At 72.9% G+C, this 41,286-nt stretch carries 41 protein-coding genes; 27 read left to right on the top strand and 14 right to left on the bottom strand.

What is annotated here, in order from left to right:
* Nucleotides 1–130: 130 nt before the first annotated feature.
* Nucleotides 131–400 carry a hypothetical protein gene (locus AB0C84_RS40690; protein ID WP_179843240.1) on the bottom strand — a complete coding sequence of 90 codons (270 nt, stop codon included), beginning with the start codon at nucleotides 398–400 and terminating at the stop codon, nucleotides 131–133.
* A gap of 60 nt (nucleotides 401–460) precedes the next feature.
* On the bottom strand, nucleotides 461–2,005 hold the full coding sequence (locus AB0C84_RS40685; RefSeq protein WP_361076822.1) for a hypothetical protein: 1,545 nt from the start codon (nucleotides 2,003–2,005) through the stop codon (nucleotides 461–463).
* A gap of 107 nt (nucleotides 2,006–2,112) precedes the next feature.
* Here AB0C84_RS40685 and AB0C84_RS40680 point away from each other — a divergent pair, with 107 nt between their 5' ends.
* Nucleotides 2,113–2,814 (top strand): HAD family hydrolase, encoded by a 702-nt coding sequence (locus AB0C84_RS40680; RefSeq protein WP_179843238.1) that lies wholly within the window; start codon nucleotides 2,113–2,115, stop codon nucleotides 2,812–2,814.
* Here the strand turns inward: AB0C84_RS40680 and AB0C84_RS40675 are convergent.
* The 3 genes from AB0C84_RS40675 to AB0C84_RS40665 all read right to left on the bottom strand — a co-directional run bounded on the left by AB0C84_RS40675 (nucleotide 2,806) and on the right by AB0C84_RS40665 (nucleotide 5,379).
* Complete coding sequence (locus AB0C84_RS40675; protein ID WP_179843237.1) at nucleotides 2,806–3,870, bottom strand: SAM-dependent methyltransferase; 1,065 nt, start codon at nucleotides 3,868–3,870, stop codon at nucleotides 2,806–2,808. The two genes, AB0C84_RS40680 and AB0C84_RS40675, sit on opposite strands and share 9 nt — an antisense overlap.
* A gap of 95 nt (nucleotides 3,871–3,965) precedes the next feature.
* Nucleotides 3,966–4,325, bottom strand: coding sequence for a hypothetical protein (locus AB0C84_RS40670; protein WP_361076818.1), 360 nt, complete (start codon nucleotides 4,323–4,325; stop codon nucleotides 3,966–3,968).
* A 79-nt stretch (nucleotides 4,326–4,404) separates the two neighbouring features.
* The gene (locus AB0C84_RS40665; protein WP_361076816.1) at nucleotides 4,405–5,379 is read right to left on the bottom strand and encodes a ferritin-like domain-containing protein; all 975 of its coding nucleotides are present in this window, start codon (nucleotides 5,377–5,379) and stop codon (nucleotides 4,405–4,407) included.
* Between the two features lie 267 nt (nucleotides 5,380–5,646).
* On the opposite strand from AB0C84_RS40665, the gene rimP reads away from it, so the two are divergent.
* The 16 genes from rimP to AB0C84_RS40585 all read left to right on the top strand — a co-directional run bounded on the left by rimP (nucleotide 5,647) and on the right by AB0C84_RS40585 (nucleotide 22,830).
* The gene (gene rimP, locus AB0C84_RS40660; RefSeq protein WP_258938620.1) at nucleotides 5,647–6,369 is read left to right on the top strand and encodes a ribosome maturation factor RimP; all 723 of its coding nucleotides are present in this window, start codon (nucleotides 5,647–5,649) and stop codon (nucleotides 6,367–6,369) included.
* A 25-nt stretch (nucleotides 6,370–6,394) separates the two neighbouring features.
* Nucleotides 6,395–7,444, top strand: coding sequence for a transcription termination factor NusA (gene nusA, locus AB0C84_RS40655; RefSeq protein WP_258938621.1), 1,050 nt, complete (start codon nucleotides 6,395–6,397; stop codon nucleotides 7,442–7,444).
* Nucleotides 7,410–7,751: a YlxR family protein gene (locus AB0C84_RS40650; protein WP_312879089.1), complete on the top strand. Its 342-nt coding sequence runs from the start codon at nucleotides 7,410–7,412 to the stop codon at nucleotides 7,749–7,751. Before nusA ends, AB0C84_RS40650 begins: the two co-directional genes overlap by 35 nt.
* Nucleotides 7,752–7,859: 108 nt before the next feature.
* Nucleotides 7,860–10,961, top strand: a complete 3,102-nt coding sequence (gene infB, locus AB0C84_RS40645) for a translation initiation factor IF-2 (protein ID WP_361076811.1) — start codon at nucleotides 7,860–7,862, stop codon at nucleotides 10,959–10,961.
* Between the two features lie 217 nt (nucleotides 10,962–11,178).
* Nucleotides 11,179–11,487, top strand: coding sequence for a DUF503 domain-containing protein (locus tag AB0C84_RS40640; protein WP_361076808.1), 309 nt, complete (start codon nucleotides 11,179–11,181; stop codon nucleotides 11,485–11,487).
* 82 nt (nucleotides 11,488–11,569) lie between these two features.
* Nucleotides 11,570–12,088, top strand: coding sequence for a 30S ribosome-binding factor RbfA (rbfA, locus tag AB0C84_RS40635; protein ID WP_258938624.1), 519 nt, complete (start codon nucleotides 11,570–11,572; stop codon nucleotides 12,086–12,088).
* On the top strand, nucleotides 12,085–13,335 hold the full coding sequence (locus AB0C84_RS40630; RefSeq protein WP_361076804.1) for a bifunctional oligoribonuclease/PAP phosphatase NrnA: 1,251 nt from the start codon (nucleotides 12,085–12,087) through the stop codon (nucleotides 13,333–13,335). Before rbfA ends, AB0C84_RS40630 begins: the two co-directional genes overlap by 4 nt.
* A 103-nt stretch (nucleotides 13,336–13,438) precedes the next feature.
* Nucleotides 13,439–14,308 (top strand): tRNA pseudouridine(55) synthase TruB, encoded by an 870-nt coding sequence (gene truB, locus AB0C84_RS40625; protein WP_258938626.1) that lies wholly within the window; start codon nucleotides 13,439–13,441, stop codon nucleotides 14,306–14,308.
* A gap of 126 nt (nucleotides 14,309–14,434) precedes the next feature.
* Nucleotides 14,435–15,103 (top strand): hemolysin III family protein, encoded by a 669-nt coding sequence (locus AB0C84_RS40620; RefSeq protein ID WP_308206455.1) that lies wholly within the window; start codon nucleotides 14,435–14,437, stop codon nucleotides 15,101–15,103.
* A 136-nt stretch (nucleotides 15,104–15,239) separates the two neighbouring features.
* A complete protein-coding gene (locus tag AB0C84_RS40615; protein ID WP_361076800.1) occupies nucleotides 15,240–16,181 on the top strand; it encodes a bifunctional riboflavin kinase/FAD synthetase in 942 nt (313 codons plus the stop codon).
* Between the two features lie 336 nt (nucleotides 16,182–16,517).
* On the top strand, nucleotides 16,518–16,787 hold the full coding sequence (rpsO, locus tag AB0C84_RS40610; RefSeq protein WP_021599383.1) for a 30S ribosomal protein S15: 270 nt from the start codon (nucleotides 16,518–16,520) through the stop codon (nucleotides 16,785–16,787).
* Nucleotides 16,788–17,057: 270 nt separating this feature from the next.
* Nucleotides 17,058–19,394, top strand: a complete 2,337-nt coding sequence (locus tag AB0C84_RS40605) for a polyribonucleotide nucleotidyltransferase (protein WP_361076826.1) — start codon at nucleotides 17,058–17,060, stop codon at nucleotides 19,392–19,394.
* A gap of 91 nt (nucleotides 19,395–19,485) precedes the next feature.
* Nucleotides 19,486–20,802 carry a pitrilysin family protein gene (locus AB0C84_RS40600; RefSeq protein WP_361076798.1) on the top strand — a complete coding sequence of 439 codons (1,317 nt, stop codon included), beginning with the start codon at nucleotides 19,486–19,488 and terminating at the stop codon, nucleotides 20,800–20,802.
* Between the two features lie 91 nt (nucleotides 20,803–20,893).
* Nucleotides 20,894–21,517 carry an NAD(P)H-dependent oxidoreductase gene (locus AB0C84_RS40595; RefSeq protein ID WP_258938628.1) on the top strand — a complete coding sequence of 208 codons (624 nt, stop codon included), beginning with the start codon at nucleotides 20,894–20,896 and terminating at the stop codon, nucleotides 21,515–21,517.
* Between the two features lie 36 nt (nucleotides 21,518–21,553).
* A complete protein-coding gene (gene dapB / locus AB0C84_RS40590) occupies nucleotides 21,554–22,291 on the top strand; it encodes a 4-hydroxy-tetrahydrodipicolinate reductase (protein WP_179843225.1) in 738 nt (245 codons plus the stop codon).
* Nucleotides 22,291–22,830 (top strand): transglutaminase family protein, encoded by a 540-nt coding sequence (locus AB0C84_RS40585; protein WP_361076794.1) that lies wholly within the window; start codon nucleotides 22,291–22,293, stop codon nucleotides 22,828–22,830. Before dapB ends, AB0C84_RS40585 begins: the two co-directional genes overlap by 1 nt.
* On the opposite strand, the gene sigJ is transcribed toward AB0C84_RS40585, so the two are convergent.
* On the bottom strand, nucleotides 22,818–23,696 hold the full coding sequence (gene sigJ / locus AB0C84_RS40580; protein WP_361076792.1) for an RNA polymerase sigma factor SigJ: 879 nt from the start codon (nucleotides 23,694–23,696) through the stop codon (nucleotides 22,818–22,820). The genes AB0C84_RS40585 and sigJ overlap by 13 nt on opposite strands.
* A 101-nt stretch (nucleotides 23,697–23,797) precedes the next feature.
* Here sigJ and AB0C84_RS40575 point away from each other — a divergent pair, with 101 nt between their 5' ends.
* Nucleotides 23,798–24,637 (top strand): hypothetical protein, encoded by an 840-nt coding sequence (locus AB0C84_RS40575; protein ID WP_361076789.1) that lies wholly within the window; start codon nucleotides 23,798–23,800, stop codon nucleotides 24,635–24,637.
* 53 nt (nucleotides 24,638–24,690) lie between these two features.
* On the opposite strand, the gene ftsH is transcribed toward AB0C84_RS40575, so the two are convergent.
* Nucleotides 24,691–26,754 carry an ATP-dependent zinc metalloprotease FtsH gene (ftsH, locus tag AB0C84_RS40570; RefSeq protein ID WP_361076786.1) on the bottom strand — a complete coding sequence of 688 codons (2,064 nt, stop codon included), beginning with the start codon at nucleotides 26,752–26,754 and terminating at the stop codon, nucleotides 24,691–24,693.
* Nucleotides 26,755–26,868: 114 nt separating this feature from the next.
* Complete coding sequence (gene modA, locus AB0C84_RS40565; protein ID WP_361076783.1) at nucleotides 26,869–27,648, bottom strand: molybdate ABC transporter substrate-binding protein; 780 nt, start codon at nucleotides 27,646–27,648, stop codon at nucleotides 26,869–26,871.
* A gap of 113 nt (nucleotides 27,649–27,761) precedes the next feature.
* Here modA and AB0C84_RS40560 point away from each other — a divergent pair, with 113 nt between their 5' ends.
* Both AB0C84_RS40560 and AB0C84_RS40555 read left to right on the top strand, forming a co-directional pair.
* Nucleotides 27,762–28,436: a uracil-DNA glycosylase gene (locus tag AB0C84_RS40560; RefSeq protein WP_361076781.1), complete on the top strand. Its 675-nt coding sequence runs from the start codon at nucleotides 27,762–27,764 to the stop codon at nucleotides 28,434–28,436.
* Between the two features lie 305 nt (nucleotides 28,437–28,741).
* Nucleotides 28,742–29,773: a hypothetical protein gene (locus tag AB0C84_RS40555; protein ID WP_361076779.1), complete on the top strand. Its 1,032-nt coding sequence runs from the start codon at nucleotides 28,742–28,744 to the stop codon at nucleotides 29,771–29,773.
* On the opposite strand, the gene AB0C84_RS40550 is transcribed toward AB0C84_RS40555, so the two are convergent.
* The 4 genes from AB0C84_RS40550 to AB0C84_RS40535 are packed head-to-tail and all read right to left on the bottom strand — an operon-like array spanning nucleotide 29,737 to nucleotide 33,542.
* On the bottom strand, nucleotides 29,737–30,603 hold the full coding sequence (locus tag AB0C84_RS40550; RefSeq protein WP_361076776.1) for a 1,4-dihydroxy-2-naphthoate polyprenyltransferase: 867 nt from the start codon (nucleotides 30,601–30,603) through the stop codon (nucleotides 29,737–29,739). The two genes, AB0C84_RS40555 and AB0C84_RS40550, sit on opposite strands and share 37 nt — an antisense overlap.
* A 34-nt stretch (nucleotides 30,604–30,637) precedes the next feature.
* Nucleotides 30,638–32,287, bottom strand: a complete 1,650-nt coding sequence (locus AB0C84_RS40545; protein WP_361076773.1) for an MFS transporter — start codon at nucleotides 32,285–32,287, stop codon at nucleotides 30,638–30,640.
* A 48-nt stretch (nucleotides 32,288–32,335) separates the two neighbouring features.
* The gene (locus AB0C84_RS40540) at nucleotides 32,336–32,896 is read right to left on the bottom strand and encodes a GNAT family N-acetyltransferase (RefSeq protein ID WP_338741663.1); all 561 of its coding nucleotides are present in this window, start codon (nucleotides 32,894–32,896) and stop codon (nucleotides 32,336–32,338) included.
* Nucleotides 32,897–32,948: 52 nt separating this feature from the next.
* Nucleotides 32,949–33,542: a CGNR zinc finger domain-containing protein gene (locus AB0C84_RS40535; protein WP_361076770.1), complete on the bottom strand. Its 594-nt coding sequence runs from the start codon at nucleotides 33,540–33,542 to the stop codon at nucleotides 32,949–32,951.
* Nucleotides 33,543–33,648: 106 nt separating this feature from the next.
* Here AB0C84_RS40535 and AB0C84_RS40530 point away from each other — a divergent pair, with 106 nt between their 5' ends.
* Together AB0C84_RS40530 and AB0C84_RS40525 are read left to right on the top strand one after the other, a co-directional pair.
* A complete protein-coding gene (locus AB0C84_RS40530; protein WP_338741669.1) occupies nucleotides 33,649–33,897 on the top strand; it encodes a hypothetical protein in 249 nt (82 codons plus the stop codon).
* The gene (locus tag AB0C84_RS40525; RefSeq protein WP_258938639.1) at nucleotides 33,894–34,247 is read left to right on the top strand and encodes a VOC family protein; all 354 of its coding nucleotides are present in this window, start codon (nucleotides 33,894–33,896) and stop codon (nucleotides 34,245–34,247) included. The genes AB0C84_RS40530 and AB0C84_RS40525 overlap by 4 nt, the downstream gene beginning before the upstream one ends.
* Before the next feature lie 34 nt (nucleotides 34,248–34,281).
* On the opposite strand, the gene AB0C84_RS40520 is transcribed toward AB0C84_RS40525, so the two are convergent.
* Entirely contained in the window at nucleotides 34,282–35,673 is a 1,392-nt protein-coding gene (locus AB0C84_RS40520) for a PLP-dependent aminotransferase family protein (RefSeq protein WP_361076767.1), read from the bottom strand.
* Here AB0C84_RS40520 and AB0C84_RS40515 point away from each other — a divergent pair.
* Nucleotides 35,672–36,661, top strand: a complete 990-nt coding sequence (locus AB0C84_RS40515; RefSeq protein ID WP_361076764.1) for a DMT family transporter — start codon at nucleotides 35,672–35,674, stop codon at nucleotides 36,659–36,661. The two genes, AB0C84_RS40520 and AB0C84_RS40515, sit on opposite strands and share 2 nt — an antisense overlap.
* Here the strand turns inward: AB0C84_RS40515 and AB0C84_RS40510 are convergent.
* Nucleotides 36,651–36,827 (bottom strand): hypothetical protein, encoded by a 177-nt coding sequence (locus tag AB0C84_RS40510; RefSeq protein WP_179278875.1) that lies wholly within the window; start codon nucleotides 36,825–36,827, stop codon nucleotides 36,651–36,653. The two genes, AB0C84_RS40515 and AB0C84_RS40510, sit on opposite strands and share 11 nt — an antisense overlap.
* A gap of 237 nt (nucleotides 36,828–37,064) precedes the next feature.
* Between AB0C84_RS40510 and AB0C84_RS40505 the strand changes: the two genes are divergently transcribed.
* The 4 genes from AB0C84_RS40505 to AB0C84_RS40490 all read left to right on the top strand — a co-directional run bounded on the left by AB0C84_RS40505 (nucleotide 37,065) and on the right by AB0C84_RS40490 (nucleotide 41,235).
* Complete coding sequence (locus AB0C84_RS40505) at nucleotides 37,065–38,099, top strand: hypothetical protein (RefSeq protein WP_361076761.1); 1,035 nt, start codon at nucleotides 37,065–37,067, stop codon at nucleotides 38,097–38,099.
* A 138-nt stretch (nucleotides 38,100–38,237) separates the two neighbouring features.
* The gene (locus tag AB0C84_RS40500; RefSeq protein WP_179843212.1) at nucleotides 38,238–38,459 is read left to right on the top strand and encodes a hypothetical protein; all 222 of its coding nucleotides are present in this window, start codon (nucleotides 38,238–38,240) and stop codon (nucleotides 38,457–38,459) included.
* Nucleotides 38,460–38,614: 155 nt separating this feature from the next.
* Nucleotides 38,615–39,553: a 4-hydroxy-tetrahydrodipicolinate synthase gene (gene dapA, locus AB0C84_RS40495; RefSeq protein ID WP_258938644.1), complete on the top strand. Its 939-nt coding sequence runs from the start codon at nucleotides 38,615–38,617 to the stop codon at nucleotides 39,551–39,553.
* A complete protein-coding gene (locus tag AB0C84_RS40490) occupies nucleotides 39,550–41,235 on the top strand; it encodes a ribonuclease J (protein WP_361076757.1) in 1,686 nt (561 codons plus the stop codon). Before dapA ends, AB0C84_RS40490 begins: the two co-directional genes overlap by 4 nt.
* The last annotated feature ends 51 nt before the right edge of the window (nucleotides 41,236–41,286 follow it).

Here is a 41,286-nt window from a genome sequence, read left to right as displayed (position 1 = left end):
GCTCGGACCGGTGCTCGCAGTCACCGAACCGGCACCGCGCGGCCAGCTCCTCGACGTCGGCGAAGGTGCGCTCCAGGCCCTGCGACGCCTCGACCCGCACCGGGTGCCGGTGCGGGCGCCGCCGTCACGGTCACGGCCTGCGGGTGGGGTTGACCGCGTCCTCCTCGGCCGGCCTGATCGGCGTGGGGCGCTCCTCGTCGCCCTCCCGCGCGGTCTGCCGCTCGTACTCGGTGATGCCGACGCCGTCGCGGCTCTCCTCGGGCTCCTCGATCCTCAGCTCCTCGGGCGGGTCGTTCACATATTCCTCGGTCAGGGCGATCTGCTCGTCCTGGGTGTTGTCTCCCATGTCATCGATGTCCTCGCGGAAGTCGCGGGACTCACCGGGCTCGCGTGCCCTCATGACTCCTCCCGGTCCGGATCGGGTTCGCTGATCGGACCGGTATCCCCGATGACCGGCGCCCTACTCCCGGTCGCGGACGGCGACGAGCCCGCCGACGACGCCCACGTACGCGGTCCCGTCCGGCCCGAGGGTGACGGGCGCCCAGCTGTTGTCGAACCATTTGCCCGTCCCGGTGAGCACCTTGTAGGCCGTCCGGCCCGTGTGGACGTCCACCGCGGTCAGGTACCAGGCGTCGATGAGGTCCCTGCGCGGCTCCTTCGTGTAGAGGTACAGCAGCCCCGCGGGCACGGAGACCTTGGAGACGGTGGACGGGGAGCGCTCCTTGCTCGTCCAGACCGTCTCGCAGCCCGTCCCGTCCGGCCTCACGTCCAGGCGGCTCACCCCGCCCACGCTCGACCCGCCCGGCGGCAGGTCGAAGAAGTTGCGGTAGCCGTAGTTGTTCTCGACGAACAGGCTTCGGCCGTAGCCGATGAGCGAGTTGTCCGTCGCGCTCGCCCCGCTCCCGAACACCGGGACCTGGCAGACGAGCCCGCCGTCGTCCGCGCGGCGGACGATCACGTGCATGCGGTCGTCGGCGTTGTCGGTGATGGCCACGTAGCCGTCACCGAAGAACGTGGGGGTCGTCCCGGACCCCTGGTCGATCTGCCCGGGCTTGCGCCCGCTGCCCCGGTCGTAGGGCTGCCGCCAGACGACCTCCGGGGTCCCGTCGGCCCCGGCCCGCATCCGGTAGAGCGCGTGGTCGGACACGACCGAGACGCCGTTCTCGGCCGCCGCGAACGAGTTCTGGATGCCCTCGCCGGCCAGCCGCGCCGTCCGGACGTTCCCGGACTCGGGATCCACCGTCCCGACTCGGCCGCCCCTGGTGATCCACCAGATCAGGCCGGTCCAGTCGGGCCCGACCGCGGTCACGGGGTCGCATTCCCCCTTCGGCCACGGGTTCGTCCACGTGGCGCAGTCGTGGGGGAGGTACGGGGCGAGGTCCCAGTCATCGGTGACCGTGAAGCGCCAGGCGCCGCCCGGACCCTTCTCGTGCGCGAAACGGCGCAGGTGGAAGGCCGAGTCCGCGAGCACGGCGCGGTCCTGCGGATCCAGGTAGTAGTAGGCCCCGCCGGAAGTGTCGGTGAAGACCGTGTCGAGGCTCAGCGAGAACACCGCCTGGACCGTGGACGGCCTGGGCGGCAGCTCGTAGGTCGCGAGGTCCTTCAGCGTCCTCGGATCGATCAGCCGCAGCATGAGGTTCTGCCCGCGGGTGCACTGCGCGACGATCAGACCCGTCCGGCGGGCGAACGTCACCGTCGAGCACAGCCCTGGAAGGCCGCCGCCCTTGGCTTCGCCGAGCACCTGCGGAACGCGTCCGAGCGGGCCCATGAACGGATAGGTGTCGGACGCGTAGCTGTCGGCGTGCATGGACGACGTCCCCACCGGCCCCTGGTGCGGGTTGGCCGGGACGGGCCGCCCCGCGAGCGGCGAAGGGGTGGCCGGCGCTCCGACGTAGGCCGGGACGAGCCCCTTGCCGGGGCCGTCGGGGATCGGGTCGGCCGCCGCCGGGACCGCCGTGCCCGCCAGGACGGCGGACAGGAGGGCGGCGAGCAGGGGTCTGCGCATGGAGGGCTCCCTTGACCGGACATGGGTGGCCCCGGTCGCGCCCTCCGGGACGACCACCGCGTAAAAGGTTGATCGTCCGGCGCGCCCCGATGGTTACGATCCGGGGCATGGGCGTACAAGCTGTGATCTTCGACTGGGGCGGCACGCTGACCCCCTGGCACGACCTCGAACTCGCCGACATCTGGCGCACCGTCTGCGCCGCCCACCTCCCACCGGACGCGGTCGAGAAGACCGTCGCCGCCCTCGTCGCCGCCGAGGACGAGCTGTGGCGCCGCGGCACCGAGGAGCACCGGAGCGCCACGCTCGCCGAGGCGTTCGCGATGGCCGGCGTGGAGCCGAGCGAGGCCCTCCTCGACACCCACTTCGAGACGTGGACCCCGCACACCCACACCGACCCAGCCGTCCCCGGCCTGTTCACCGCCCTGCGCGAGCGCGGCATCAAGATCGGCGTACTGTCCAACACCATCTGGACCCGCGACTGGCACGAGCGCGTCTTCGCCCGCGACGACGTTCTCGGCATGCTCGACGGAGCCGTCTACTCCAGCGAGATCCCCTGGACGAAGCCGCACGCCGAGGCGTTCCGCGCCGCCATGGACGCCGTCGGCGCCACCGACCCCGGCTCCTGCGTCTTCGTCGGCGACCGCCCGTTCGACGACATCCACGGAGCCAAGGCCGCCGGGCTGCGGGCCGTCCAGATCTGGCACCAGACCACCCACGCCTTCGACCGTCCGGGCCTCACGCCGCCCGACGCCCTCATCCACGACCTGGACGAGCTGCTCCCGCACGTGGAGCGGTGGCACTCAGCCTGACGGCTTGGACGCCACGATGAGGTCGCGGGAGATGGCCTGGTCGACGCGGTGGCGGAAGCCGCGGTAGGCGTCGGAGTCCCGGACGTCCAGGCCGCTGGAGGCCAGGATCTCCGCGAGCTGCTCGCGGCGGCCGACGAAGGTGTTCCAGGAGATGCCGACGGCGCCCCCCGGACGCAGGAGCCGCGCCCACTCGGGGACGGCGGCCGTGAGCAGCTCCACCGGGCTGCGCGACAGCTGCGGGCCGCCCTTGCGGCCGGGCTGCGCCCCCTTCGGGCGGCTGCCGTGCTGGACGCCGTAGGGGGCGTCCGTCACGATCAGGTCGAACGAGGCGGGGCGGAAGAACCGGCCGGCGCCGAGCGAGTCGGCGTTCACGACGGTGATCTCCATCGTCTCGCCGCTCTTGTAGCGCTCCTTGGACGCGCCGAGCGTCACGTGCAGGCGGCGTCCGAGGACGGCCTTCTCGCGGCGCACGTTGGTGACCTCGGCCTGGTGCTTGACGCGGTTGTTCTTCAGCCAGGTCTTGATGAAGGCCGTGTAGGCGTCGAAGTCCTTGCCGTCGATGTCCATCCCCGCGGCGTCCAGCCCGTACATCATGGCCTGGTTGAGCGTCGTGCCGCGCCCGCACATGGGGTCGAACACGCGGGGGCGCCCGGTTATCAGGTCCATGGGGGAGTCGGTCGCCATCGCGGTGACGTTCAGCAGCAGCTTGGTGAAGTACTCGTTCGTCTTGCCCGAGTACTTCTGGATGGTGAGCAGGTCGCTGCCGAACAGGTCCAGAGGCTGGAGCCCGACCGGGCGGAGCAGTTCGCCCTCGATCTGGAACAGCGCGTAGAGCGACGACAGGTTCGACAGGAGACGCACGTCCTGCTCCGTCAACTCGTCGGCGGAGAACGTCACGTAGGGGACGCCGCCGATCGAGGTCTCCTCGATGTCGCGGACGCGTCCGCCGAGAGCCCGTTCGCTGAACACCGCCAGTTCCGCCTTCACCAGGTCGGCGGCGGCCTGGGCATAGACCCGGTTGTGCGAGGGGGAGACGAGAAGGCCGTACGCGGTCATTTGGTGGACCCTACTGGACCTCGGGAGCGCGGACCGCCCTCACGGATGCGTCCGGCGGCCTCCGCGCGGCGCTTGCACGGGCCGCTCCTCCCCGGTCAGGCCGCTCGGGCGGGGCGGTCCTCGGGCTTGCCGCCCGTTTCGGACGGCGGCTCCGGATCAGGATCGGCGGGGGCGGGCAGGGCCCGCCCCTCCTGGGCGGCGGGCAGCTCCGGCGTGTCCGGGCCCTCCACCGGAGGAAGGTCCGGAAGGTGCCGCGCGGCGGCGTTGAGCAGCTCCCCGACGCGGCTCTTGAGGCTGGCGAGATCGGCCCGCGCCACGTCCGCCTGCGCCTGCGCCCTGCGGGCCTGGCGCCGCGCGGCGTCGCGCTCGGCCGCCAGCCGCGTCAGCTGCTCGTGGTAGACGGCCCGCAGTTCGTCGAGGGCGCTCGTCCTGCCCGGCTGCGGATTCGTGGTCACGTGGGCTCCCTCCCCCGAAGTCATCCCGTAATGGGACTAACGTCGCCAATCGGACGCTTCGTTCCCATCGTGTCGAAGATCATTCACCGGGTTCGGGACGGGGGGACAGCGCCGCGGACGGCAGCCCCGGGAACGCCTCCGACGGCGACCCCGCGCCCGCCCTGGACCGCCAGCGCGCCGCCCACGCGCAGGCCCGCTGCGCGCTGTCGGCGGCGAAGGCGCGCAGGTCGGGGGAGGAGACGCCCGCGAGACCGACGTAGGCGGGCACGAGGCCGCCCTCCAGGGCCGCCGCGAGCTGCGCGGCGCTGCGGGCGGAGGTGACCTGGACGGGCAGCCGGTAGGCGGACGACGCGGCGGCCGGCGCGACCGACAGGATCGAGATCAGCTGGTCCCGCCGGGCGCGGTGCACGTTCCACAGGTTCTTCGCGGTCTGCCGGAGCGAGCCCCGCAGGCGGGCCCCGAGCACCCCGTACCCGTAGACGGCCGCGTGCTCGGCGCTCAGCGCGGCCTGCAGGGCCTCGGCGTCCGACCTCGACCGGACGGGCGGCGCCCCGCCCTTGACGGTCATGGCGTGCCCGGCCTCGCAGGCACCGATGCTGGCCAGCAGCTGCGCGAGCGCCGGACCGGCCTTGGCGGCGTCGGCCATGCGCCCCCGCGCCGCGCGGTCCTCCATGTCGCGCAGGGCCGCCAGCCCCGCGGAGCCCGCTGGGACCTGCGCCGCGGCGGGCGAGGGGATGGCGCCGCCCTCGTCCGCCCGGTCTCCCGAGCCGGGGACGTAGTGCCGCCTCAGCACGGCCAGATGCCTGCGGTGATGGGCGAGCACGGGATCGAGGCGCCCGGCCCGCGAGGCGTCCGCCGATCGCGCGGCCTCGTAGGCGGCGATCAGGTTCTGCTCGGCGGCGATCGCGCCCACCAGCGTCGGCACGTCCTCGCGCGGGGCGGCCTGCGCGGCGCAGGAGGCGACCCACGGCAGCACCGGCACCACGCCGCCGCCCAGCAACGCGGCCCGGCCCAGCAACGCGCGGCGTGACAGAGCCTGCGTCGAGCGTGACATCACTTGCCCCGGCGGTGGTGCGGCCTCTGGCAAAGGAAGTCTCCTCACCCGGTGGCGGAGGTGGCGGCGGCCCGCTGGGGCCGCGGTCCGCGGACGCGCCCATCAGGCCTGCTCAAGCATTCCATATCCGCCGCGCCGGAGAGCCGCCGGAAAGACCGCCGCGGTCCCCGGCTGTCGATAGTCTTGAGGTGTCGGCGGACGAGCGGCGACCCCGCCATCGCAGGCGAACGAACAGATCGCACGTGCACAACAACAGGAGGAGGGCCCATGAGCGTCGAGTCCCGTGGCGGCCGCGCTCAGGGAAGGCGCGGCCGGCAGGAGGAGGCGGCCCCGCCGCGCGGCCCCGCGCGCCCGCCGCGCGACACCGCCCGGCCGAGCCGCGACGAGGCCGCCGCGGCCCTCAGCAGGCTGCTCGCGCCGGCGGTGGCCGAGGCGGGCTACGACCTGGAGGAGGTCGACGTGCGGCCCGCCGGCCGCCGCCGGCTGGTCAGGGTCGTCGTCGACGCCGACGGCGGGATCGGCCTCGACGACATCGCCCGGCTGAGCGAGACGACCTCCGAGCTGCTCGACGGATCCGACCTCATGGGAACCTCGCCCTACGTGCTGGAGGTGACCTCGCCGGGCGTCGACCGCCCCCTCACCGAGCCGCGGCACTGGCGCCGCGCCGTCGGCAGGCTGATCGTCGCGCCCCTGACCGAGGGAGGCCAGATCGAGGGCCGCGTGGTCGCGGCCGACGACGAGGCCGTCGAGATCGAGGTCGTCCAGAAGCGCCGGGGCAAGGGAGCCGGGGCCGGGGGCGGCAAGGCCGCCGGGCCCAGGTCCTCCGCCGGAGGGTCCGGGGGGTCGTCCTCATCGAAGGGGAAGACCACCGGGCCCGAGACCGTGCGGCGCCGGTTCGGCCTCGGCGAGCTGGGGCGCGGCCGGGTGCAGGTGGAGTTCGCGCCTTCGTCGCCGGCCGAGGAATCGCGTTCTCCGGCGCAGCCGGACTAGAGGGGGGAACCTCGTGGACATCGACATGACCGCCCTTCGGGGCCTGGAGAGCGAGAAGGACATCTCGCTCGACGTGGCCGTCAAGGCCATCGAAGACGCCCTTTTGATCGCCTACCACCGGACGGAGGGCGCGGCGCCGAAGGCGCGTGTCGACCTGGACCGGCAGAGCGGCCACGTGACCGTGTGGGCGACCGAGACCGACGACGAGGGCAACGCCGTCGGCGAGTACGACGACACCCCGACGGGGTTCGGCCGCATCGCCGCGACCACCGCCAAGCAGGTGATCCTCCAGCGCCTGCGCGACGCGGAGGACGAGCTGACCTTCGGCGAGTACGCGGGCCGCGAGGGCGACATCGTCAGCGGCATCATCCAGCAGGGCAAGGACCCGCGCAGCGTGCTGGTCGACCTCGGCAAGATCGAGGCGATCCTGCCGCCGCAGGAGCAGGTGCCCGGCGAGCGCTACGAGCACGGCGAGCGGCTGCGCGCCTACGTGGTGCAGGTCCGCAAGGGCCACCGCGGCCCGTCGGTGCAGCTGTCGCGCACCCACCCGAACCTCGTCCGCAAGCTGTTCGCGCTGGAGGTCCCGGAGATCGCCGACGGCACCGTGGAGATCGCGGCGATCGCCCGGGAGGCCGGCCACCGCACCAAGATCGCGGTTCGCTCCCGCAAGTCCGGGGTGAACGCCAAGGGGGCCTGCATCGGCCCGCTCGGCAGCCGCGTCCGCAACGTGATGGGCGAGCTGCACGGCGAGAAGATCGACATCGTGGACTGGTCGGAGGACCCCGCGGAGTTCGTCGGGAATGCCCTGTCCCCGGCGCGTGTTTCGAGTGTCGAGGTGGTCGACGCCGACGCCCGGGTCGCCCGGGTCGTCGTGCCCGACTACCAGCTGTCCCTCGCCATCGGCAAGGAGGGGCAGAACGCCCGGCTCGCCGCCCGGCTCACCGGTTGGCGGATCGACATCCGGTCCGACACCGAGCCGGTACAGACGCCCACGGACGAGGCCGGAACCGGCGAATCCGGATCTTCTGCGTCAGGAGAACATGCGACAGGCCCCGCCGACGCCTCGGCGCGGTAGACTCATGGGACGTGGCCGGGCGGCCCCTGTTCGCACGTGCGTGGGTTGCCGGGTTCGCACGGTCAAGTCCGACTTGCTGCGCCTGGTGGTGGTCGAGGGCGTCATCGTCCCCGATCCCCGTGGGCGGCTGCCGGGACGGGGTGCGCATCTGCATCCCGATCCGGAGTGTCTCGCACTCGCAGAGCGGCGTCGGGCGTTCCCGCGGGCGTTCCGCCTGCCGGGCCCGCTCGACGCCGGTCCGCTGCGGGAGCGACTTGCGGCCCCAGCCGCGCAGCAGCAGGATGGCCGAATGGTAAGCGACGTCTAGTCGGAAGCAGGTCGAGATTGCTATGAGCGCTCGATGAGCACGCCGCGATGAGTACGGCAAGTTAGCGACGGTCCGGAGGCCGCACCCCCGGACCGAGTAGGGAGTGCAGTGGCGAAGGTCCGGGTTTACGAACTCGCCAAGGAGTTCGGAGTAGAGAGCAAGGTCGTCATGGCCAAGCTCCAGGAAATGGGCGAGTTCGTACGATCGGCGTCCTCCACGATTGAGGCGCCGGTCGTTCGCAGGCTGACAGAAGCCTTCTCAAATTCTTCTTCCGCCCCCAAGCAGGGCGACCGACGGGCCGCGGCCAAGAAGCCCGGTCCGCGACCGTCGGCACCGCCGCGTCCGGGTCAGTCCGGCGGCGGTTCCGATTCTCAGGGCGCCGGCGCGCGTCCCGGGCCCCGTCCGGGCCCGCGGCCTGCCGCGCCCCGTCCGAGCCCCGGTGGTTCCGGTGGTCCTGGCGGCTCCGGCGGCCAGGGTGTTCCCGGCCAGGGTGTTCCCGGCCAGGGCGGACCTGGCGGCCAGGGCGGCGCGCCCAGGCCCGGCCCGCAGCAGGCGCCGCGTCCGCCCGTCCCGCCGGCGCCGAGCACGCCGGTGAGCGCGCCCGCGGCGCAGGGCCCGAGCGCCCCGCCCGCGGCACAGAGCCCGAGTGCCCCGCCCGCGGCCGGTCCCGGTAACGGGGCGGGCAACCGCGCGCCCGGCGGCCCGAAGCCGGGTCCCCGCTCGCCGAAGCCCGGCCCGCGCCCCGCCCCGCGCCAAGGTGGCGGCGGCGGTGGTGGTGGTCGTGGCCCAGGTGGGCCGCGTCCGGGCAACAACCCGTTCAGCTCGACCAACACCGGCATGGGCCAGGCGCCCAAGCCGGGGCCGCGTCCCGGCCCCCGTCCGGGCGGCGACCGCCCGGGTGGCGGCGGTGGCCCCGCCGGCGGTCCGCGTCCCGGCGGCCCGCGTCCGGGCGGCGCTCCCGGCGCCGGCGGACCGCGCCCGAACCCGGGCGGCATGCCGCCCAGGCCGGGCGGCCCGCGTCCCAGCCCGATGAACATGCCGTCCTCGCGGCCGGCCGGCGCCCCCGGGCGCGGCGGTCCCGGTGGAGGCGGCGGCGGTGGCCGCGGTCCGGGCGGCGGTGGCCGCGGTCCCGGTGGTGGCGGCGGCGGTCGCGGTCCCGGTGGCGGCGGCCGTCCCGGCGGCGGTGGCGGCTTCGGCGGCCCCCGCGCGGGTGCGGGCGGTCGTCCCGGTGGCGGCGGTGGCTTCGGTCCCCGTCCCGGTGGCGGCGGTCGTGGTCGTGGTGGCACGCAGGGAGCCTTCGGGCGTCCCGGCGGGCGCCCGGCGCGCGGACGCAAGTCGAAGCGGGCGCGCCGCCAGGAGTTCGAGAACATGCAGGCGCCCGCCGCCGGCGGCGTCTCGGCTCCGCGCGGCAACGGCAAGACCATCCGGCTGGCGCAGGGCGCGACCCTGACCGACTTCGCCGAGAAGATCGGCGCCAACCCGGCGTCGCTCGTCGCGATCATGATGCACCTCGGCAAGATGGTCACGGCCACCCAGTCGGTCGACCCCGACGACCTGATGGCGCTCGGGCTCGAGCTGGACTTCGACGTCCAGGTCGTCAGCCCCGAGGACGAGGACCGCGCGCTGCTCGAGTCCTTCGACATCGAGTACGGCGAGGACGAGGGCGGCGAGGAGAACCTCCAGTCGCGTCCGCCGGTGGTCACCGTCATGGGCCACGTCGACCACGGTAAGACCAAGCTGCTGGACGCCGTCCGGCACGCCAACGTGCAGGCCGGCGAGGCCGGCGGCATCACCCAGCACATCGGCGCCTACCAGGTCGAGACCGAGGTCGACGGCGAGGACCGCAAGATCACCTTCATCGACACCCCGGGTCACGAGGCGTTCACCGCCATGCGTGCCCGCGGTGCCGACACCACCGACCTGGTGGTGCTGGTGGTCGCCGCCGACGACGGCGTCAAGCCGCAGACCACCGAGGCGATCGACCACGCCACCGCGGCCGGGGTCCCGATCGTCGTCGCGGTCAACAAGATCGACGTCGAGGGCGCGGACCCGAACCGGGTCCGGGCGCAGCTCACCGAGTACGGCCTGGTCGCCGAGGAGTTCGGCGGCGACACGCAGTTCATCGACGTGTCCGCCAAGCAGGGGACCAACATCGACGGGCTGCTGGAGGCGATCGTCCTGACCGCCGACGCCGCGCTCGACCTGAAGGCCAACCCCGACATGCCCGCCCAGGGCTCGGCCATCGAGGCCCACCTGGACAAGGGCCGGGGCGCCGTGGCGACCGTGCTGGTCCAGCGCGGCACGCTGCGGGTCGGCGACTCGATCGTCTGCGGCGTGGCCAACGGCCGCGTCCGGGCGATGCTCGACGAGAACGGCAACAGTGTCGAGGAGGCGGGCCCGTCCCGTCCGGTGATGGTGCTCGGCCTCGCGGCCGTGCCCGGCGCGGGCGACAACTTCCTGGTCGTCGAGGACGACCGGATCGCCCGGCAGATCGCCGACAAGCGGGTCGCGCGCAAGCGCAACGCCGAACTGCTCAAGAGCCGCAAGAGCAGCTCCCTGGAAGAGCTGTTCAAGGACCTGGAGCGGGGCGAGCGGCAGGAGCTGCTGCTCATCCTCAAGGGCGACGTGTCCGGTTCCGTCGAGGCGCTGGAGGACTCCCTCCTCAAGATCGACGTGGGCGACGAGGTCAACCTGCGGATCATCCGCCGCGGCGTCGGCGCGATCACGCAGGACGACGTCAACCTGTCGCTGGCGTCCGAGGGCGCGGTCATCATCGGCTTCAACGTGCGGCCGGAGCGCAACGCGCAGGAGCTGGCCGACCGCGAGGGCGTCGACATCCGGTACTACTCGATCATCTACCAGGCGATCGAGGAGATCGAGGCGGCCCTCAAGGGCATGCTCAAGCCGGAGTTCGAAGAGGCCCAGCTCGGCACCGCCGAGGTCCGCGAGATCTTCAAGGTGCCGCGGATCGGGAACGTCGCCGGTTCGATGGTCACCTCGGGGATCATCCAGCGCAACGCCAAGGCCCGCCTCGTCCGCGACGGCGTCGTGGTCTCCGACAACCTCACGGTGTCGTCGCTGCGCCGCTTCAAGGACGACGCGACCGAGGTCCGCGAGGGCTTCGAGTGCGGCATCGGTGTCGGTTACAACGACATCAAGCTCGGTGACGTCATCGAGTGCTTCGAGATGCGGGAGAAGCCCCGCGACTGAGGCGGACGGCAGGTCCGCGCGGCCCCGCGAGGGGCCGCGCGGGCGGCCGGCCCGGCGGCCCCTGCGGGCACGCCGACGCTGTGATCGTTAATCGGGTGACGGAACGCCAGGCGGATCTTCTAGCCTGGCGTCTGTCATGTCCAGCTCATTCTGGTTCGCCGGGAAGGCTGGGAACACGGCGGATGACCTCCGTCGTTCCAACTCTGATGACTCCGAGGTGATCGACCAGGTGTACGTGGGTGCGTTGACGCTCGACCTGCTGCTGGGGGACGTCCGCTCGCTGAAGCAGAAGCGGTCGGTCCTGCGCCCCGTCATCGCCGAGGTGCACAAGCGCTTCCCGGCGGTGGCCGTCGCCGAGACCGGCGACCACGACCTGCACCGCAGGGCGGAGATCGGGGTGGCGGTGGTGTCGGGCACGGCGGCCAACTGCACGGAGGTCCTCGACCAGTGCGAGCGGCTCGTGGCCGGACGGCCGGAGATCGAACTGCTGTCCGCCCGGCAGCGTCTGTTCAGCAGCGAGGACTGACGGGCGCGCGGGCGGGCGCCGCCCCACAATGAAGGAGCGGGAACCGACCTTCCCGCTCAGACCATAGAAAGGGAGTGCGATCATGGTGGACGCAGCTCGGGCGCGCAAGCTCGCCGACCGCATCCAGCAGATCGTCGCCGAGATGCTGGAGAGGCGGATCAAGGATCCGCGGCTCGGCTTCGTGACCGTGACGGACACCCGCATCACCAACGACCTGCGCGACGCCACCGTGTACTACACGGTGTACGGGTCGGACGGCGAGCGCGCCGAGACGGCCGCCGCGCTGGAGAGCGCCAAGGGCGTCATCCGGTCGGAGGTGGGCCGGAAGACGGGCGTCCGCCACACGCCCAGCATCACCTTCGTGATGGACTCCCTGATGGAGAACGCGGCGCACATCGACGACCTGCTGGCCCAGGCCCGCGCCAAGGACGCCGAGGTGGCGAGGGCCGCGCAGGGCGCCTCCCCGGCGGGCGACGCCAACCCCTACCGCGAGCCCGACTCCGGTGAGGACGAGGACGACGATCTCGACGAGGACGGCCTCGACGCGCACGACGCCGTGGGGGACGGTGAGGACGGCCGCTCCGGACGCCCGTCGTCGTGAACGGTCCGGCCGAGACTGCGATCCGCGCCGAGACGAGCGCACTCTGCGAGCCGGGCGCGCCGTCCGGACGGGGCGCGCTCTCCGAGCCGGAACCGCCGCCCAGATCCGATGGGCACGCCGAGGCCGGTGCGATGTCGGCGTCCGGCGTGCCGCCTGAGTCCAAGCCCGGCGGTCCGTTCGAGGCGGGCGTCCCGTCCGGGGTCGGTCCACCGTCCGGGTCCGGTCCACCACCGTCCCGGCCGGAGCTGCCGGCGGGGTCCGGCGCCGCGCACGCCGAGCTCGACTGGGACCGCGCGGTCGAACTGATCCGCGGGGCCCGCGAGATCTGCCTCGCCTGCCACGTGGTCCCCGACGGCGACGCGCTCGGCTCGATGCTGGCGCTCGCGCAGGCGCTGCGCGCGTGCGGCAAGCGCTGCCTGGCCTCGTTCGGGGAGCCGTTCGGCGTCCCGGCGATCCTGCGGTTCCTGCCGGGCCAGGAGATGCTGGTCGAGCCGGCCCGGATGCCGCGCGCCCCGGAGCTGATGATCTCGCTGGACGCGGCGGGCCGGGCGCGGCTCGGCTCGCTCGCCGGGGCCGCCGACCGGGCCGGCGTCCTGATCGTCATCGACCACCACGCCTCCAACACCGGGTTCGGCGGCGTGCGGCTGGTCGACCCGGACGCCGCCGCCACGGCGGTGCTGGTCGAGGAGCTGATCCGCAGGCTCGGCGTGCCGCTCGACCGCGACATCGCTCAGGGCCTGTACGCGGGGCTCGCCAGCGACACCGGCTCGTTCAAGTACCCCTCCACCACTCCCGAGGTGCACGACCTGGCGGGCCGGCTGCTCACGGCGGGCGTCCGGCCGGAGACGGTCAGCCGGGAGCTGTGGGACCGGGCTCCGTTCGACTACCTGCAGGTTCTCGCCGGTGCGCTGGCGCGGGCCCGGCTGGAGCGCGACGCCGCCGGCGGCCGCGGCCTGGTCTGGACGGCGATCGCCCGCGAGGACCGGCGCGGCCTGCCGTACGACCAGCTCGAAGGCATCATCGACCAGCTGCGCCGGACCGACGAGGCGGAGGTCGCCGTCGTGTGCAAGGAGACCGACGACGGCCGCTGGTACTTCTCCGCCCGGTCCAAGGGCCACATCGACCTGAGCAGGGTGTGCGCGGCCCTCGACGGCGGGGGTCACCGGGAGATGGCGGGCTTCGTCTGGGGTGGGCCGGTCGATGAGGCGCTCGACCGCCTGCGCGCCCTGCTGCCCTCCGACCACTGACGAACGGCGGCCGGGGCGCCGCCGGCCGAACCGCGCCGGGGCGGAGGGACGGCTAGAATCGCCGTCTTCCGTCCGCCCGCCGTCTTCGAGGTGAAGCAAGAGCATGGATTCGGGACTCGTCATCGTGGACAAGCCCGCCGGCTGGACGTCGCACGACGTCGTGGGGAGGATGCGGCGGCTGGCGAAGACCCGGAAGGTCGGGCACGCGGGCACCCTGGACCCGATGGCGACGGGCGTGCTCGTCCTCGGGATCGGCAAGGCCACCCGCCTGCTCGGGCACCTCGCGCTGACCCGCAAGGGCTACGACGCCACGATCCGGCTGGGCGAGTCGACCAACACCGACGACGCCGAGGGCGAGACCATCGCGACCGCGTCCGCCGAGGCCGTCACCGAGGAGGCGCTGCGGGCCGGCGTCGCGGAGCTGACCGGGACGATCCAGCAGGTCCCACCGCAGGTCAGTGCCATCAAGGTGAACGGCGAGCGGGCCTACAAGATGGCCCGCAAGGGCGAGGACGTGGAGCTGGCCGCCCGCCCGGTGACCGTGGACGAGTTCGCGGTCCTGGACGTCCGGCGGCACGGCGGCCTGATCGACGTGGACGCCTCGGTGTCCTGCTCGTCGGGGACCTACATCCGGGCGCTGGCCCGCGACCTCGGCGCCTCGCTCGGCTGCGGCGGCCATCTGACCGCCCTGCGCCGCACCCGCGTCGGGCCCTACGACCTGTCGATGGCGCGCACGCTCGACCAGCTGGGCGAGAAGCTGGAGATCCTGCCGATGGCCGAGGCCGTCGCGTCGGTGTTCCCGCGCCGGGACGTCTCCGACGACGACGCCCGCAAGGTCGCGCACGGCGGGCGGCTGCCCGCCGTCGGCCTCGGGCCGGGCCCGGTGGGCGTCTTCGCGCCGGACGGGACGCTGCTCGCGCTCGTCGAGGAGCGGGGCCCGGTCGCCAAGTCCCTCGCGGTGTTCGTCTCCTGACCCGGTGTTCGTCTCCTGACCCGGGCGGGCGGCGCGGTCCGTGGCGAGCATCACCCGGCACCACGGGTGCGCCGCCAACCTACGGTCGCGTAACCTACTTAGGCGTAGGTTCGTGAGGAGGTGTCCGTGACCACGGTGAAAGACGATCCCCCGGTGGCGTCCCCCACCCGGCCGCGCATGCGCGGCTGGCTGCACCTCGGTGCGTTCCCCGCGGTGCTCGTCGCGGGGCTCGTGCTGGTGGCGCTGGGCCCGAGCCCGGAGGCGCGGCTGGCGTCGGCCCTGTACGTGGCGACCTCGGGGATGCTGTTCGGGATCTCGGGGACGTACCACCGGCAGCAGTCGCACCGGCTGATCGAGGTGCTGCGCCGCTTCGACCACGCCAACATCTATCTGATCATCGCCGGGACGTACACGCCGTTCGCGGTGCTGGCACTGGACGGCGGCGTGCGCGTGGCCGTCCTCGCCATCGTGTGGACCGGGGCCATCGCCGGGGTCGTCTTCCGGACGACCTGGATCGGCGCTCCCCGCTTCCTCTACGTCACCCTGTACATCGTCCTGGGCTGGGTGGCGGTGCTGTTCCTTCCGCAGTTCCTGTCCGGAGCGGGCCTGGCCGCCTGCCTCCTGGTCGCGCTCGGCGGGATCTGCTACAGCGTCGGGGGAGTGGTGTACGGGCTGCGCCGCCCCAACCCGTCCCCGAGATGGTTCGGGTTCCACGAGGTGTTCCACGCCTGCACGCTGGCGGCCTACGTCCTGCAGTACATCGCGGTGTCCCTGGTCGTCTACCAGTCCGGCTGAGGGCGTCCGCAGGCCCGCGCCAGGGGGCGGGTGCCGCACACCACGCCCCCTGGGTGCGACCAACCCGGTCCCCGCATGGCACTCTTGAGGACGGCAAGAAGTACCCGACGGGAACGTCCTACGCAGGGAGAGCATGGTGCGGCGCTGGAATGGCCTCGACGAGGTTCCCGCAGACTGGGGCCGTTCGGTGATCACCATCGGGGTGTTCGACGGCGTGCACCGCGGCCACCAGCGGATCGTGGGGGCCGCCGCCGAGGAGGCGCGGCGCCGCGGGCTGCGCTCGGTGGTCATCACGTTCGACCCGCATCCGGACGAGGTCGTCCGGCCCGGCACGCACCCGCCGCTGCTCGCCACGACCAGGCGCCGCGTCGAGCTGCTGGAGGGCCTCGGCACCGACGCGGTCGTGGTCGTGCCCTTCACGCTGGAGCTGTCGAAGGTGCCGCCGGACGAGTTCGTCCAGTCGGTGCTGGTCGACCGGCTGCACGCCGCCCACGTGATCGTCGGTGAGGACTTCCGGTTCGGGCACAAGGCCAAGGGCGACGTGGCGCTGCTGCGGGAGCTCGGCGAGAAGTACGACTTCACGGCCGAGGGCATGCCGCTGGTGGCCGACGGCGACACGATCTCGTCCACCTACATCAGGGGACGGCTCGACGCGGGCGACGTCGAGGCGGCCGCGCACGCGCTCGGCCGCCCGCACCGCGTCGAGGGCGTCGTCGTGCGCGGCCACCAGCGGGGCCGCGCGCTCGGGTTCCCCACCGCCAACCTGGAGACGCTGCCGCACACGGAGATCCCGGCGGACGGGGTCTACGGCGGCTGGCTGGTCTGCGACTCCGACCGCTACCCCGCGTTCCGCTGGCCGGCGGCGATCTCCATCGGGACGAACCCGACCTTCGAGGGCGCGGGGGAGCGGACCGTCGAGGCCTACGCCCTGGACCGCGACGACCTGGACCTCTATGGCGAGCACATGGCCGTCGACTTCACGGCCCGCATCCGGGACACGCTGAAGTTCGACTCCGTGGACGCGCTGATCGAGGAGATGCACCGGGACGTCGCCCGCGCCCGTGAGATCATCTCCTGAGCCTGTCCCAGGCCCGCCGTCGGGTGACGTAAGGAAACCTGAACCGTCACGCGAGCGCGCGACCTGACCGGTGGAACGAAGCCGAAGGCGAGCCCCACCGGGAAGCTCGCGAAGCGAGGTCGCGCTCGCCCAAGAACGGCCGGGGTGCGAGCCGCCAGGCGGGCCCCTCGGGCCGGTCTTGCAGTAAACACACCGTGGTACGGTGAATAGTCGCCGGGAAGGGCCCCGGCGCGGCTGGCTGCACCCTCATGCGGCCACCCTCTTAACACGCACCATGCGGACCCGAGCGCCCACCGGGCCTGGATCTGCGGGTGACGAATCCATCGAAGGAGCCACGTGTCGCTCGACACCGCCACTAAGAACCAGATCATCGCCGAGTACGCGACCACTGAGGGTGACACCGGATCCCCGGAGGTCCAGGTCGCGCTGCTGACGCGCCGTATCAACGATCTGACCGAGCACCTGAAGGAGCACAAGCACGACCACCACAGCCGCCGCGGTCTGCTGCTGCTGGTCGGCCGTCGTCGCCGGCTCCTGAAGTACCTCTCGAACAAGGACATCAACCGCTACCGGCAGCTGATCGAGCGACTCGGGCTGCGCCGCTAGCAGGGCGAGGGAGTGGTCCGCCGGGCCACTCCCTTCCTTTTATGGTCGGCGGGCCCATCCGGCCCCGGCCCCAATTTCAGACAAGCCTCGCGGACACCGCTGGTGCGGGCCGGTCCTCGGTAGTGGCTTCCGGATCCGTTCCGCCGTATCGGCGGCGCTCTCGATCCGGGTGCTTCGATCGAAGACCGGCAGCGTGACAGCCAACGGGAAACGGCCGCGAGGACCGACATGGAACCCATGAGGAGGTTTCCCGTGACAGAAGCCGTGCGCATCGACGGTGCGCAGAGCACCGAAGCCGTGATCGACAATGGCACGTTCGGCACCCGCACCATCCGCTTCGAGACCGGCCGGCTGGCCCGGCAGGCGGCCGGCTCCGCCGTCGCCTACCTCGACGACGAGACGATGGTGCTGTCGGCGACGACCGCGTCGAAGAAGCCCAAGGACAACCTGGACTTCTTCCCGCTGACCGTGGACGTCGAGGAGCGGATGTACGCCGCCGGGCGCATCCCCGGCTCGTTCTTCCGCCGCGAGGGGCGTCCGTCCGAGGACGCCATCCTGACCTGCCGGCTGATCGACCGGCCGCTGCGCCCGTCGTTCACCAAGGGCCTGCGCAACGAGATCCAGATCGTCGAGACGATCATGGCGCTGCACCCCGACCACCTGTACGACGTCGTGGCGATCAACGCCGCCTCGATGTCCACGCAGCTGGCGGGCCTGCCGTTCTCCGGCCCGATCGGCGGCGTCCGCGTCGCGCTGATCGACGGCCAGTGGGTCGGCTTCCCGACCCACCCCGAGCTGGAGCGCGCGACGTTCGACATGGTCGTGGCCGGCCGGGTGCTGCCCGACGGCGACGTCGCGATCATGATGGTGGAGGCGGAGTCCACCCGCGACACCATCAAGCTCGTCGGCGAGGGCGCGACCGCGCCGACCGAGGAGACCGTCGCCGAGGGCCTCGACGCCGCCAAGCCCTTCATCAAGGTGCTGTGCAAGGCGCAGAGCGACCTCGCGGCCGTCGCCGCGAAGGAGACCGCCGAGTACCCCGTCTTCCTGGACTACCAGGACGACGTGCTCGCCGCCGTCACCGACGCCGTCGGCCAGGACCTGGCGCAGGCGCTGACCATCGCCGGCAAGCAGGAGCGCGAGTCCCGGCTCGACGAGATCAAGGCGGCCGCCGCCGAGAAGCTCGCCGAGCAGTTCGAGGGGCGCGAGAAGGAGATCTCCGCCGCCTACCGCGCCCTCACCAAGAAGCTGGTCCGCGAGCGCGTGATCCGCGACGGGCTGCGCATGGACGGCCGCGGCCTGAAGGACATCCGCCAGCTGACCGCCGAGGCGCACGTCATCCCGCGCGTGCACGGCTCGGCGCTGTTCGAGCGCGGCGAGACGCAGATCCTCGGCGTGACGACGCTGAACATGCTCCGCATGGAGCAGACGATCGACACGCTGAACCCCGAGCGCACCAAGCGCTACATGCACAACTACAACTTCCCGCCGTACTCCACCGGCGAGACCGGCCGGGTCGGCTCACCGAAGCGCCGCGAGATCGGCCACGGCGCCCTCGCCGAGCGCGCCCTGATCCCGGTGCTGCCCTCGCGCGAGGAGTTCCCGTACGCGATCCGGCAGGTGTCGGAGGCTCTCGGCTCCAACGGCTCCACGTCGATGGGCTCGGTGTGCGCGTCCACCATGTCGCTGCTGGACGCGGGCGTCCCGCTCCGGCAGATGGTGGCGGGCATCGCGATGGGCCTGATCAACGAGGGCGACGAGTACGTCACGCTGACCGACATCCTCGGCGCCGAGGACGCCTTCGGCGACATGGACTTCAAGGTCGCCGGCACCCGTGACCTGATCACGGCCCTGCAACTGGACACCAAGCTCGACGGCATCCCGGCCTCGGTGCTGGCCGCCGCGCTGAAGCAGGCCAAGGGCGCCCGCCTGGCGATCCTGGACGTCATGCAGGAGGCCATCGAGGCGCCCGCCGAGATGAGCCCGAACGCGCCGCGGATCATCACGATCAAGGTCCCGGTCGACAAGATCGGCGAGGTCATCGGCCCCAAGGGCAAGATGATCAACTCGATCCAGGACGACACCGGCGCCGACATCACGATCGAGGACGACGGCACCATCTACGTCGGCGCCACCGACGGGCCGTCCGCCGAGGCCGCGCGGCAGGCGATCAACTCGATCGCCAACCCGCACATGCCGGAGGTCGGCGAGCGGTTCCTCGGCACCGTCGTCAAGACCACGACGTTCGGCGCGTTCGTGTCGCTGCTGCCCGGCAAGGACGGCCTGCTGCACGTCTCGCAGATCCGCAAGCTGCACGGCGGCGCCCGGATCGAGAACGTCGAGGACGTCATGGGCGTCGGCGAGAAGATCCAGGTCGAGGTCACCGAGATCGACCAGCGCGGCAAGCTGTCGCTGGTGCCGGTCGAGGTGGTCGAGCGCGAGTCCGCCGCGAAGGCCGAGGGGGACGGCGGCGGCGAGGCCGAGTCCGCGTCCGCGGACGCCGACGGCGACTCCGGCGAGCGGCGCGACGACGGCGACCGCCGCGGTGGTCCGCGGCGCCGCCGCACCCGCCGCGGGTCGGACGACTCAGGCCAGCGCAACTCCTGATCAAGCCCATGACCGGCCGGCCGGGTCCGCAGCGCTCCAGGCTGCGGACCGGCCGGCCGGTCGCTTTCCCCCGACCGAATGTGAGCGACACGTGACCCTGCCGGCGAGGGCGCAGGAGCCCGGCACCACCACCACGATCCACACCGACGGCGCCGGCGCGGTCCGCCGCACCGTCCTGCCCGGCGGGCTGCGGATCATCACCGAGACGATGCCGACCGTGCGCTCCGCGGCGTTCGGCATCTGGGCGGCGGTCGGCTCCCGTGACGAGGCCCCCGCCGACGCCGGCGCCAGCCACTACCTGGAGCACGTGCTGTTCAAGGGCACCCGGCGGCGGTCGGCGCTGGAGATCTCCGCGGCGGTCGACGCGGTCGGCGGCGACCTCAACGCGTTCACCGCCAAGGAGTACACCTGCTACTACGCGCGGGTCCTGGACTCCGACCTGCCCCTCGCGGTGGACGTGGTCTCCGACATGGTGGCGGGGTCGGTGAACCGGCCCGAGGACGTCGAGGCCGAGCGCGGCGTGATCCTCGAAGAGATCCACATGCGCGACGACGACCCGGGCGACCTGATCCACGACGAGTTCTCCACGGCGCTGTACGGCGACACCCCGCTCGGGCGTCCCATCCTCGGCACCGAGGAGTCGATCAACGCGCTGTCCCGGGACCGGATCCACGGCTACTACCGGGAGCACTACGTCCCGTCCAACCTGGTGGTGTCGGTGGCGGGCAACATCGACCACGACGAGGTGGTCCGGCTGGTGTCGGAGGCGTTCGCCGAGCACCTGCACGGCGACGCCGCGCCCGCCGCGCCGCGGCTGGACGGCGTGCCCGTCCCCCTGGACCCGCGCAGCGTGGTGATCGACAAGGACACCGAGCAGGCGCACATCATCCTCGGCGGCGCCGGCACGTCCCGCACCGACGAGCGCCGGTTCGCGCTCGGCGTGCTGAACGCGGCGCTCGGCGGCGGCATGTCGTCCCGCCTCTTCCAGGAGATCCGCGAGAAGCGCGGCCTGGCGTACTCCGTCTACAGCTACACGGCCCAGTACGCCGACTCCGGCGTCTTCGGCGTCTACGCGGGCTGCCAGCCGGCCAAGGCCGAGGAGGTCCTGTCGATCTGCCAGGACGAGCTGGCCAAGGCCGCCGAGGGCCTGGACGACGAGGAACTGGAACGCGGCAAGGGCCAGCTGCGCGGCGCCATGGTCCTCGGCCTGGAGGACACCGGTTCCCGGATGAGCCGGATCGGCAAGAGCGAGCTGGTCTACGAGTCGCTGCTGCCCGTGGACGAGGTCCTGGCGCGCATCGAGGCCGTCACGCCCGACGACGTCCGCGCCATCGCCCGCGACGTGCTGGCGGGCCCGCAGGCCCTCACCGTGATCGGCCCGGTGGGGGACCGCCAGTTCGGAGCCTGAGGATCTACTGACTTGTTAAACGGACCAGGGTCCGCTAATCTCCGGAGGAGTAAGCGGACCTTGGTCCGTATTTTCGGGTGAGAGGACCCTCATGTCCCGTCTGCTGCACATCTCCGCATCCCCGCGAGGCGCCGCGTCCGAGTCGCTGGCCCTGGCCGGAGCGTTCCTGGACGCCTACCGCGAGACCCACGGCGACGCCGTCGACCACCTCGACCTGTGGGAGGCCGGCCTCCCCGTGTTCGGTCCCGCCGGGGCCAACGCCAAGATGACCGTGCTCGCGGGCGACGCGCCGTCCGGCGAGGAGGCCGCCGCGTGGAGGGCCGCCCGGGAGGTCTTCGAGCGCTACGACTCCTACGACCGCTACCTGTTCAGCGTCCCGATGTGGAACTCCAGCGTCCCCTACATCCTCAAGCAGTTCATCGACGTCGTCTCGCAGCCCGGCTGGGTGTTCCGCTTCGACCCCGAGAAGGGCTACCGCGGCCTGCTGGAGGGCAAGAAGGCGGCCGTCGTCTACACCAGCGCCGTCTACGGGGAGGGCCGCGGGCCCGCGTTCGGCCGCGACCACCAGGCCCCGTTCCTCGAAGGCTGGCTGCGCTGGACGGGGGTCACCGACATCAGCACCGCCGAGTTCCGCCCGAACCTCGCCACCGCCGACGCCGAGACCGGGCGCCGCTCCGCGCACGCCGAGGCGCGCGAGCTCGGCAAGCGCTTCTGACGATAGGCTCGGGGCGACGCCAACCAGGAGGAACACGTGACAAAGGTCGGGGTGCTGGGCGCGCAGGGCCGGATGGGCGCCGAGGTGTGCCGCGCCGTGGAGGGTGCCGACGACATGGAGCTGGTCGCCGCGGTCGACCAGGGCGACCCGCTCGACGCGCTGACCGCCGCCGAAGTCGTCGTCGACTTCACCCACCCCGGCGTCGTCATGGACAACCTCCGGTGGTGCGTCGAGCGCGGCCTGCACGCCGTCGTCGGCACCACCGGCTTCGACCCGTCCCGGCTCGACTCGGTCCGTTCCTGGCTGACCGAGGAGTCGTCCGGGAACGTGGTGATCGCCCCGAACTTCGGGATCGGCGCCGTGCTGATGATGCACTTCGCGCAGAAGGCGGCACCGTTCTTCGAGTCCGTCGAGATCGTCGAGACGCACCACCCGAACAAGGCGGACGCCCCGTCCGGCACCGCCTACCGCACCGCCGAACTGGTCGCCGCCGCCCGCGCCGAGGCGGGCGTCGCCCCGTCCCCGGACGCCACCACCTCCGGGGTCGAGGGCGCCCGCGGCGCCGACGTGGACGGCGTCCGCGTGCACGCCGTCCGCATGTCCGGCGCCGTCGCCCACCAGGAGGTGGTCCTCGGCGGACACGGCGAGCTGTTCACCATCCGGCACGACTCGATGAACCGCGAGTCGTTCATGCCCGGGGTCCTGCTGGCCGTCCGCAGGGTCCCCGAGCTCGACCGCCTCACGGTCGGCATCGAGGCGCTCCTCGGCCTGTGATGGACTTCGACGCCGAACCCTGGGACTACCTCGCCGCGTCCGAGGCGATCGACATCGAGCACCCGCTCGTCCAGGCGATCGCCTCGGAGCTGCGCACCGGCGACGACATCGCCTACGCTCAGGCGGCGTTCGACTACGTCCGCGACCGGATCCCGCACTCCATGGACACGGGCGACACCCGCGTCCCGTGGCGGGCCTCCGACGTCCTCGAACAGCGCACGGGCCTGTGCTTCGCCCAGTCCCACGCCTACGTCGCGCTGCTGCGCGCGGGCGGAATCCAGGCGGGCCTGTGCTACCAGCAGCGCCCCGGCTTCGTCCACGGCCTGGCCGCCGCCCTCGTCGACGACCTGTGGGTCCGCCTCGACCCCCGCGACCCCGGCGTGCGCTTCTCGGCGTCCGCCGACGCCCTGGCCTATCCGGACGACCCGATCCTCCCGACCGTCCACGCGGCCCCGCACCCCACGGTCCTCACCGCTCTGAAGGGCATGACGGCCCTCAGCGTCGCGGCCCTCCCCACCGCCCTGGGTCAGCCGGGGTAGACGAGGTCGAGGGCGGCGAGGCGGTCGGGGTCGGCGAGGATGTCGATCGCGGTGACCCTGTCGCCCACGACCGTGAAGGCCAGGACGGACTGCGGGCGCCCGCCCTCGAACCAGACGATGCCGGCGGTCCCGTTGACCAGGGCGTGCATGATCTGGCCCGGGGTCGTCCTGCGGAAACTGATGGCCTGCCCGGCGACGTTCTCGGCGCCGACGACCTGCGTCCAGCCGCCGGGGACGGCGCCGACGTCGGCGCGCAGCACCACGTCCGGGTCGAGGACGGCGACGAGGGCCTCGAAGTCGCCGCTGTTGGCCGCGGCGTTGAAGGCCTCGACGACCGCGCGCTGGCGGGCCGGGTCGCGTTCGGGGTCCGGGGCCGTCCCGCGCACCCGGCGGCGGGCGCGGCTGGCCAGCTGGCGGGCGGCGGCCGGGGACCGCCCCACGATGGGCGCGATGTCCTCGAACGGCACCCCGAACGTGTCGTGCAGGACGAACGCCAGCCGCTCGGCCGGGGTGAGGGACTGCAGGACCACCAGCAGCGCGAGCCCGACCGAGTCGGCCACCAGCGCCTCGTACTCGGGGTCGGAGGCGGAGGAGCTGACGACCGGGTCGGGCAGGCGCTCCTCCAGCGGGTCCTCGCGGCGGGACGTGCGCGAGCGCAGCATGTCCAGGCACACCCGTCCGACGACGGTCGTCAGCCAGCCGCCCAGGTTCTCGATGTCGCCCGCGTTGGAGCGGCTGAGCTTGAGCCAGGCCTCCTGGACGGCGTCGTCGGCCTCCGCGAGCGAGCCCAGCATCCGGTAGGCGACCGCCTTCAGATGCGTGCGGTGCCCCTCGAACCGCTCGGCCAGGAACTCGCGCTCGTCCATCACGTCCCCCTCTGTTCCCCTAAGTCACCACACTGACGGACGCCGCGAGCCGAATGTGACCGGGGTTGTGCGGGAACTGGGGCAGGCCTAGCGTTCGGCAGGTGGATGCGACTTTCGCGCGGGACATGTGGAAGGTCATAGAGCCGCTGCACGCGGTGACGTATTTCGCCGAGGAATGCCGGACGGCCAACAAGGACGTCGGTCTCAAGGGCTTCTGGATGGGCTACTTCGGGAGTCGCGGGGCCCCGCTCGGCCGGGTCTCCGCAGGGGCGATCGAGGCGACGTTCTTCGGCTTCCACCCGGCCCGCGTACGGCGGGCGATCCCGGACGCGTGGGACTTCGCGTCCCCCGAGAGCATCCTCGGCGCCCGGAGCGACGCGGCAGCGCGTGCCCTTCGCAGGGTCTTCCCCGGCATCGAGGACGTTGCGGCAGAGGCGGCGCCGCTCCTGCAAGAGGTCGTGACGGCGGCGGACGGCTCCGGCCGCCCCTTGTTCGCCGCCAACCGTGATCTGCCCGTTCCAGAGGACCCGGTGGAAGCGCTCTGGCAGGCGACCACGTCCTTGCGCGAGCACCGCGGGGACGGGCACGTCGCCCTTCTCGCCGCCGAGGGCCTGAGCGGCTTGGAAGCGAACGTCCTGGTGTCCGCCCTGGGTGTGGTGCCCCCAGAGCGTTTCCATGAAAGCCGCGGTTGGTCGCCCGGGGAGTGGGCGGAGGCAGCCGAAGCCCTCGCCCGACGCGGCCTTGTCGCCGAGACAGAGGCGACAGAAGCCGGACGCGCTCTGAAAGCGCGGATCGAGCAGCGTACCGACGAACTGGCGGCAGCCCCCTACACCGTCCTGGCCGACCCCCACGCGCTCTACGAGTCGCTCCTACCGGCCACCAGGGCCCTGGCGAACGAGATGCCGTTCCCCAACCCCATAGGCCTTCCCAGACCCGCCTAAGAGCGAGCAGACGCCCCTCAGCCCTGTCCACGCTGGCAGGGTGAAGGGGCGGGTCAGCGGTGGGATTTGGAGAGGTCCACCTCGCGGATGGTGCGGTCCACGCCGGCGGCGGCGTAGGCGGCGGACTCGTCGAGGGTCTCGGCCTCCAGGAGGGCGGCGGCGAGGGAGTCCAGCTTGTCGCGGTGGGTGCGGAGGGTCTCCAGGGCCTCGGCGTAGCACTCGTCGACGATCCGGCGGGCCTCCAGGTCGACGGCGTCCAGGGTGCCCTGGGCGGCGTACTGGCCCATCGGGTCCGATCCGTCCGCCGGGAGGATCGACATGGGGCCGATCTTCTGGGACATGCCCCAGCGGCCCACCATCCCGCGGGCGATCTTGGTGACCTGCTCCAGGTCGCTCTCCGAGCCGGTGGTGATCACGCCGAAGACGAGTTCCTCGGCGGCCATGCCGCCGAGCGCGCCGATGATGCGGCCGCGCAGGTAGCGCTCGTCGTAGGCGTAGCGGTCGTCGTCGGGGGTGGAGACGGTGACGCCGAGCGCGCGGCCGTGCGGCACGATCGTGATCTTGCGGACGGGATCGGCGCCCGGCTGGAGCATGCCGAGCAGGCCGTGCCCGGACTCGTGGTAGGACGTGCGGCGGCGCTCCTCGAACGGCATGACCAGGGACCGCCGGGTGCCGAGCTGCACCTTCTCCAGGGCGGTCTGGAAGTCGTCCATGTCCACGGCGTCCTTCTCGCGCTTGACGGCGAGCAGGGCGGCCTCGTTGACCAGGTTCGCGAGCTCGGCGCCGGTCATGCCGGGCGTCATCCTCGCGACCGAGAGGATGTCGGCGTCGGCGGCGAGGGGGACGTCGCGGGTGTGGACGCCGAGGATCGCGACGCGCCCGTCCAGGTCGGGCGGGGACACCGCGACCTGCCGGTCGAACCGGCCGGGGCGCATCAGGGCCGGGTCCAGGATGTCGGGACGGTTCGTCGCGGCGATGACGACGACGCCCTCCGAGCCGGAGAAGCCGTCCATCTCGGTGAGGATCTGGTTGAGGGTCTGCTCGCGCTCGTCGTGGCCGCCCATGCTGGCGCCGCCGCCGCGCGCCCGCCCGATGGTGTCGATCTCGTCGATGAAGATGATCGAGGGGGCGGTCTTGCGGGCCTCGGTGAACAGCTCGCGGACGCGGGCGGCGCCGACGCCGACGACCATCTCGATGAACTCCGACGCGGCCGCGGAGTAGAACGGGACGTCGGCCTCGCCCGCGACGGCGCGGGCGAGCAGCGTCTTGCCGGTGCCGGGCGCGCCGGTCAGCAGCACGCCGCGGGGGACGCGGGCGCCCATCCGGCGGTACTTGCCGGGGTCCTTGAGGAAGTCGACGATCTCGCTGAGCTCCGCCTCGACCTCGTCGATGCCGGCGACGTCGGCGAACGTGGCGCGCTTGTCGTCCGCGGCCACGGGCTTGGGGGAGCGGTTGAAGCCGCCCATGAGGCCGCCCCCGCCGGACATGCGGCGCTGCAGCCACACCATCACGCCGATCCACAGCCCGACGAACAGCAGGGTCGGCAGCAGCGACAGCAGCAGGTTGGCGAGCAGGCCGCGGTCCTCGTTGACCGGCTTGGCCTCGACCTCGACGCCCTTGGCCACCATCTCGGTGTAGATCTTGTCGTCGGCGAACGCGGGGCGCAGCGTCTCGAACGAGGAGTAGGTCTTCTCCGCGTGCCCCGGGACCGGCCGCTTGCTCTTCAGCTGGCCCTGGATCTGGTAGCCCTTGGTGTAGACGTCCTTCACGTTCCCGGCGGCGACCTGCTGGGTGAACGCCGTGTAGGGGACCGTCACCCGCTCCTTCTGGCCGGTGAGGTGCATGGAGACGTAGCTCAGCCCGAAGACGGCCAGCAGCAGCGCCCAGAAGACCGCGTTGTTCCGGTTCGGCTTCCAGCCGCCCGCGCGCAGGCCGCGCGGCCGCCTCTCCCGCCGGTCGGGGACGCCTTCGGCGCGCCAGGGCTGGTCGGGGTCGCTGCGGGGCGGCACGGACTGGCGCCGGCCCGGCTCGGCCGTGCCGGAGCGCTGCGCGCCGGCGTGCGGCGGCGTCCCGTTCGGTGTCCCGTCGGGCTGTGGCGCGGGTCGCTGGTCCGGCACGTGTCGCATCTCCCCGTACAACGCGCCCCGGAGGCCGGGGCGATCAGGTGTTCCCGAGCCCTGGGGGGCTCCGGGAAGGTAAACGGAACTTGGCTCTCATCCGTTCCCCGAGGGTCACTGGGGAGCGGACGGTGTGACGAAGCCGTACTTGTTGAACAGCCGCTGAGCGTCGGGTGTGACCAGCCACGCCACGAACGCGTTCGCGGCGTCCTCGTGGCCGCTGTCGCGGACAACCGCGGCGGGGAAGGACGCGGTGACGTTCTGGGCCGCCGGGATGGGCACGCTGCTCGCCGCGATCCCGGCCGAGTTCAGGTCGGTGACGAAGACGACGCCCGCGTCGGCCTCGCCTGCGCGGACCCGGTCCAGGACGGCCCGCGCGCCGATCTCCTCGCTGCTCCACCGGACGGTCACGCCCGCCTTGGCGAGGACCTGGCGGGTGTAGCGGCCGACCGGGACCGTGCCGGCGCCGACGACCACCCGCAGGCCCGGCCGCGCCAGGTCTCGCAGGTCCCGGATCCGGCGGGGGTTGCCCGGCCCGACCGCGATCGTGAGGGTGTCGCGGGCGATGACGCGGCGGCGCCCGCCCAGGTACTCGGCGGCCTCGTCCATGCTGGGGCCGTCGGCCGTCACCAGGACGTCGGCGGGTTCGTGCTCGGCGACGCGGTCGGCGATCTCCGGCGTCCCGCCGAACGCGAAGCGCAGCCTGACGTCCGGGTTCTGCTGGTGGTAGGCCTCACCGATCTCGCCGAGCACCTCCGTCATCGAGGAGGTCGCGAGGACGGTGAGCGTCACCGGCCCGGAGGGGGCGCCGCAGCCCGCGCCGAGAGCGGGCAGGACGAGCGCCGCGAGCAGCGCGGACGCGCGAAGGCGCCGCCGATGGGGGGAATCGGGCATTTGTCTCATCCTAGGGTTGGGGGGTTCGGAGTCCCTGGATTCGGCCCTGGCGTGTCAGAGGCTCGCACTAGTGTTCCGGGCAACTGGAGATCACGTTTCTCGGAGGCCCGACGATGTCCCTCGACCTGATGGAACTGCTGCCCGGCGACTGGCGGGAGCGGCTCGACCCGCTGCTCGACCCGATCGGCACCGCCGCGCTGGGCGCGTTCGTCGCGGGGGAGTACGACGCGCAGACCGTCTACCCGCCGCGCGAAGATCTTTTCAACGCGTTCCGGCACTGCCCGTTCGACGGCGCCCGCGTCCTGATCCTCGGCCAGGACCCCTACCACGGCCCCGGCCAGGCGCACGGGTTGAGCTTCAGCGTGCGCGAGGGCGTCCGGCTTCCGCCGTCGCTGCGCAACATCTACAAGGAGCTGGCGGCCGATCTCGACGTCCCCGCGCCGGTGTCCGGCGACCTGACCCGCTGGGCCGACCAGGGCGTCCTGCTGCTGAACGCGGTGCTGACCGTCCGGGGCGGCGAGGCGGGCTCGCACGCGGGCAAGGGCTGGGAGGACTTCACCGACGGCGCGATCCGCGCGCTGAACGACAAGAGCGAGCGCGTCGTGTTCGTTCTTTGGGGCGCCTACGCCCGCAAGAAGGCCCGCCTGGTCACCGGTCCCCAGCACACCGTGATCGAGTCGGCGCACCCGAGCCCGCTCAGCGCGAAGAAGTTCTTCGGGACGCGCCCGTTCAGCGCCGTCAACAAGGCCCTAGTCGACGCCGGCCGCGCCGAGATCGACTGGGCCTAGTAGTCCCCGTCTCAAAAAGCCCTCGGCCACGCGCGAACGCGTGACCTGCCCGGTGCAGCGAAGCCGAAGGCGAGCGGAACCGGGCAGATCGCGAAGCGATGCCGCGTTCGCCCAGGCACGGTCACGTAGCGAGCCGCCAGGCGAGCGAAGTGGGCCAGGACTGTTGAAACACAGCCGCAAGGCGAGCGAAGTGGGCCGGGACTTTGAAACACAGCCGGTCGCCTCACCCCCGCGGGGGAGCGGTGGGGCCGCTCTCCCTCCGCGGCGGGAGGCGCGGGGCGGGCGGCCCGGTGGATCGTCGGTCCATGACCGTTTCAGTTCACCGGCCCGCCGTGACGACGCGCGCCGCCCGCGGCGGCCCCGGGCGCGCCCGCCTGGCCGTCTGCGCGGCGACGATCGCCGCGTGCGTCCCCTACCTCACCATCAAGATCGCGTGGCTCGCGGGCAGCACGGTCGGCTGGAACGACCCCGCCGCGGCCGAGGGCTCCGCGCTGTACGTGGGCAACGCGATCACCCTGGGCATGGACGCGGCGGCCGTGCTGGTGGCGGCGGCGTTCACCTTCCGCTGGGGCCGCCGGATCCCGGCATGGCTGGTGCTGGCGCCGATCTGGGTCGCGGTGGGCCTGCTCACGCCCATCGTCCTCGCCGTCCCGCTCGGGACGCTCCTGCAGACGCTCTTCTCGTCCGAGCCGCTCACGGGCGACGGCAACGCGCTCCAGGGCTGGGTGTACGGGGTCGTCTACGCGGGCTTCACCGTGCAGGGCATCGGGCTGCTGACGGCGTTCGTCCTGTACGCGCGCGACCGGTGGCCGCGGACGTTCGAGATCCGCACCAGGAGCGTCCCCAAGGGCCCGACCCATGCGCTCCAGGTGCTCCTGGCGCGCGGTGCGGCGGTCCCGGCCGCGGCGTTCGCCGCCGCGCAGCTCTACTGGGCGTTCGGAGGGACGGCGGGCCTCCACGGCCGCGAGGCCGCCGACCGGAACCTGGCCCAGCAGCTGGCCGACGGTGTGGAGGGCCTGCTGGCGGTCGCCGCCGCGGCCGCGCTCGTGCTGATCGTCCGGCGCGCGGCGCGCCCGGGCAGGTTCGCGGTGCCGCTCGCCGTCGCCTGGGCCGGGTCCGGCACCATGTTCGCGGCGTCCCTCTACGGGCTGCTCGTGGTGCTCGGCCGGCCGGGCTTCCTGGCGCCGGACGCCGCGTCCGCCACGGGCCTGGTCGCCCTCGCCGGGGTGCTCGCCGGGCTCGTCACCGGCCTGACGGGCGCGGTCCTGCTGGCCGAGAGCCGGAGCGCTCTGGCCGAGGGTCAGAGCGCCAGGCCGACGGCCAGCAGCACGCCGTAGGCGATCTGAAGCCGGCCGGTCTCGCCGAGCACCGGGATCAGGGCGGGGCCGGTCGCGCCGTTCAGCACCTTCTGCGTCGGCGGCAGCGACAGCGGCGCCGCGAGCAGCGCGAGCAGCGCCCACGGGTGCGGGGCCGCCAGGGCCAGGGCGAACATGAACGGCAGCGCGGTGCACGCCGCGTACAGGATCCGGGTCCAGCGGTCGCCCAGCAGGACGGCGAGGGTCCGCTTGCCCGACTCCCGGTCGGTGGGGATGTCGCGCAGGTTGTTGGCGACGAGCATCCCGCACGCCAGCAGCCCGATCGGGACCGCCGCCGCCCACGCCTCCCACGGCAGCGCCTCGATCTGGACGTAGGTCGTCCCGACGACGGCGACGAGGCCGAAGAAGACGAACACCGAGACCTCGCCCAGCGCGCGGTACCCGTACGGCGTCTTGCCGCCCGTGTAGAACCAGGCGGCGAGGATCGCGAACGCGCCGACGAGCAGCAGCCACCACGTCGTCACGGCGGCCAGGACGAGCCCGGCCACGGCGGCGACGAGGAAGCAGCCGAGCGCGGCGGCCAGCACCTGCTTGGGCGGGGCGGCCTTCGATCCGACGAGCCGCAGCGGGCCGACGCGGTCCTCGTCGGTGCCGCGGATGCCGTCGCTGTAGTCGTTGGAGTAGTTCACCCCGATCTGCAGCACGAGGGCGACGACGGCGGCGAGGACGCCGCGCCACCAGACGGGGTCGCCCTCGCCCACGGCGACGCCGGTGCCGACGACGACGGGAACGAGGGACGCGGGCAGGGTGCGGGGCCGGGATCCGGCGACCCATTGGGAGAGCGTGGCCACAGTTACCGCTTGTTCTCGTGGGACGACAGGGGGACTAGCGCTTCGATTCTTCCCGATGAAGATCAGTGCTCGGGCGCAGGCGCAGCGCGGGCCCGAGTCCGAGGGCGAGGATCGCCGCGGTGGTCAGGGCCGCGTTCCTGGTCGCGACGGCGAGGCTGGCGTCCGCGGCGTGCGCCTCGGCGGCCAGCCCGGGCGTGTCGTGCAGATCACGTCCGGAGGTCCCGGCGCTGTGCCGCAGGTCGTGGGCGAGGGCCGCCCGGCGCTCCGGGCTCAGCGCCGAGCCCGCCAGCCGGTCGGTCATCGCGTGCCCGAGGCTCGTCGCGAACACCGTCCCGATCGCGGCGATGCCGAGGGCCGCGCCGACCTGCCGGGCCGTCGACTGGGTTCCGGACGCCTGGCCCGACTGCTCGGGCGGGACGTCCGCGAGCGAGACGTTCGCCAACTGCGCCGACGTCAGCCCGAGGCCCAGCCCGTACAGCAGCATCCACGGCGCGAGACCGAGCCCGCCTGTGGTCGCCGAGACGGTGAGCGCCAGCCCAAGGACCGCGGCGACCTCCAGCACCAGGCCGATCTGCACGATCCGGTGGGGGCCGCGCCTGTCGGCGAGCCTGCCCGCGCATCCGCCGGACACGAACGCTCCGACGGCCAGCGGCAGGATCGCCAGGCTGATCTGCAGCGGGTTCGTGCCGTGCACGCCCAGCAGGAACAGCGGCAGGACGAACAGCAGCCCGAGCTCGCCGACGTTGATCAGCGCGGAGGTCAGGTTGCCGCGCCGGAAGTTGGGGACGCGGAACAGCGCGAGGTCGAGCATCACGGGCCGTCCCGCCGCCGCCCGGGACCGCTCGACCACGACCAGCGCCGCGATCAGCACGGCGCCGAGCGCCAGGACCGCGGGGACGGGGGACAGGGCGGTCTCCGGCCAGCGGAACGCGCCGGCGGTGAACGGGCGCGTCGCGGCCCACCAGCCGTACGTCTGCCCCTCGATGATCCCCCAGACGAGCGCGCCGAGGCCGAGGGCGGCCAGCGCGCCGCCCGCCCAGTCGATCTCGCGCCGCACGCCGCCCGGTGCGGGGGCGCGCGTCTCGGGCATGTACCGCAGGGCTCCGGCGATCAGGACGGCGCCGAGCGGCAGGTTGACCCCGAACGCCCACCGCCAGCCGCCGCCGGTGGCCAGGGCTCCGCCCGCGAGCGGCCCGAGCGCCGCCATGCCGCTGATCATCGAGCCCCAGACGCCGAAGGCGACGGCGCGGTCCCGCCCGGTGAACACCGCGTTCACCGTGGACAGCGTCGCCGGCATGAGCATCGAGGCGCCGACGCCCTGCAGCGCCCGCGCGCCGATCAGGGCCGCGCCGCCGGGGGCCAGCGCGGCGGCGAGGCTCGCCGCCGCGAACACCGAGACCCCGAGCACGAACATCCGGCGGCGCCCGACCAGGTCGCCCGCCCGCCCGAACGGGATGAGCAGCGCGGCGAACACCAGCGAGTACACCGAGGTCGCCCACTCCGCGCCCGATGTCGACAGGCCCAGGTCGGAGACGATCCGGGGCAGCAGCACGCCCACGATGGTGGCGTCCACCACGACCAGCGAGACGCCGAGGCTCATCACGACCAGGCCCAGCCGGCGATGCCGGCCGGAGGGCGCCGGTGCGGAGGCACGGGGCGGCGTCAGGAAAGCGGACTCGGGCACGACCTCCAAGATATGGCCGGATCGCCCGTGCGCCTCACCGACCCCTCGCTAGGAGCCGGTCTCGTCCGGCGCGGCGCTGATGTCGGTGTGCAGCCGGACCTGCCGGACGGGCTCGCCCATGTCGAGCGTCCGGGCCGTCCCGTCGGGCGCCCACCCGGCCGAGCCGAGGAACGACCGCGTCACCTCGTCGCCTTCGAACACCCAGGAGACCAGGGTGGTGAAGCCGTCGTCGCGGAGCAGGTCCACGGTGGCGGCGAGCAGCCGGCTGCCGTGCCCGGCGCGCGTGTGCAGGGGGTCGACCAGCAGGGTGATCAGTTCGGCGGTGCCGGACGGGTCGAGGTCGGGGTCCTCGGCCGGGGCGTGCGCGGCGAAGCCCACGACGAGGTCGGACGCCACCGCGACCAGCAGCCGGTGCCGCGGGCTCGGCGGCGCGGTCGCCGCCTCCGCCCACTTGTCGCGCCACACCTCCACCGCGGCGTCACCGGTCACCTGGCTCAGGACGTCCGCCGGCAGCAGGTCGCGGTACCCGTGCCGCCAGGCCCGCACCTGGATGCCGGCGACGGCGGCCGCGTCCGCGCGCCGCGCGGGCCGCACCCCCACATCCGCCATGCCGTGCTCACGTCCTCTCGCCGGGATACCGGCCCACCCTAGCGAGGGCCGGCTACGCGGGGGCGCGCCGCCGTGCCCGGTAGGCGCGGGTCTTGGCGCGGTTGCCGCAGACCTTCATCGAGCACCAGGAGCGCGAGCGGTTCTTGGAGGTGTCCAGGAACGCCCAGCGGCAGGTGTCGACCTGGCAGGTCTTCAGGCGCGGCCAGGTGCCGGCGGCGACCGAGTCCATGACGGCGGCGGCGATCCGGGCCAGGCCGGCGGCGGTGGCGCCCGGCGGGTCGAGCGGGACGAGCGCGGGACGCGGACCGGTCAGGGTGACGCGCAGCGGCAGGGCGGCCAGCACGTCCTCCAGATCGTCTGGGATGTCGGCCTCCTGGGACCCGTGGTGGGCTTCCATGGCCTCGCGGAGCCCTTCGCGCAGGGCGACGGCGGTGCGGACGTCGGCGTCGACGGCCGCGGCCCCGGAGGGGACGAGCCCGCGACCGGCGAGCCATCCGGCGAGTCCGGCGGGCGTGGCGATCTCGTCGCTCGCGGACTCGACGTCGAGCGTGTTGACGAAGTCCGCCAGGAGCAGGGCCGGGTCGACCGCGGCCGCCGGGTCCTCGCCCGTGCCGGTGCCGGTCATCGCGCCCTCCTGCTCGTCCATGGGGAACTCTACCAAGTGTCAACACCGGCATAAAGCGTTCACTGGTTGCGTGACCCATGACACCGGCATTACGGTTTAGGTGGTGTCAACGATCGGGAGGACGACCATGAACGAGCTGCCGTACTTCGCGGTGCTCGCGCAGCGCCATGCCTGGGCCGAACGCGAGTACGCCCGCCTGCACGCCGACATCGTCGAGGCGAGGCTCACCGCTCGTGCGCGGGCCCAGGAGCGCTCCGCCCGGAAACGGGCCTGGGTCCGCGACCGGGTCGGCGGGCTGGTGCGGCCCACGCCTCCCGCCCCGTACTGCGCCCGCGCCGCGGCGCGCCCCGCCCGCCCGGCGGGGGTCGTGCGATGAACCCCAAGGTGGGCAACCTCGTCATCGACTGTGCCGACCTGGGTGCCATGGCGGCCTTCTGGGGCGGCCTGCTCGGCATGAAGACGACGGCGCGCAGCGACGACTGGCTCGACCTGGAGCCGCTCGGGGCGGGCGGGCCGATCCTGTCGTTCCAGCGCGTCCCCGAGGGCAAGAAGATCAAGAACCGGCTGCACCTGGACCTGGACGTCCCGGACATCCGCCCCGCCGGCGAGCGGGCGGAGCGCCTCGGCGCGACCCCGGCCGCCGGGCCCATGGGGAACCCGGCGCATCCGTTCCAGGTCTGGCGCGACCCCGAGGGCAACGAGTTCTGCTTCTGCACCGCCCCATGACCGCGGGACGGCCCTGAGACCGCAGAACCGAGCCCTAAGACCGCAGAACCGAGGCGAGGCGGCGCACGCCCTCGGCCAGCTCCGCCTCCGACGCCGCCGTCCCGTAGCTGATCCGCAGGTGGGGGGCGGGGGCCTCGGCGGGGAAGAACGGCCGTCCCGCGCTGACCAGGACGCCCGCGCGCAGCGCGGCCTCGGCCAGCGCGGAGTCGTCCACGCCGTCCGGCAGCCGGACCCACAGGTGGAAACCGCCCGCCGGACGGTTCGGCCGCAGCTCCGGCAGGTCGCAGGCGAGCGCCGTGAGGAGCGCGTCCCGGCGCGAGCGCAGGGCGGCCCGGACGGTCCGCAGGTGGCGGGGCCACCCCGGCGAGCTGACCATTTCCAGCAGCGTCTCCTGCAGCGGCCTGGCGGGGAAGAACTCCTCGACGAGCTGCGTCGCGCGGATCCGCTCGGCGACCGGCCCCCGGGCGACCACCGCGGCCACCCGCATGCTGGGCGCGGTCGCCTTGGTGATGGAGGCGACGTGCACGACCCGGCCGTCGGCGTCCTGCGCGATCAGCGGCGGCGGGGGCGCGTCGATGCCGAGGTGCCGGGCGACGTCGTCCTCCACGACGAACGCGCCCGCCGCGCGCGCGACGTCCAGCACCCGCTCGCGCCGCTCGGGCCCCAGCACCGTGCCGGTCGGGTTGTGGAAGGCGGGCTGGGTGTAGAACACGCGCGCCCCGCTGATCGCGAACGCCTCGGCGAGCAGGTCGGGACGGACGCCGTCCGCGTCCACCGGGACGGGCACCGGATGCAGCCCGCTCGCCCGCGCCACCGCCAGGGCGCCCAGGTACGTCGGCGACTCGACCAGCACCGGGGCGCCGGGTGGGAGCAGGGCCCGCAGCACGGTCGTCAGCGCCTGCTGGCCGCCGTTCGTGATCAGCACGTCGGCGGGGGAGACGCCGCCGCCGATCGTGCGGGCGAACCAGGCGCGCAGTTCGGGCACGCCGCCGAGCCGCGGCATCTCCCACGCGTCCGGGCGCCGGGCCGCCCGCGCCGCCGCCGTCGCGAGCGACCGAACCGGCTGGAGCGACGGGTGCAGGTAGCCGCCGCTGAGCGGGACCACGCCGTCCGGCGCCGGGGTGAGCAGCCACGAGATCCCTGACGGGTCCACCGACCGGTCGCCGAGCGTCACCGCCTGCCAGCCGAAGTCGGCGGGTTCCGCGGCGGCCCGGGCCCGCGGCGCGGCGAACGCCCCGCTGCCCGGGCGCGTCACCACCAGGCCCTCGGCGGCCAGCAGTCCGAGCGCCCGCGACACGGTGACCGGGCTGACCCGGTGCCGCTCGACCAGCGCGCGGCTCGACGGGAGGCGCTCGCCGGGGCTCATCCGGCGGACCTCCGCGCGCAGCCTGCCGGCCAGCGTCGCCACACTGCTATCGTCTTTCATGAGGACAAAAGATAGCGCTACTGCCCCCCGGCGGATAGCGGCCACCACCTCCCGGGCGGGCCTGGGGCTCGCGGCACTCGGTGTCCTGACCTTCTCGTTCACCATCCCGACCACGGTCTTCGGGCTCGAAGGGCTCGACCCGTACGTGATCGGCATCGGCCGCTCCGCCGCGGCGAGCATTCTCGCCGCCGTCGCACTGCTATCGGTGCGAGCGCGCCCGCCGCGCCGCGGGCAGTGGGCGAGCCTCGCGGTCGTCGTCGCCGGAGTGGTCTTCGGCTTCCCGCTGTTCTCCACGCTCGCGCTCGACCACGGCGCCTCCTCCGCCCATTCGGCCGTCGTCGTCGGGCTGCTGCCCGCCGCCACCGCCGTCCTCGGGGTCCTGCGCGCGGGGGAGCGGCCCTCCCGCGCCTTCTGGCTCGCGAGCGCGGCCGGTGCGGCCTGCGTCACCGCCTTCGCCCTCGTCCGCGGTGCGGGCCACGTGACGCCCGCCGACCTGCTGCTGTTCACCGCCCTGCTCACCTGCGCGGCCGGCTATGCCGAGGGTGCGCGCCTGGCCCGCGACATGCCGGGCTGGCGCGTCATCTCCTGGGCGCTCGTCCTGGCGGCCCCCGTCACGGTCCCGGTCACCGGGTGGCTGCTGGCCACGACCCACCCCGTCTGGACGACCCACGCCGTGCTCGGCTTCGGCTACGTGTCCGTCTTCTCCGCCTACCTCGGCTTCTTCGCCTGGTACGAGGGCCTGGCGCGGGCCGGGATCGCCCGCGCCAGCCAGGTCCAGCTCACCCAGCCCATGCTCACGCTGCTCTGGTCGGGCGTCCTCCTCGGCGAACGGATCGACGCCACGACCGCGCTGGCCGCCGTGGCCGTGCTGGTCTGTGTGGCCGTCACCCAGCGCGCCCGCATCCGGCGCACCCTGCCCGACGTCGCGCAGGTCCGGGCGGTCGGCGTGCCCGCCGGGCGTGCGCGACGCGGTGGGATCAGTCCTTGACGATCTGGGCCAGGAGCGTGATGACCGCCACTCCGACCCCGATCGGGATCGCCAGATCCGGTGCGGCGGCGGCGAGCGCGGCGGCGCCGATCGCCACGAGGACGATCACGAGGGCCCGCGTGCTGATCAGGGGGCGGGGCTCACCCTGCCTCGGTGGGACTCGCATGCCGGTTGACCTCCATCCGTGTGGACGGTAAGGACCGGGCGGCTCCCCATCGAGACCAACGGGCCGACACCACGAGCCGCCTCGTGCATACAAGGTTCCCCGCTTGTCAACCGCCGCCGCGCGCGGCGCGCGATCACGTCCCAACCATGATCGTTTTATGGACGGATCGTGGGACGCGGCTGGGGCGCCCCTGAACGGCACGCGCCTGGCGTCCGGCTCTTCCGACATGATTGCGTGATGCGCGTTCTGGGGCGGTTCGGTCGGATTCTGGGATGGGCGGCGGCGTACGTGCTCGGCCTCGCCGCGCTGGTGCTCGCCGGGGCCTGGGTGTGGTGGCAACCCGAACCTCAGGCGCGCGGAACCGAGGCCAACGCGCTCTGGGCGCGCCACCAGTGGGTGGGGGAGCCCCACAGCGACGCCGAGTACCGGGCGCTCGGAGAGCTGCTGAAAGAGAACCGCATCACCGACGTCTTCTTCCACGCGGGGCCGTTCGAGGCGGACGGCACCGTGCCCGAGGCCAAGTACCGCTACGCGCGGCAGCTCCTCGCCGCCGTGCACGAGTACGCGCCCGGCGTCCGCGCTCAGGCGTACCTGGGGCAGATCCGGGTGGTGGACGGCAAGGGCGTCATCGACCTGGACGACCCGGCCGTGCGGGCGAGGGTGCTCAGGACGGACGCGGCCTTCCTCGACCTGGGGTTCGACGGCATCCACTACGACTTCGAGCCGATCTACCCCGACGACCGCGCCTTCCTCGCGCTCATGGACGCCACCCGCGAGCTGACCCGGTCGAAGGGGAAACTGGTGTCGGTGGCGCTGGAGCAGCAGACCCTCCTGGACGCGGGCCAGCCGGTCTACAAGGCGCTCCTGCCGCGCACGGGGAGGTTCCACTATCCGCCGCGCCCCACCCAGGACTTCCTGCGCGCCGTCGCCGACCGCGCCGACCAGGTCGCGATCATGACCTACGACGTGTCGCTGCCCACGCGCTCCCTCGCCGGCTGGCACTTCGCCCGGCACACCCGCACGACGCTGGAGCTCATCGGCGACCGCACGACGGTCTTCATGGGCGTCCCCACCTACCGGCCCCTCATGGACTGGGCGGAGGACCTGCCCGGCGCACTGCGCGGCGTCCGGCGCGGAGTCGAGGATCTCAAGCGGCCGCCCAGGCGGCCGTACGGCGTCGGCGTGTACGCGGACTGGACGACGAGCCCGGCCGAATGGTCACGTTATCGCGCCACCTGGCTACCCCGAGCGACAGGAAGTTTTGGCGGCTGAGAAACCCCTGCCGCGACGTTCCGAAACTCGCGTTTCCCCAGGTAAAAAGGGGTGGATACCCGCACAATCCTGGGGGTAGTGGAGGGTGCGGAAGGTCAAGCCTCTACAGGCGGATGGCAAGGGAAGTGGGGACGGCCGATGGGCACTCAGCAGTCCGCGCGGCACGACGCCGACCGTATCGGCGAACTGGCGGCCGAGTTCGCCGACTGGCGGATCGGCCGGGGCGGTTCCGGGCAATGGTGGGCCGTCCGGGGGAACGACCTCGTGCGCACGCACGACGTCGAGGAGCTCCGCGTCCGCCTCCAGGAGATGACCGCAGGGTCACGTTATCCAACCGAGTCCGGGACGTGGCCGGACTGACCCCGTAACGCGGCATTTGCGTGCCACGATGACGGTTGTGGGAGCCGCCGCCACGCGTACCCCCGAGCGTGTGGCGGCGGCTTCCTCCCGATTTATCCCGTTCCGCTTCGACCTGCGGGTCCAAGTGGAACGGCCGGAACGGTACCGTTCGTTGCATGGCACCCAGCACATCCACTGGCGCTCCGTTCGGACGGATGCTGACCGCCATGGTCACCCCGTTCCTGCCGGACGGCGGCGTCGACTACGACGGCGCCGCGCGCCTCGCGACCCATCTGGTCGACGAGCGGCGCCACGACGGCCTGGTCGTCAACGGGACGACAGGCGAGTCGCCCACGACGAGCGACGAAGAGAAGAGCAAACTCCTGCGGGCGGTCATCGAGGCGGTCGGCGACCGCGCCGTGATCGTCGCCGGTGCCGGTACGAACCACACCGAGCACAGCCTGAAACTCGCGCGGCAGGCCGAGGCCGCGGGCGCGCACGGCCTGCTCGTGGTCACGCCGTACTACAACAAGCCTCCGCAGGAGGGCCTCGTCCGCCACTTCACGGCGGTGGCCGACGCGACGGCGCTGCCCAACATGCTGTACGACATCCCGGGGCGCGCCGGGGTGCCGATCCAGAACGACACGCTCCTGAAGCTCGCCGAGCACCCGCGGATCGTCGCCGTCAAGGACGCCAAGGCCGACCTTTTCGGCGCGTCCATCGTGATGGCCGAGACCGACCTCGTCTGGTACTCCGGCGACGACAACCTCAACCTCCCTTGGCTGTCGGTCGGGGCGGCGGGGTTCGTCAGCGTGGTCGGCCATGTGGTCGGAGTCGAGCTCCATGAGATGATCGACGCATACCGCGCCGGCGAGCACGGGCGGGCGCTGGAGATCCACCGGCGCCTGCTGCCCGTGGTCGCCGCCATCATGACCCGTACGCAGGGCGCCATCGCCGTCAAGGCAGCGCTGAACCTGCTCGGCCTCCCCGGAGGCGGCCCGCTCCGCGCGCCGCTGGTGGAGGCCTCGCCGGAGTTCGCGGCGCGCCTGCGCGAAGACCTCACGATAGGGGGAGTCAAAGTGCCTGAGGTCGTCATCCCGGAGGTCGCCCGGTGAGCCATCCTCACCCGGAGCTTTCGGAACCGCCCGCGCCGCCCAAGGGGGGACTGCGGATCGTCGCGCTCGGCGGGCTGGGGGAGATCGGCCGCAACATGACGGTGTTCGAGTACGGCGGACGCCTGCTCATCGTCGACTGCGGCGTGCTCTTCCCCGAGACCGAGCAGCCCGGCGTCGACCTGATACTGCCCGACTTCGAGTACATCAGGGAACGGCTGGACGACATCGAGGCCGTGATCGTCACGCACGGCCACGAGGACCACATCGGCGCCGTCCCGTACCTGCTGCGCGAGCGCCGCGACATCCCGCTGGTCGGCTCGCGGCTGTCGCTGGCGCTGCTGGAGGCCAAGCTCACCGAGCACCGCATCAAACCGGTGACCGACGTGGTCGTGGAGGGGGAGCGCCGCACCTTCGGGCCGTTCGACTGCGAGTTCCTCGCCGTCAACCACTCGATCCCCGACGCGCTCGCCGTCGCCGTCCGCACGCCCGCCGGGCTCGTCCTGCACACCGGCGACTTCAAGATGGACCAGCTCCCGCTGGACGGCCGGCTCACCGACCTGCCCGGGTTCGCGCGGCTCGGCGCCGAGGGCATCGACCTGCTGATGTCGGACTCGACGAACGCCGAGGTGCCCGGCTTCGTCACCAGCGAGCGCAACATCGGGCCGGTCGTGGACGAGGTGTTCCGCACCGCGCAGGGGCGGCTCATCGTCGCCTGCTTCGCCTCGCACATCCACCGCGTCCAGCAGGTCCTGGACGCCGCCGTCGCCAACGGCCGCAAGGTCTGCTTCGTCGGGCGCTCCATGGTCCGCAACATGGGCGTCGCGCGCGAGCTCGGGTACCTGAACGTCCCCGACGACATCATGGTCGAGCAGAAGGTCATCGACGACATCCCCGGCGACCGGCTCGTGCTGGTGTGCACCGGGTCGCAGGGCGAGCCGATGTCGGCGCTGTCGCGGATGGCCAACCGCGACCACTCGATCCGCATCACCGACCGCGACACCGTGATGCTGGCGTCGTCGCTGATCCCGGGCAACGAGAACGCGGTCAACCGCGTCATCAACGGCCTCACCCGGTGGGGCGCCCGCATCGTCCACAAGGGCAACGCGCTCGTGCACGTGTCCGGGCACGCCTCGGCCGGCGAGCTGCTGTACGTGCTCAACGTGACCAAGCCGGCGAACTTCATGCCCATCCACGGCGAGTGGCGGCACCTGCGCGCGCACGCGAAGCTCGCCGCGCTCACCGGCGTGCCCGAGGACGGCATCGTCATCGCCGAGGACGGCGTCGTCGTCGACCTCGTGGACGGCCAGGCCAAGATCGTCGGTGCGGTGCCCGCCGGGTACGTGTACGTGGACGGCCTGTCGGTCGGCGAGGTCACCGAGACCTCCCTGAAGGACCGGCGCATCCTCGGCGAGGAGGGGTTCGTCTCCATCGTCATCGGCCTCGACTCCACCTCGGGCAAGCTCGTCGCCGGGCCCGAGGTGCACGCCCGCGGCGCCGGCATCGTCAACGAGGACTTCGACGAGGTCATCGCCCGGATCGAGGGCGTGCTGCGGGACGCCGCCGGCGACGGCGTGAACGACGTGCACCAGCTCAGCCAGCTGATCCGGCGCACCGTCGGCAAGTGGGTCAGCGAGAACTACCGCCGCCGACCGATGATCATCCCGGTGGTCGTCGAGGTGTAGCGCCCGTCGGGGGGGGGGGGGCGGGGGGCGGGGGGGCGCCCCCGAGGGGTT

The organism is Actinomadura sp. NPDC048955 (assembly GCF_040649435.1).
In the GTDB taxonomy this organism is placed as follows: domain Bacteria; phylum Actinomycetota; class Actinomycetes; order Streptosporangiales; family Streptosporangiaceae; genus Spirillospora; species Spirillospora luteofluorescens.
Note: the sequence above shows the minus strand (reverse complement) of the source record. Positions and strands in the feature narration are given on the sequence as shown.

Excerpts from the sequence above, each read along its gene's own strand:
- AB0C84_RS40690 (WP_179843240.1), bottom strand. The coding sequence starts at position 400 with ATGAGGGCACGCGAGCCCGGTGAGTCCCGCGACTTCCGCGAGGACATC.
- AB0C84_RS40685 (WP_361076822.1), bottom strand. The coding sequence starts at position 2,005 with ATGCGCAGACCCCTGCTCGCCGCCCTCCTGTCCGCCGTCCTGGCGGGC.
- AB0C84_RS40680 (WP_179843238.1), top strand. The coding sequence starts at position 2,113 with ATGGGCGTACAAGCTGTGATCTTCGACTGGGGCGGCACGCTGACCCCC.
- AB0C84_RS40675 (WP_179843237.1), bottom strand. The coding sequence starts at position 3,870 with ATGACCGCGTACGGCCTTCTCGTCTCCCCCTCGCACAACCGGGTCTAT.
- AB0C84_RS40665 (WP_361076816.1), bottom strand. The coding sequence starts at position 5,379 with ATGTCACGCTCGACGCAGGCTCTGTCACGCCGCGCGTTGCTGGGCCGG.
- rimP (WP_258938620.1), top strand. The coding sequence starts at position 5,647 with ATGAGCGTCGAGTCCCGTGGCGGCCGCGCTCAGGGAAGGCGCGGCCGG.
- nusA (WP_258938621.1), top strand. The coding sequence starts at position 6,395 with ATGACCGCCCTTCGGGGCCTGGAGAGCGAGAAGGACATCTCGCTCGAC.
- AB0C84_RS40650 (WP_312879089.1), top strand. The coding sequence starts at position 7,410 with ATGCGACAGGCCCCGCCGACGCCTCGGCGCGGTAGACTCATGGGACGT.
- rbfA (WP_258938624.1), top strand. The coding sequence starts at position 11,570 with ATGGTGGACGCAGCTCGGGCGCGCAAGCTCGCCGACCGCATCCAGCAG.
- truB (WP_258938626.1), top strand. The coding sequence starts at position 13,439 with ATGGATTCGGGACTCGTCATCGTGGACAAGCCCGCCGGCTGGACGTCG.
- AB0C84_RS40595 (WP_258938628.1), top strand. The coding sequence starts at position 20,894 with ATGTCCCGTCTGCTGCACATCTCCGCATCCCCGCGAGGCGCCGCGTCC.
- AB0C84_RS40585 (WP_361076794.1), top strand. The coding sequence starts at position 22,291 with ATGGACTTCGACGCCGAACCCTGGGACTACCTCGCCGCGTCCGAGGCG.
- sigJ (WP_361076792.1), bottom strand. The coding sequence starts at position 23,696 with ATGGACGAGCGCGAGTTCCTGGCCGAGCGGTTCGAGGGGCACCGCACG.
- modA (WP_361076783.1), bottom strand. The coding sequence starts at position 27,648 with ATGCCCGATTCCCCCCATCGGCGGCGCCTTCGCGCGTCCGCGCTGCTC.
- AB0C84_RS40560 (WP_361076781.1), top strand. The coding sequence starts at position 27,762 with ATGTCCCTCGACCTGATGGAACTGCTGCCCGGCGACTGGCGGGAGCGG.
- AB0C84_RS40555 (WP_361076779.1), top strand. The coding sequence starts at position 28,742 with ATGACCGTTTCAGTTCACCGGCCCGCCGTGACGACGCGCGCCGCCCGC.
- AB0C84_RS40540 (WP_338741663.1), bottom strand. The coding sequence starts at position 32,896 with ATGGCGGATGTGGGGGTGCGGCCCGCGCGGCGCGCGGACGCGGCCGCC.
- AB0C84_RS40535 (WP_361076770.1), bottom strand. The coding sequence starts at position 33,542 with ATGGACGAGCAGGAGGGCGCGATGACCGGCACCGGCACGGGCGAGGAC.
- AB0C84_RS40530 (WP_338741669.1), top strand. The coding sequence starts at position 33,649 with ATGAACGAGCTGCCGTACTTCGCGGTGCTCGCGCAGCGCCATGCCTGG.
- AB0C84_RS40525 (WP_258938639.1), top strand. The coding sequence starts at position 33,894 with ATGAACCCCAAGGTGGGCAACCTCGTCATCGACTGTGCCGACCTGGGT.
- AB0C84_RS40515 (WP_361076764.1), top strand. The coding sequence starts at position 35,672 with ATGAGGACAAAAGATAGCGCTACTGCCCCCCGGCGGATAGCGGCCACC.
- AB0C84_RS40520 (WP_361076767.1), bottom strand. The coding sequence starts at position 35,673 with ATGAAAGACGATAGCAGTGTGGCGACGCTGGCCGGCAGGCTGCGCGCG.
- AB0C84_RS40510 (WP_179278875.1), bottom strand. The coding sequence starts at position 36,827 with ATGCGAGTCCCACCGAGGCAGGGTGAGCCCCGCCCCCTGATCAGCACG.
- AB0C84_RS40505 (WP_361076761.1), top strand. The coding sequence starts at position 37,065 with ATGCGCGTTCTGGGGCGGTTCGGTCGGATTCTGGGATGGGCGGCGGCG.
- AB0C84_RS40500 (WP_179843212.1), top strand. The coding sequence starts at position 38,238 with ATGGGCACTCAGCAGTCCGCGCGGCACGACGCCGACCGTATCGGCGAA.
- dapA (WP_258938644.1), top strand. The coding sequence starts at position 38,615 with ATGGCACCCAGCACATCCACTGGCGCTCCGTTCGGACGGATGCTGACC.